A 57671-nucleotide genomic window follows, 5' to 3' on the forward strand; every position below is an offset into this window, starting at 1 on the left:
GGCGGGCCCCCTCGGGGGCCCGCCTCTCACGCACCTCCGTCACACAACAAGCTCAGTGTACTTCGCCTTCACCCCGCGGCACCACGGCGACGGGACAACGAGCGCGCATGACCAGCGAGTTGGCGACCGAGCTCGATGGCCAGCCGTCGGTGCGAAGCCGTCGCCGAGGCCGCCCGAGCACGACCAGGCCGGCGGTACCCGACCCCGTCGCCAGCCGCGCCCGCGGGGCGCCCGCGACCACTACGGGTTCGACCTCCACGTCCGAGTAGTCGCTGCTGCTGAAGGCGTCGAGCCGATGCCCCTGGGCCGCCTCGGCAGCGGCGGCCCGCCGTGACGTGGACGCCGAGACCACCTCCAGCGCGGTACCGCGTCCGCGGGCCTCCAGGAAGGCGAAGTCGATCGCCGCGTGAGGCGTGAGCTCGGGATGGAGTCCCAGGACCACCCGTTCCCGCCCGTCGGGGGCCGGACCGGCTGCGGTGCGCGGGCCCGGCGGCACCACGACCACCGGGCACTGCGCCCGGGCCACACACGCGAGGCTGGTGGAGCCGAGCAGCAGGCTCGCGAGTCCTCCGCGCCGACGTGAACCGAGCACCAGCACCTGGGCGTGTCTCCCGAGCGCGACCAGCGTGTGCCCCACCGCGCCGGCCGGGGAGGCGTACCGTACGGACGGCAGTCCCTCGCGCTCCTTCAGGATGCCGTGTACCTCGGCCAGGACGGTGTCCTGGTGGCCCGCGGCGCCGACAGGTAGCTTGTGGAGCCCGCCCAGGGGCGCGTAATCGGGCCGGACATGGACCACGAGCAGCTCGGCGCCCCGTCGCCGGGCCGTTGTCGCCGCCCAGTCCAATGCGGGGAGGCTGTGGGGGGCGCCGTCCACGGCGACCACGACGGGCCGCTGCCGCAGCGGCTTCGCGCTGTCCACGGACTTCACGGCCGCGTCGGCTTCGTGCGCTGTATCAACGTCATGCTGTTCATCGTGGTCGATCCGCGAACGGTGCGGGCAGGGACGAAAGCCCCGTCCCTCCAGGAGGAAAGACTCTTTCCTGGGCTGTCACGTGGATGGATACCTGCTGGTCAGATGCCGTGGGTGGCGGCGATGGCTCCGTCGGAGACGGCGGCAGTGAGCAGGGCATGGTCCTGGGCGGTCTGGTCCGCGTAGTGGAGGGCGAAGTCGGCGATGGCACGGTCGAAGGTGTCGGCGTTGCCGAGGTACCCGGCGATGGCGAGGCGGTCGCCGGAGCGGGCGTGGGCCCGGGCGAGGGCCGTGCCGCACAGTTCGGCGTACTGGCGGAGCATGTCCGGGGTCATGGTCTCCACGACGGCCGACCCTTTCATGTCGCGCAGTTGTCGGGCGTAGAAATCGCGCCCGGCAGGGCCAGTCGTCCAGCCGAGGAAGATGTCTCCGGCGGCCTGGAGGAGCTTTTGTCCCGCTACCACCCGGTGGCCGTGGTGCCCGTGGCGGTCGGCAGGAAGGTGGTCTTCCAGCACCGAGCGTCCGGCCTCCTTGATCTGGAGGAAGAGCGGGTCCTGCTCGTCCCGGCCCGTCAGCAGGACGATGAAGCAGCGGGTGCCGACGCTCCCGACGCCGACGGCCTTGCGTGCCGCTTCGACGAAGTGGTAGCGGTCGAGCAGGAGACGTCGCTCTTCCGGGAGTGTGCTGCGGTATTCGCTGAAGATCTCGTCGACGGCCTCACTTTCGGGTGCGGTGAGGCGCTCGAGCAGGGGCGGGTCGTGGATGATGTGGCGGCGGCCCTTCCGGGTCTCGGTGAGCTTGCCGAGGGCCTGGAGGCTGGTACGCCGTCGGGCCCGCGCCAGACTCGCCTCGACCCGGCTTCGCAGCTTGCTCTCCCGGATCAGGGGGAGCACCTCGGCCGTGTCGAACCGCTGGTACCAGACGGCGAGTTCGCCCTGCTCGGCCAGGCGTCGCATGGACAACCGGTAGGCCCGAGCGGCGGCGAGGGCGGATTGCCACGCTCGGTCGTCGCCGTGCCCGTCTTCCCGGGCGGCGACTGCCGCGCTGGCGGCGAGCCGCTCGACGTCCCATTCGAAGGGCCCGGGCAGGGTTTCGTCGAAGTCGTTGAGGTCGAACAGCAGCGCCCGCTCCGGTGAGGCGAAGAGGCCGAAGTTCAGCAGGTGGGCGTCGCCGCAGAGCTGAACGGACAGGCCGGTGTCGGGCTGGGCCGCCAAGTCCGCGGCCATCACCGCGGCGGCGCCCCGCAGGAAGGCGAACGGGGAGGCGGCCATCCGCCCGTAGCGGATCGGCAGGAGCTCGACGACCCGGTCGGCAGCCTGCCGCTCCAGCACATCGAGCGGGTCGGGACGGTCCGCCGCCGCGGTCCACCGCCCGTGCGAGGACCGGCTGACCCGCTTGCGGACGGCCCGGCCACGCAGGGCCCTCTCGGCTGGACTGGCCATGATCATCTCCTTGTCACCCCTCCTCCCCAGCATGGGCGCGCCGGGGCCCCCGCGCACGCCGGCCCGGGAAGGGCGCCGGCCGGTCGCCACAAGGCGCGAAGCCGCCCATCGGTGCCATGCTGGAAGGGAAGGCCGGGGCCGTCAGCTGGACTGTCCGGCTTGCGCCCGGTCGGTGAGGAGGAGCGACGTGTCCGGTCTGCTTCGAGGAATAGCACGTACCGCGGCGGTCGCAGGTACGGCGACGGCGGTCTCCAACCGGGTCTCGCGGCGCCAGGCGGGCCGGTGGGCCGAGCAGGACACCCGGGCCTACGGGCAGCAGGCTGAAGCCACGCCCGCCCCGCCCCCGGCGCCCACGCAGCCGCCGCCGTCCGACGACATGAGCAGTCGTATCGCTCAGCTCAAGGAACTCGCGGTGTTGAAGGAGCAGGGAATCCTGACCGAGGCGGAGTTCGCGGAGCAGAAGAGCAGGATCCTCAACTCCTGACGTCCCGGCGCCTCTCGGGGGTCTCGGCTCCCTATCCGGCGAGCTGGTAAAGACTCCTGCCCACGAGCCACAGGCCGAGGAGGAGACAGGTAATCACGGTCGCCGGGTCCTTGTGTCGTTCGAGCCATTCGCGCAAGTGGGTCAAGGCGAGTTGGGCCTTTTCCGGTGCGAACACCATGTACAGCTCCATGGCCAGAAGGCTGGAGGTGGCCAGGAGGCAGAACGCCACCAGAGTCAGGTAGGACACGCTGTGGGAGAGATCGGCTTGCACGACGGTGGCGGCAGCGGCTCCGACCATGCCCCAGGGTTGCAGGAGCACGGCAAGCGCAGCCGCGGACCATCCGGTGGCGTCGTCCATGCGTGAGGACAGCGAAGTGCCGGCGGGAGCCGTCGCGGTACGGCGGGGCCGACGGCGTCTGCGCTCGCTGTAGACGATCAGGCCCACACCGATGACCAGCGTGGCGACGAGCGCCGCGATGGAGGGCGGAGAGCGGGGCGGCGGTGGCTCCCCGCCGGTCAGGAACACAACGATCGCCATGACGACCACCAGGCAGGCCAGCCAGGCCAGGATGAAAGCCAGCCCCTTCCGTACGCCTCGGGGTGCGGCCACGACCAGCACGAAGGCCATGATCGGCAAGGGGAAGAGTGTGACGGCCAAGCCGATGAGGAGCAGGTCAAGCGCCATGGCTGCGCACCCCGCACCCGTGCTTCGTCCCCGCCCGCAGGAAGGGCCGAGGTGTCGATCGTGCCGCTCTCACTGCGCGCGCCTCGAGGCCAGGTCGAGTTCGGTGTCGAGCGCGAGGGCGGCGGTGATGAGGGCGAGGTGGGTGAAGGCCTGGGGGAAGTTGCCGAGTTGCTCCCCTGTGGGGCCGATCTCCTCGGCGAACAGGCCGACGTGGTTGGCGTACGTCAGCATCTTGTCGAAGGCGTAGCGGGCCTGTTCGAGCCGTCCCGCCCTCGCGAGCGCGTACACGTAGAGGAAGCTGCACAAGGAAAACGTGCCTTCGCAACCCGCCAGACCGTCGGGAGAAGCCTCCGGGTCGTAGCGGTAGACGAGGCTGTCGGAGACGAGTTCGGCGTCCATGGCGTCGAGGGTGGAGAGCCAGCGCAGGTCCTTGGGGGCGATGAAGCCGACGAGCGGCATCAGCAGCAGGGAGGCGTCCAGGACGGTGCTTCCGTACTGCTGGACGAACGCCTTGCGCTCCGTGCTCCACCCGCGGGTCATGACCTGTTCCATGATGGCGTCGCGCGTGGCGGTCCAGCGGTCCAGGTCCGCCGGGCGTGCGTTGGCCATGGCTTGGCGGATGCCACGGTCGAAGGCCACCCAGCACATGACGCGGCTGAAGGTGAAGTCCTTCCGGCCGCCGCGGGTCTCCCAAATGCCTTCGTCCGGACGGTCCCAGTGGTCACACAGCCAGTCGAGCACGCCGGCGGAGCGTTTCCAGCCGTCGTAGCCGACGACGTCGTTGGTCTGGCCGGCTTGGGCGAGGGCGTAGACGGCCTCCCCGTAGATGTCCAACTGCAGTTGGTCGGCGGCCCCGTTGCCCGCGCGCACGGGAGACGAGCGGCGCCACCCTTCCAGGTGGTCGAGGACCTCTTCGGTCAGGTACGGATCGCCGTCGATGCGGTACATGATCTGCAGGGGTTCGCCGTTGGGGGCGCCGCCGCCCTGGAGCCGTTGCTGCAACCAGTGGCGGAAGCCGTCGGCCTCGTCGGTGAAGCCGAGGTCGCGCATGGCGCGTACCGAGAGGGAGGCGTCGCGGACCCAGGTGTAGCGGTAGTCCCAGTTGCGCTCCCCGCCTTCCTGCTCGGGCAGGCCCATGGTGGCCGCGGCGATCGGCCCGCCGGTGGGCGCGTAGGTGAGGAGCTTGAGGGTGATGGCGGAACGGTTGACCATCTGCTGCCAGCGACCGCGGTAGGTGCAACGGCCGATCCAGCCGTGCCAGAAACGGCGCACGTCCATGAACTGTCGCACCGGCTCGGCCGTGCTGAGGGGAGGCGGAGCCTCACGCCCCGCGTCGCAGACCGTCAGCAGGACGGCCGCGCTCTCGCCCGCGTCCAGGGTGATGGTCGCGCGCACGTCCTGCCCGTCTGCTTCCAGGGAAACGGTGTCGACCGCCTGCAGATATGCGGTCACGCCCGGCCCGTCGAAGCGCGCGGTGGAGCCGTCCAGGACCAGTTCGGGCGGTGCCCGGCCGTAGTCGAAGCGGGGCCGGCACTCCAGCGTGAAGCGCACGGCCCCCCGTACCACTCGTACGTACCGCACCACTTGGTGGCGATCGGTGGCCGTGTGCCCCTCGGGGACGGGCATGAAGTCGACGACCTCACCCACGCCCCCGGAGGTCAGGAAGCGGGTGATGAGAATGGCGGTGTCGGCCAGGTAGAGCTGGCGGGTGACCACGTCGGTCTCGCGTGCCAGTCCCTCCTCGTCAAGGACGGAGGGCACGTCCGCGGTCATGGCGAAGTATCCGCCACGGTCGTGGTCGAGCAGGCCCGCGAAGATGCTGGGCGAGTCGAAGCGTGGTGAGCAGAACCAATCGAGCACGCCCTCGGAAGAGATCAGCGCACAGGTCTGCAAGTCGCCGATCAGGCCGTGCTCGGCGATGGGCGGGTAGGGGCGCATCAACCCTCCACGGCTGGCTGGAACCGGGCCGCCGTGCGACGGCAGGCGTCGGCAGTCGACGAGACGGCGAACTCGTCAGGTTTCGCATCCATGATCTGTGCCTTCGCGGCGGGTTCAGGAGGCGAGGACCTTGGCCTTGGCCTGTTCGTACTCGGATGCCGTGATGTCTCCGCTGTTCTTGAGCTCCGCGAGCCGGGACAACTCCTCGGTCGCGCTCGTGGTTCCGGCACTCTCGCGTACGTAGGAGCGGAACGCCTGCTCGTTCTGGCGAGCCCTCTTGAGCTCGCGTTCACCCATCCCCCGCCCCCTGGCGATCAGGTACACGAACACGCCCAGGTAGGGCACCAGGATGACGAAGATGGTCCATCCCGCCTTTCCCCAGCCGGTCATCTCGTCGTCTCGGAAGATGTCGCCGATGACGCGAAAGAGCAGCATGAACCACAGCACCCACACGAAGCACAACATCATGGTCCAGAACATGTTCAGCAGCGGGTAGTCCACTGCCAGATCAAACGTCGCACCGTTCATCGCCGATCTCCTGTCGGTTGGGGCGGGGCTTGCTTACCTCTTTCGACCTGCGTGGTGGGGCAGTGCGCCCACGGCACGCCATGGCACGGCGTACCGTGGCATCAGTCGTCAGTCGTCAGTCGCCGCGTCATGCCGGTTGCGGCGTGAAGGGATACATCTCGTCCGCGCCGGGCTGTACGACGCCGTAGGTGCTTTCCGGTACCTCGTTCCACGCGCCGGGCAGGTCGCCGAGGGGTTCGGAGACGATGAGGCGGGTCTCTTCCGAGATGTCCCGCAGGAACGCGACATCGGGGTGCAGCTTGCGCAGTGCGTCCACCCGGCTGCTGTAGAACAGCGACCGGGACGTGTGCTGGCTGGAGTAGCGGAAAGCCCAAAGGCGTGCGCCGTCGGTGATGGCGAGCGTCATCTGGAGCGGGAACTCCACACCGTGGTCGCGGCCGACGCGCTCCACCACTCCCGCCATCCTGGCGATGGCGGTCGGCGGGTCTTCTTCCAGGCCGAAGGTGAGGGCCAGGAAGAACATCACCTCGGAGTCCGTGGTCCCCTCGATGTCGGCGTACAGCGCGGGATCGACGAGCAGGGTGAGGTCGCGGCGCATCAGGTGGAAACCGGAGATGGCTCCGTTGTGCATGAACATCCAACGGCCGTGACGGAACGGGTGACAGTTCGACTGCTGCACCGCCGTCCCGGTCGACGCCCGGATGTGGGCGAAGAACAACGACGAGTGGACGTGGTCCGCCATCTCCCGCAGGTTGCGGTTGTTCCAGGCGGGACCGACGTCCCTGAGGAGCGCCGGAGACTCGTTGTCCTCCGCGTACCAGCCGACGCCGAAACCGTCGCCGTTCGTCGTCTCCACACCCAGCTTGGAATGCAGGCTCTGATCGATCAGGGAGTGGGCGGGTTTGTACAGGATGGTGTCGAGCAACATGGGTGTCCCCGAGTAGGCAAGCCATCGACACATGTGCGATCACCTGTGTTCCCAACTGCTACCTGCCGCCACGGGCGGAAATCCCGCGTTGTTCCGCGCGGCCTGCCGCTCGGTCTCGCGGCGCTGCGGCGGGGCACCCGGTCCAGGCACGCCCGCCGGGGCGCTGCTTCTCCGGCCCTCCCATTCTCGCGGTCCCCGCAGATGATCGCCACACAGGCGGCGTTCGAAGATCACCGCCGCGGCGGCGGTGGTTCGTTAGGCTTGTAGGTGGACGACGTCCGTCTCCGTCGCAAGCCCGGCTACAGGGGGCGCCGGGCAGCTTCGGCTCCACACCCTCATAGGACCGGAGCGTCGCGTGTCACACCGTCTACTGCCCAGCCTGACGCGAACGACCGTTGTGTCCGTCTTCGTGATCGCCCTGGCCACTGTGCCGTCCGACCCCGCGCTCGCGTTCACCGGTGGCAACCACGAGACCATCACCCGGGCGGCCCTGCCCTGGGAGCCGGCCACCCTGTCCGAGATGGCCGATGCCCGCGACGGGGCGATCAATGCCGATGACCACGGCGGATACTTCCTCCTCGGCCCCCTGCACTGCGACAACGCCGACTACCTCGCCCCCCGCTACGCCGACAACTATCCCCGCAGCCGGGACGAGGCCACCACCGAGCTCCTCGCCTGCATCCGTACCTCCGTCGCCCGCTTCCGCAACGCGGTCCGGGCGGCGGACGGTCTCGTCGACGTACACGGCAAGGTCCGGGCCGACCAGAGTGACCTGTCCGCCCACTGCACGTGGAAGGAGACTCCCGACCGGGCCAAGTGCGACGTCCTCGAAGAGCTCGGCCGGGGTTGGCACCCACTCCAGGACTTCTACTCGCACTCCAACTGGTCCGACCGGACCGCCCCCGGCCCGGTCGGCCTCGCCGACCCTCCCGGACTGGCACGTACCGATGTCGCCCCCTTCTTCGACATCCGCCACTACAGCGCCATGAAGGACGCCGACTGGACCCGGGACGCGCGCGCCCGGATACCCGTGGACCTCACGACCGGCTGCTATTCCGACTTCGATTCCACCGGCGTCAAGGCCGAGGACTGCGCCGGCCGTGTCACGCACAACCGCGGCCTGAACAAGGACACGGCCGCGTCCCGCCGCTCGAAAACCGGCGACAACTTCAGCCACGCCACTTCCGGGGCCACCGCCGAGATCACCCGCCAGTGGAACGACTTCAAGGCCGAGCTGCTCACGACCTATGCGGACCACCGGCGAGGCGAGCAGATGATCTGCGCCCTCGTCCATGACGACCCGCGCTCAAGCTGCCCCTGAGGCCTGACCTCAGCTCCGGGCCGGCTCGGTCTCCGGCTCCGGCTCCGTCTCCGGAACCGGGCTGGAGGCCGGCTCACTGCGGCGGCTGACCCCCGGCGGCGGCTTCCTCCGCGTCGATGGAGGCCAGGATGGCCTGCACGGGGATCCGGCCGCTCGCCACCATCTGCGCACCACCGGCGCGCAGGGCCCGGGCGAAGGGGGCGGCCCACCGGTTCTCGTAGACCAGGATCGCGGCCGCGTTGCCGGGCTGGAGGGCGTGGCCGGCTTCGTCGAGGTCGCCCTGGTCGAGCAGTTCGGAGGACACGCCCTCGAAGACGGCCAGTCCCATCGAGTCCGCGTCGTCGCCGAGTCCCGTGAGTTCCAGGGCCGTCACGCTGCCGTCGGCGTCCTTCTTTACGAAACGAAGGTCGAGGAGGCGGATGAGGCCCCTGTCCACCAGGTCGATCAGCAGGGGGAACGCCTCACCCGTCATCCTGTTTCCGGGAAACTCGACAACCAGGTAGTCGACGGGGCCCATGTCTTCGATGTCGTCAATGCCGTCGCTCATGAGCACTCCTTATGTGGGAGCGGGGGCCCGGCGGTGTGTGCGGGAATGGGCTCCGCACACGAAGAAAACGCATCCGCAGCCGGACGCAGCTCTGTTCTCATTGCAGCATCCGCCGCGCCGCCCCGCACTTTCGCACCAGGCGTGCGCCGGATCGGCCGGTGCCCCCGTGCGCCGGCGTGGAGGCCCGGTCAGGCGGGCTGCCACAGCTCGACGCGATGGCCCTCGGGATCGGTGACCCAGCCGAAGCGACCGACACCCTCCATGTCCTGCGTCTCCTCAGCCACGTCCGCTCCTTTGGCACGCAACTGCGCGAGCATCGCATCCAGGTCGCGGACCCGGAAGTTGAGCATGCTCTGCTGGGCGCGGGACCCGAAGTAGTCGGTCTCGGACTCGAACGTCGCGAGCACCGTCAGCCCGGCTCCCTGATGCCACAGGCCGTGCTCATCAGCGTCCAGACCCAGACAGTCGCGATACCACGCGCCCAGCGCCACGGGGTCAGCGGCCCGCATGAAGTATCCACCGATTCCAAGCACACGTTCCATGCCGCCATCTTGCCAGCACGTCGATCGGCCGGGCCGGCAACACAGCCACCCCGGTTGCCGACAGCGCCCGTCACCGGAGCGTCGCGCCGGAGAGCCACCTCCGCGCCCACCTCCGCACCCACCTCGGCTTCCACGTCGTGTCTGCGGACTCGGGGGCGGTACGGTCCGCCGCGAACTCCTCGATGTCGCGGGCGAACGCCGCGACCTGCGGCTCCAGCCGCTCGAGGTGGGTCAGCCGCTCGCGCAGCGCCGTACGCAGGCGCTCGCCCTCTGCCCGGTCGGCGGTCAGCACCTGGGCACGCCGCTCCAAGCGGGCCAGGGCCTGCCCCTCGGCCAACCGGGCACGCGCCGCCCAGTCCCTGGCACTCAGGGAGAGGATGTCCGTCACCGATCCCAGGTGGCCCCTGAGCTCCTCCCGAGCGGCCTCGCGCTCCGCCGCCGTCAAGTCACGGACGGCACTGAACAGGGTGTCGGAAGAAGCTCTGAGCCGGTACCCGGCGCCGGTGAAGAGCGCTGTGATCCGCTTCCGCGTCGCCTCGTCGAGCCCCAGCAGCCGTGCGTCGACCACGACGGGCCCCAATGCGGCGGCCTCGGGGCAGAGTTCGAAGATCGCCAGGCCCTGTCCCGCTGCGGTCTCGGCCAGCGCGGTCAGCGCTCCGGCCGTCGCGCGGGCATACCCTTCCTCGACGTACTCCAGCACCCGCTTCTTGGTCCGTAGAGCCGCGATGTCCACCAGCATCGCACGCTCCAAGGAGTGGACGATCCGGGCCACGGACCGGCAGGAGCGTTCGACGGCAGCTTGCAGTTGCTGCCGCTCCCGTACGATCCGTCGTGCCTCGTACTCACGGTTGGTGTCCGCGGCGGAGAGCTCCAGGCGCAGACCTGCCTCCTCCCGTGCCCGCCTGTGCGCCTCGTGGAGACGGGGCCCGAATTCGACGGCGGACTGCCGGCGGTCCCTCCACATCCGGGCGCCCAACTCCCCCGCGAAGTCCTCCTCCAGACGACGGCAGAGATCTTCGGGCCCGCCCCGCATCTCCTGCGGCACGGAAGCGCCCAGTGCGAGGAACGCGGTCGCGGGTTCGCCGGGCGGCGGTACTCCCACCACGTCCGCGAGCAGGTCGCGGAGCTGATCACGGAGCTCGGTCATCCGCTCGGCGGCCGTGGCTTCCCGCTGGGGTCGGGAGGCGAAGTCCCGTTCGGCACCGGTCGAGTGGTCCTCGGCGCTCATGAGCCGTTTGACCTCGCGGTCCCACCAGGTGAAGGCGAAGGTAACCCTGCGGTAGTCGTCGGGCTCCCGGACGAAACGGCGGAGCGCCTCCAGTGCCGCGTTGTTGGGGTAGGAGTCGGGACGGCGGGCGTCCAGCAGCACGACGATCGCATCGGGCGTGCGGCGGACGAGCTCCGCGTACACCTCTGCGTGCAACGGCACGGGCGAGCACAGACCCGCGGTGTCCAGGAAGCTGAGGTGCTTCAGTTCGGGACGCGGAATCTCGCAGGTGGCCTTGTGCAGGAGCGGCGCCAGCCCGGGGTCGGTGAGGTGACGGGCGAACGCCTCCGGCTCTGCGAGGTCGAAAACGGCCGGCTCCCGGTGCCGGAGCGTGAGTTCGAACGTCCGCGCCGGCGCGGGCAGCTCCGAACGGCCTGCGAGTTCCTGGTCCAGTTCGGCCAGGAGGGCCGGCACGCGCACGGGAGTGCGCTCGCCTCCGGTGAGCTCATGGATCTGCCGTATGCCGAAGTCCTCCGGCGACCGGAGCCAGCCGGCCAGGACCTTGGCATTGCTCCGGGTCCGGCGTTCGGTCTCCAACGGCAGTGCCACGCGGAGGCTGGTACGGAACCGCAGCAGGCCCCTCGGTCGGCTTCCGAAGCGGAATTCGGTGGGGACGGCGGTGGTCGGTGTCTTGGCGACGGGGAGCCAGCCCAGGCCGAGCAGCCGCACCATCAGACTGGTCTTGCCCGAGGAATAGGCTCCGAGGAGCAGCACCTGCGGCGTCCGCGCGGACCACAGGTTGATGACTTCGGAGAGGTCGAACTGCAGCGGAGTCGCGTCCGAGCCGCCGCCTTCCGCGCCGCCCTCCGCCCTGTCCTCCACGTCGCACGCCAGTGCGTGTCCTCGCTCCAGCAGCGTGAGCGAGTCCTGACGGAGCCGGTCGGACACGGACGGTGCCCGTCGCCTCGGCCTACCCGCCCGGGGGTTCCTTTCCATCATGGCTATCGTCCCGCCCGCTCCGTGAAGTTGTGGGACAGGGCCGCCAGTTGGTCCCTGACGGCTTGCGCCCGAGCCGCCTTCCCCTCCCACGACGCGACCTCCTGCGCACGCTCTGCGAGGGCGGCCCGTGGACGGGCGAGCATCTCGTCGAGCCGGCGTCCGGCCCGGGCCCACAGGTGGTCGAAGATCTGGCGCGTGAAGGCCGCCTCCTCGGTTTCGTACCGTGTCCGGAGCTTGTCGGCGAGGGCGGCACGGTCCTGGCCGAAGTCCTTGACCAGCTTGCGGAAGTCGGCGGCCGTGAGGGCGGCGAGGGCGACCGTCATCACATTGGCCAACACGGCCTTGCCGGCCTGTTTGCCGGCTTCCTTGGAGGCTTGTTTGACCGCCTCCTTGGCCGCCTCCTTCACTGCTTCCTTGGCGGCTTGCTGGGCGGTGAACTTGCCCCAGGCCGCGGCCGCGGCCTTGCCGGCCGCCATCCCCGCCGTGGCCGCGGCCGCGTTCGTGGCCTCCAGGGCGTCGGCCCCCGGGCGGCCGAGCGGCATGGCTGGCGCCTCTCCCCCGCCCTCGTCGGCGGGGGCCCCGAAGTGCCCGACGTCTCGCAGATCCTGTTGCAGCCTTCGAAGGCCCTCGTCGGTGACGGAGGTGCCGCTGGCGTTGACCCGCTCCCAGAAGGAACTCTCCTCCTGGGCACGCTCGATGGCGGAACGGATCAGCCGGTCGAGGCGGTCCCCAGGAGACTCTCCCACGCCCGCCCACCTCTGCGCCCCGCCCGCCAGCGTCCGCACCAGGGTGAAATGTGCCAACACCGTGTCGGCGCCGGCCCGTCCGTAGAGGGAGGCGAGCTCTCGGGCCCGCTCCGCCGCCACTGTCCGGATCTCGTCCTGCATCCGCGTCCGGCCGGGCTCGATCACCTCACGTTCGAGCCGGGCCCACTCCTGCAGGTAGGCGCGACTGAACTCGGCGCGGCGTCGGAACTCACCTTTCGCGGTGTCCAGTACGTCGGCCAGAACCTTGGCGTGGCCGGCGCACCGCAGGAGCAGCAGCCGGACGCGGGAGCGTTCGATCCGCTCTCCGAAGGGGCCGACGAGGTCGTCCAGGGCCTGGCGCAGGTGCACGTAACCGCAGCGTTCCAGCTCCCGCTGGAACGCACGGTCGGCGGCCAGGGCCGGCTCCCGCTCCCGACGCGCGACCAGTTGGCGCGCTTCGTGAGAGTCATACAGCACGATGTCCGCCAGAAAGGTCCCGAAGTTCTCGCGCAGTACGTCGACCACGCCGCCCGGTCCGGTCAGGCGCGGATCGCGGTGCGGGTCGTACTCCGGATCGTCGTCGCGGTCTTCCATGGACCTGGTGACGACTCCCAGCACCGCCTCCCTCCGGCTCGCGAGCGCGCGGGCGAAGACGCCGGCCTCCCCGGCGTTCCCTGCGCTCTCCGGATAGAAGGTCCACAGGACCAGATCCGACTCGTCCTCCCGCAGGTACCGCAGCGTCACGTCTTCGAACGCCTGCAGGCGATCGGCGAGGCCGGGCGTGCTGATGAGCCGAAGCCTGCGGAGCAACGGCTCGCGCAGGTACAGCCGCACCTCACGGCAGGCCACCTGCTGCTCGCTCAGCGGCTTCTGCTGTCGCAGGAACTCGACGCCGTGCCCGACCGATTCGAATCGGGTGACGGTGCCGTCGGGCCAGACGCGCTCGGCGTACTCCTCCGGCGCCCCGTCGTCGAGCGGGTTGAGAACCGCGACGACACCGTCGGTCGGCTTGCTGTCGGTGATCAGCAGCTTCCGTCCGAGCAGGGAATTGATCAACGACGACTTCCCGGAGGAGACCTGTCCGATCACCATGACGGACAGCGTTGCCGACACGCGGTCGACGACCCGGGTGATCCAGTCCCGATCGAGGACCTCTGACCGGGGATCCAGTTCGATCTCCGCCTCCGCCACGAGGCACCGGGCCTCGTCCGCCATCACCCCCAGGCTCCCGAGGTCCTTGTCCCGTCGAAGGTCTGCCCAATGGAACGTCACCCGCTGCCCCCTCGTCCGCGCCCCCACTGCGAGTCCACCATCAATGTGGCCACCGGCGCTCCCGGCCAAACAGCGCCATACGGTGAGGCCGGGCCCGAACACGCGCAGGCGCCCGTAGACAAGCAGACCAGGTCGGCTACGCCCTACGGAGCCAGGCGAGACCACAGACCACGGCAGCGCGCATACTGCGCCCCACCGTCCTCACCCACCGGCGACCCGAACCGCAGCGCCTGGTCATCGCACCGCTGCCGTTGCCCCGCACGTGCCTGCCACGGGTGGGTGGGACGTGCGTTCGCGTCACAGCGTGTCCAGCGGGCGTGTCTTGGCGATCATCCAGCTGACCAGGCGTAGATGGCGGCGAGATGGAGTGCGGCGAGGTAGATGGTGGCGGTCTTGTCGTATCGGGTGGCCAGGCTCTGCCACTGCTTCAACCGGTTGACGGCCCGTTCGACCGTGTTGCGCTGCCTGTAGGCGGCGCGGTCGAACGCTGGCGGCCTGCCACCGCGGCTGCCGAGTCGTTTCCGGTTGGCCGCTTGGTCGGCGGGCTGCGGGATCACCGCCCGGATCCCGCGACGCCGCGGGTGAAGGCGGATCGCCCGCGATGAATACGCCTTGTCGCCAAGGAGGCTGTCCGGTGTCGTCCGTGGACGCCCGATGCGCCGAGGCACCCGGAGTCGGGCCATGACCTGCTCGAACGCTGGCGCGTCACCGGCTTGACCGGGCGTGATGACGAAGGCGAGAGGCCGACAGCGGCCGTCCACCACGAGGTGGATCTTTGTGGTCTGTCCGCCTTGCGACCGACCGAGGGCGTGATCCGCCGTCGCCTTCGGATGCGTGGCCACTGGGCATCAGTCGACGGCACCCTCAACCAACGATCCGGTGCTGGGTGTGCAACGCCCGGGAAGCTGTCCGGCTGGCCAAGCGGAGAAGACCACGTGGCCGACCGGACGGGCAGGCAATGGTTTGAGGAGATCAGGCCTCTCGGCCCGTCACGTAGCTGATCTCGATGGTCTCGTCAGTCGCCGAGGAATCGCCCGCCGAAAGCTCCGAACCGCTCCAGCTCGTAGGGAACGCGCCCTCGAACAGGAACTTTTTGACCGGCTCGTTCTTCGCGTTCACGTACACCAGGACGAGGTCCTGGCCGCTGCCGTCGGCAGCGTCCGAGACCAAGGAATCCCTGATCCACTTGGTGAACGTGTCACTCTTGTCCATGGCACGCGTAAGGGTCAGCGTGCCCCCATCCGAAGGCGGCCCGCTGACCCGAGAGGAGACCAGTTTCCCCTCCGGCGTGTTCTCCGCCATCTCGATGAACTCCCGCGTGAGGGAGACACTGGAGACACTCTTGAGTGTCTCCACCCGCTGCCCGCCGAGCTCGAGCTGCCACCTGTACCCGACCACAGTCTCTTCCAGGACGCACCCCATCCTTCGATGCCCGCACGGAGCGAGCCAACCTGCCGCGATCATGAATGACACGGCCGCCCTGACACCGCAACCGAACGCGAATATGCACAAAAGGATGAATCGTGCGTCGTCTTCCTGGCAGACGAGATGACCTCCGTAGGGATGGTCAGGGCGCGCGGCCGCCTACTTGCCTCGATGTCGAGGCTGTCGTCGCTTCCAGGTCGGGACCGGCATGTCGGCCAAGTGGTCGCCAAGAAACGCCCTAGCAGCGCACTTGAGTTGCCGTCCCCAGTCCCTGCTTCTCCAGGTAGCCGTCGTAGAACAGGTTGCTGGCCACATCGATGCAGGTGTTGCCGGGTGCGTAGACATAAACCGGCCCCGCGTACTTGGTGTAGTTCTGGAACGCCCCGTCCTCCTGAGCCCACCCGACCTGACTGGTAAGCCCTATCATCACGTCGATGTGCGTGAACCCGCTCGCCCGCGAGTCGTCTCCGCGAGCGATGGCGCAGTTCTTGCCGGTGGCACTGCTGTAGTAGGTGTCGATCCAGCCCACCCGGTAGCCGTTTTCCGGATCGACGATCGGGTACTGCTTCAGCGATCCGTACGAGCTGCCGCAGACGTTGACCTGCGGATAGGCGGCGGCCTCGGTCGCGGTGCCGATCAGGCTGCCGACGAGCATCGATGCGACGGCCAGAATCGATGCAATTCGCTTGGCGTGCATGGTGGTTGCTTCCCTTCCGAAAAGCTTGGCTGCCGTATGAACAAGCCCGGACAAGCTTGAACGCCGATTTAGCAACGCACTCCGAGCGCTCCATCGGTGGCGAAGCCATCGTCCCCGTACTTGAAAACGCCCCACACATCGATACACGTGTTGCCCGGCGCGTAGACGTAGACCGGCCCCGCGTACTTGGTGTAGTTGACGCCCGCCCCATCGGTCTGAGTCCATCCGGCCGCGCCCGAGAGTCCGATGGCAACCTCGATGTGGTTGAACCCGCTCGCCCGCGAGTCGTCTCCGCGAACGATGGCGCAGTTCTTGCCGGTGGCACTGCTGTAGTAGGTGTCGATCCAGCCCACCCTCGTGTTGTCGGTACCCCTGACGGGGTACTGCTTCAGCGATCCGTACGAGCTGCCGCAGACATTGACCTGTGGGTAAGCGGAGGCTTCCCCAGCAGTCCCGATCACGCTGCCGGCGAGCGCCACCGAGACGCCCAGGAACGACGCAACTCTCCTGTACCTCATGGCAGTTGGATCCCTTCGTCGCGGGGCCTACTGCGGGCATGTATACGCCTGACGGCTTCGAAGGCACATAGAGGTCGCCTCGGTTCGCCACGACATGTCCGAAAGGCCCCGTGTCCCGGTCCGGTTCCCGCCCTGCCGATCCGCGCGGCCGCCCCGTCGACTGCGAAAATCGCTTGGAGTTCCCCGATCTACTGCGGCTGATCGACGAACGATCGACCGCCTTTCGCGCCGCGGTCGCCGCCCCAGCCAGCCTCGATGTGCGGGTGCCGACCCGCCCCGAGTGGACGCTGTTCGATCTGGTGCGGCATCTGGGCGACGGGCGCCGCTCCTGGGCCGCTGGGCCGCCACCATCGCCGCAGGGCCTGCCGCCGCGGCCAAGTCCGTACCGGAGGGCGCCCCGGCCGCGCCCCGGGAGCGCGAGGCCCTGCTGGCCCGGCTGACCGCATCGACGCAGGAGCTACTGGACGTGGTGGGGTACGTCGCGGTCCCCGCAGACCTGCGGTGCCGTCGCCCGGCACCAGCTCCAAGAGATCGCGGCCTTGCAGTCGCTGCCGGACGAGGCGGCACTCGACGGTGTCGAGGACTTCTGCCTTCGACTTCCACGCCACCCAGGGCCGCTCCTGGCGCCTCACGGTCGTTGGCGACGGCGCACGCTCCACCCGTCTCCCCGCGCGCGGCACGACCGCCCCCACCACTGCCGACGAGGGCCCGGAGGCGGCCGGCGTCTCGTCCGCGGCACGGCCAGTGAGCTGGTCCTCTTCATGTACGACCGCACCCCGGCGGACTCCCTGCAGTACGCCGGAGTCGGCACCGCCTCCGGCGGGATGGAGCCCAGGGCACGCCGGGTACGGCCGCGCAGCAGGGTCGGGGGGCCTGGCACCGCTCCGGTACCCCCGTACCCGTCGGGCCGGTTTGCTGCCGGTTGGCCGGCGCCCGAGAGCGTCAGGCCCGTCCACACCGGAGGAGACGGATGGACGTCCCGGTCTAGTTGAACGGTTCCAGTGTCATGAAGGCCTCTTGCGGGTTGCCGTCGTGCACCAGCGACTCGTGGGCGCCGACGTCGTCGAAGGCGAAGCCGTACGCCTTACCGTCGGCCATCTGCTCGTGGATGATGCGGGAGTAGTGATTGGTGACGGCGTCACGGTAGAAGTCGGCGCCGTTCGCGTCGGGTTGGTCGGGGTTGGTCAGGAGCGTCGACCGGTTGAAGCCCGCGCACAGGGTGCGGGAGATCGGGCCGCGGACGAGGTCGTTGGGGGCGTCCAGCAGCTTGTAGCAGCCGAAGATGCTGTCGGCATCCGGCTTCTGGAAACTGGCGACCACCGCTCCCGAGCCGTCGGTGAAGTTCATGACGTTGCCCGAGACCCGGCCGTAGTACTCGGTGTTCGGCTGGTTCACGAACGGCGTCACGGTGAGCGTCGAGGAACCGTACTTGTTCCAGACCCGGTTGACGTAGTCGCTCATGACGCCGGCCGGGATTCCGCCCGCCTCGATGCCGTGACCTGGCGAGAGCGCTCGTAGCGGCGTGCCGTCGGGACGGTTCTGGATCAATCCGCCCCAGCCGGCCGAACGCAGCCGGTCGAAGGCCGCGTTGTAGCCGCCCGGCTTGAGCCGACCGGTATGCGTGACCGAGCCGTTGGCCGCCTTCACGCCCACCGCGTACGGAGCCGAGAACATGTCGACCTGCGTGCTGTTGATCCACAGGCCGGCGTCGTTGAGCGTGTACTCGGACCAGTTGAACAGGATGTTGCGGTTGGGGTCGGAGGGGTTCTGCACGGCAGGCTGCACCAGGCCGCCGGTGCTGAGCTTGAAGACGATCTTCTGGCCGATGGAAAAGTAGACGCGGCCGGAGAACTTGGGCATCCGGATCGTCTTGGTCTGCCCGTTGGCCGGACCCGCGATCGATGCGTCGGGCGCCGGAGTGGGGGGATTGCCTCCCACGGGCCAAGGGTGGAACGTGCCGTTGGCGTCGGCCCAGCCCTGCTGGCCCGTCGCGAGCAGGGTGCCCAGGTTGTAGACGTAGACCGGCTCGCTGCGTCCCGAGCTGTTCTTGATCGTGAGCGGGATGGTCACCGGTACGGCCTCCGCGGACGCCGACGGACCGAGAACCGTCAGGCCTGCGGCGGCGACAGTCAACATCGAGACTACGGATGCCAGTACTTTCGATAAGCGGAACACACTCTTCCTCCGGGTGGGGACCTGACGGCGGGCGTTGCGGTGCCCCGTGCCCGGTGCATGCGGAAAGGGGGGCGGGCGCGGAGCATGAAGGGAAGTATTGACGTCTGAGAGCGCTCTCAGACTCAGCCCGCGTTCACCTTCTGTCAATACATCTCACAAGACCGAAGGGGTACGGCTGCGCGGCCGGCGCCGCCGGGAGTGGTCAGGCGAACGCCGATTTCCGTCAGTAATCGAGCTTGTAGCTCACGTCCTTGGGGGCCGGGTCCGGTGCGGTGCCGGTGTAGAGGAGCCGGATCGTCGTGAAGCGCTGGACATCGGGGTGCTCGGGCCAGGCCCGCGGATCGCTCAAGGTCACCGTTACCGGGTAGGCGCGGAAACGGCCGGCCGCGCAGTAGGGGACACAGTCGTTCACCATGTCGGTACCGGTGGCCGTCGCGGTCCTCGATCCCCAGGTGTCCCAGCGGAGCCCGACGAGGCGGTTGTTCCCGTCCCCGCAGGCCAGGAGGTACGCCTCGGGGCGCATCCGGGCCTGGGAGGAGCAGTCGACGACCACGACCGGATCCACACCCCGGCTGGCGCTCGCGGAGGCCGGGATCACCGCGGCCGTCATGGCCGCCACCGCGCACAGCAGGGTGGTCATCCGCACCCTGCGCCGGGATGCGCGTCCGGTGCGGCCAGCTGCTGAAACATCCACGAGATCCTCCTCGCCGCTTTGCCCGCCGCCGACACCGCCGGCGGCGCTGCCGCCTCACCCAGCTTCCCCCATACGTGTGGACCTCGCACCCGGTGGGAACGTCCGGCCTCCGCGCGCCTCCGCGGTCTCCCGCACCGCCGAGGTCACCTGCGCAGCAGGGCGCAGACGAAGTCCTCCTGGACCTCCCGGACCCGTGCGAGGAGGTCGGGGTTGTTGTTGAGGGCCGTCTGCGTGGTGATCGAGAAGGTCAACGAGCGCCGGCCGTCCGCCGTGGCCGCCACCAGCTGCGTATAACCGGGCGTGTTGCCCGTGTGGCCGTACACCGCTCCGCAGCGCGTGGTGTAGCGGTAGATCGCCAGGCCCGCCTCGGTGCGGCCGGGCCCGGGGGGCTGGGACAGCGCCCCGGGGATGAAGGTGAACTGCTGCCGTCGGGTGCGGTCCGAGACGAGCGCGCCTCCCGCGTAGCCGCGGATGAACGCGGTCAGGTCCTTCGGCGTCGAGACGATGCCCCCGGCCGCCCAGGCGCCCGAGGCGCTCACGGCTTCACTGACGTCGACGGGGCCGACCTGCGGATCGAGCTGGTAGCCGTGGAGGAAGGGCGCGGGCAGCCGGTATCCCTGGGGCAGGCTCGTGGCATCCATGCCCAACGGCTCGTAGACGAGCTCGCGCAGCAGCTCCTCGTACCGGCGTCCGGTGGCGGCCTCGGCCATGAGGGCGATGGCGATGTTGTCGGAGTTGGAGTACTGGTAGCGGCTGCCCGGCCGGAACTCGAGGTCGTCGTCGGCGACGAACTCCAGCAGGCGCCGGGAATCGAAGCGGTGGCGGGGGTCCTCGGAGATGATGTCGATGAACCCCTGGGAAGCCGAATAGTCAGGCAACCCGCTGGTGTGATTGAGCAGTTGACGTAGGGTCACGCGCTGCCACGCGGTCGGCTGACCGGGCAGCACCTCACCGATCGTGTCGTCCAGGTGGAGCCGGCCGCGGTCGACGAGCCTCAGGGCCACCGCTCCACTGAAGGCCTTGGCGACACTGGCGATCCGCATGTGGTCGGTCGCCCTCGGCGGACGGCCGCTCTCCACGTCCGCCACGCCCGCCCGGTAGACCTCCGTGCGTTCGCCGTCGCGCAGGACGGCGATGACTCCGGGGGGCCCGTCGGGCCTGTCCACCAGCTCCCGCAGCTCCTGGTGGAGGGAGGTCCCGGGCGGCGGGTTGCGGTCCGCTCCGGCCTGCGCGGGCTGCACCGGGGCGCCGAGCACGGCGCCGCACACGGCGGTGGCGGCAGCGAGGCGCAGCGACGAGCGGAACCGGCCGACGTGGCCGTACGGGCGTCGGGACACGGAGGTACCTCCCGGGGAAGACGGAACGCGGTGGCCCACGATGACAGGAGCCGCACCGCCGCCGACGGCGACACGGCCGCGCCCCGGCCAGCCGTGGCCCATCCGGCCCCGGCGGCCGCCCGTGCCCCTCGGGCCGCTCGGGCCGCTCGGGCCGCCGTGCCCCTCGACACCCGCATGACCTCTCGTCCGCCACGCCCGGACGCCGGCGTCATTGCCCGTCGGCCGGTCCTCGTCGAGTGCGGGTGTCGAGGATCCCGGCGGTGAACTCCGCCAGCTGCTCCCGCAGTTCCTCGCGGGACACGCCCTTGTCGCCGGCCAGGTAGGCGACGAGGTCCGCCCGGGTGGCGGCGAGCAGGGCGTGGGCGGTGAAGCCGGTGTGGGCCGGGCCCGGGATCTGTTCCAGCAGGTCCCGGAGCAGGGTGTGCCACCGCTCGTAGTGCGCGGTCCGGTAGGGGCTGTCCGCGCCGGTTCCCTCCAGGGCCAGTGCGAGGTGGCGGTTGTCGAGCTTGAAGCACAGCACGGCGTCCAGCAGGGCGGGCACGCGCCGGAGCGGCGGGGTGGCGGGCCCCAGCGGTGGCGGACCGCCCTCGACGGCGCTCCTGATCGGTTCGAGCCGTGCCTCGTACAGCGCGCCGATCAGCCCGGTGCGGTCGCCGAAGGCGCGGAAGAGCGTTCCCTTGCCGACGCCGGCCGCTGCCGCGATGTCGGCCATCGTCACGTCCTCGGGGCTCCGGCAGTGGGCGAAGAGGGCGTCGGCGGCAGCGAAGACGGCTGCCCGGTTACGGGCCGCGTCCTTGCGTGGGCTGCGTTCGGGCATCGAGATCCTCCGGGGTTGCGATACGGACCGGCGGTCCGTATCGTCCACCGAAGAAGCGGACCGCTGGTCCGCATCGTACGGGACGGAGTACCTCATGCCCGCAACCACCACCTCACCGGCGGATCTGTACCGCCACAGCCTGCGCCTGCTCCTGGCCAAGGACATTCCCGGCTGGGTCGACCTGTGGGCCGACGACGGCGCGCTGGAGTTCCCCTTCGCTCCCCCGGGCCGGCCCGGACGGCTGAAGGGCAGGGAAGCCATCGCCGCCTACATGCGCGATTACCCCGACCACATCGACCTGCACGACTTCCCCGAGGTGCGGATCCACGAGACCACCGACCCCGCGGCCATCGTGGTCGAGATGCGCGGTGTGGGCCGCCTGGTCGCGACCGGAAGCCCCTTCGACATGACCTACATCGCCGTCGTGACCGTCCAGGACGGACGTTTCACCTCCTACCGCGATTACTGGAACCCCCTCGCCGTGCAGACACCCGGAACGGACTTCACGGGGAGCGACGCCCGATGACCCTCACCGGAACCATCCTGGTCATCGGCGCCACCGGCACCACCGGCAGCCGGACCACCGCGGGGCTGATCGCCGCCGGCCACCGCGTCAAGGCCGCCGGCCGTCACGCCACCCCGCTCCCGGGAGCGGAACCGGTCCGCTTCGACTGGTACGACCCCACCACCTTCGGCGACGCCCTCGACGGAGTCGACCGCGCCTACCTCGTCCCGCCCGTCGGCGACCCGGACCCGGCCGCGGTCATGATGCCCTTCCTCCGGCAGGCCCGCGCCGCCGGCGTTCGTCGCGCCGTTCTCCTCAGTTCCTCGGCCATCTCCGAGGGCGGCCCGGCGGTGGGCGCGGTGCACCAGGCCCTGCCCGGCCTGTTCGACCAGTGGGCGGTCCTGCGGCCTTCCTGGTTCATGCAGAACTTCACCGGCACGCACGCCCACGCCGACAGCATCCGCAAGGACGGGGTCATCCGGACGGCTGCCGGAACCGGCCGGGTCGGGTTCGTCGACGCCGACGACATCGCCGCCGTCGCCGTACATGCCCTGACGAACGACCGGGCGCCCAACGCCGACATGGTCCTGACCGGGCCGGAGGCACTGAGTCACGACGACATCGCCACGATCGCCACCCGGGTCACCGGCCGCCCCGTGGTCCACCACCAGCTGGCCTACGAGGACATGCGTGAGCGTCTGGCCGCAGTGATACCGCCGGAGTTCGCCGCCATCCTGGCCGCCATGGACCGCGCCATAGCCGAGGGAGCCGAGGCCCGCACCACCGACACCGTCCAGCGCCTCACCGGCCGCCCGCCGAACCCGTTCCGGGTGGTCGCGGAACGGGAACTTCGCACAGTGCACCGCGCGCCGTGAGTGCCGCGAGCGTGCCGGCAGCCCTGCGACGGTCGCAGTCACAACTGACGGACCGTCATAGAGTCGGCGTTCGATCGGCATTCGGCCGGCATGAGGTCGTCATCGGGTCGGCATCGGCCCTGGCAAACAGGACCGCGGCGGCGGCGAAGGCGTCCCGGGACGCAGCGGGACTCACCCTGTACGTCAGTCGGTCGCGCGGCGCCAGGGGATCTCGGCCCACACCTGCTTGCCACCACTGAGCGGCACCGAGCCCCAGGCCATCGTCGTCGCCTCGACGATGAGCAGCCCGCGACCGCCTGTCGACTCCCAGCTCACCGACACCGGTTTGACGGGGCTGCGCGGCGACGCGTCGTTCACGGCGATCCGCAGCCGGTCCGTCGACAGGGTCAGATCCATCCCTACCTCACCCTGGGTGTGCGCGACGGCGTTGGTGACCAGCTCGGACACGACCAGCAGAGCCGCGTCGAGTTCCTCCACCACTCCCCAGGACCGCAGGGTGCGCGTGGTGAAGCGGCGCGCGTGCATGACCGCCTTGGGCAGCCGCCACACCGTCCAGTGCCTGCGCATCGGCCGGTCCCCTGTGCCGTCGTAGCGCAGCAACAGCAACGCCACATCGTCGTCGCGACGGCCCACACCGACGACCAACTCGTCGGCCGCCCTTCCGGCATCGACCGGGTCGGCCGCGGCGAGCACATCGCACACCCGCCGCATGCCCTCTTCCAGAGGCAGCCTGGCGGACTCGACCAGGCCGTCCGTCAGCAGGACGAGCAGGGTTCCGGGGAGCAGCCCCACCTCGGTCATGGGGAATTCGGCTTCCGCGAGCACGCCCAGTGGAGGCCCGCCCTCGACGGCCACCTCCTCGGTGACGCCGTCGGGATGGCGCAGGATCGGCGGCAGATGGCCGGCCCGTACGACCCTGGCGATGCCCTCCTCCATGTCCAGGTCCACATACGCACAGGTGGCGAACAGATCGGTCTCCATGCCGACGAGCAGACGGTTGGCCCGCGCGACCACCACATCGGGCGGGTGGCCCTCCACTGCGTACGCCCTGACCGCCGTACGCATCTGGCCCATGATGGTGGCGGCTCCCGCGCTGTGCCCCTGTACATCCCCGATGACGAACGCCACGTGCCCGTCACTGAGCGGAATGACGTCGTACCAGTCGCCGCCGACCTCGAGTCCCGCGGTCGCGGGCAGGTAGCGGGCGACAGCGACCCCGCCCGGCAGCTCCGGGAGCTTACGGGGCAGCAGGCTGCGCTGGAGCATGGTGGCGAGTTCGTGGCCCGCGTCCAGTGCGTGGGCGCGCACCAGAGCCTGACCCACCAGCCCCGCGGTCGCGGTCAGCAGCGACCGCTCCTCCGGTCCGAACCGGTGCTCCGCGTCCCACCCCACCAGACACACCCCGACCATCCTGCCTTCGGCGGGCAGCGGCAGCACCGCGAGACCGCCGGGGCCGACGCCCAGGAGACCGGGCTCAAGACCCGCTCCCGGCGGCCACAGACTCATGTGCCCCCCACGCAGCGCGCTCTGCAGGGTGGGCAGTTCGCTGAGCGGCACGTCGGGCCACTCGGACCGCCATTCCGAGCGCCAGACCTCGGGCCAGGCATCGGGCTCCGGAGGGTCGAGGGCGGTGGCTATGAGCCGCTCGGGCTCCAGTTCGCCGACAGCCACCCGGGAGGCGCCGAGCGGCTCGCGCAGGGCGGCGACCACCAGCCGGCTGACCTCTCGGATGGTCGCCGCTCCCGCCAGCGTGGCCGACAGCCGCTGCACGAGGGAGACCTCGTCGGCGCTGGGGCGCAGATAGGTGGCATCGGCCACCACACCCAGGACGCGCTGCGGTGTGCCATCGGAGTCCACCTCCACGCGGCAACGCAGCCCCAGCCAGCGCAGCTCGCCGTTCGGGCGGCGGATACGGAACGCCAGCTGCTGTCCGGCAGGAGCCAGCCGGTCCGGCTCCACGACCGCCATCAGTGCGGGCATGTCGTCGGGGACGGCGCAGGCAAGCAGGGTCTCCACCTGCCCGTCGAACTGCTCGGGGGGCAGACCGAGCAGTTCCAGCACACGCGCGTGTGCCTCCATGCGGCCGGTGCTCAGCTCCAGGATGAACGCGCCGCCTTGGTGGGGCACCAGGGACTGACCCAGATGCGCTTGCGGGGCTTTGCGTCCGGCGAAGCGAACAGCGACCGATTGAAGTCCGGCGGCCACCTGATCGGCGTACAGCTCCAGCAGGCTGCGGTCGTCGGCGCTGAAGCCGTCTCCGACCTCCCCGGCGACGATCAGGCACCCGAGCTCCTGGTCGCCGTGTCCCAGTGGCAACGCGCCCAGCGAGATGCTGGCCGGCGAGTTGGGGTCACCGTCCCGGACCCGGGTGGGGAAGTGGTGGGGATCATCCTCGATGAATGTGGCGAGCTCCTTGGGAGTCAGCCACAGAGGACGGCCGGAGCGGAAGGCATTGGCGGCGGGCGAATGGCTGGCCACGGCGAGGATGGCCGGCAGTCCGTAGAGGACGCCGCGGTTTCCGGTCAGCTCGGCCAGATGGAGTTCCCTGCCCTGGTCGGCGACCACATAGACAGCGGCAAGCTCGGCGCCGCAGAACGCAAAGCGATGACTGGTCACCGTGTGTATCGCCTCCTCCCGAGGAAACCCGAGGGCATCCCGTCGACCGCCCTCCCTCCATGCTGTCGTGCCCGGGACCGTCCGGGCGAGTCGGAAGACGGGCCGAATGGCCCGGTGCCGCCCAACGCCGCGTGGACCATCCAGTGACGGGGCGGGTGCGGCCACGATTGGCGTACGGCGATCAAGGTGCGGGTGTCCGGGGCCGAGCGGGGCGGCGCCCGCGCGAACCGGGCGCCGTCAGCCGCACGCGCCGTCCCCGCGAGGACGAGCGCGCCCGCGTGGCGCGCAGGCCCCGAGAGCCCGCACCAGGCTCGGGAGGGCTTTGCGATGGGCGCAAAGGTGACCCCAGGGGCCTTGACGACACAGTTGTGAGCGTTAACACTCATGTCACGCCAGGCCGGAACAGCGCGGTCGGGCAGTGCACCCCCAGCGGCCGGCGCCAGCCCCGCCGCCCGAAAATCCGCCTGAGCCGCGTCAGGCCGGGCCCGCCCCTCACCGCGCCGAGTCCCGGCGCTCCACTGGAGGAAAAGTGCGAAGAATGTCGACAGGCGTGGTTGTGGCAGTGCTCGGCCTGGCCTTGGCGGCTTGCGGCCAGAGCGCGAACGGCGCCGCGGGCGGGGGCGGGTCGGACGGGGGCGACGCGAAGGGGGGCCTGGTCGGGATCGCCATGCCGACCAAGTCCTCCGAGCGCTGGATCAACGACGGCGCCAACATGGTCAAGCAGTTCCAGGCCAAGGGCTACAAGACGGATCTGCAGTTCGGCGACAACGTCGTCGAGAACCAGGTCGCCCAGGTCGAGAACATGATCACCAAGGGTGCCAAGCTTCTGGTGATCGCTCCGATCGACGGCTCCTCGCTCAGCGACGTGCTCCAGAAGGCCGCCGCCGCCAAGATCCGGGTCATCTCCTACGACCGCCTGATACGCGGCACCGGGGACATCGACTACTACGCCACCTTCGACAACTACAAGGTCGGCGTCCTGCAGGCCACGTACATCGTCGACCGGCTCGGTCTCCAGAACGGCAAGGGCCCCTTCAACATCGAGCTCTTCGCCGGATCACCGGACGACAACAACGCCGCGTTCTTCTACCAGGGCGCCATGAGCGTCCTGCGGCCCCAGATCGAAGCCAAGAAGCTCGTGGTCAAGAGCGGCCAGACCGAGTTCACCCAGGCAGCCACCCTGCGCTGGGACGGCGGCGTGGCCCAGTCCCGGATGGACAACCTGCTCAGCAAGGCCTACTCGTCCGCCACCGTCGACGCGGTGCTCTCGCCCTACGACGGCATCTCGATCGGTGTCGTGTCGTCCCTCAAGGGGGTCGGCTACGGCGGCGCGGGCAAGCCGCTGCCCATCGTCACCGGCCAGGACGCCGAGCTCGCCTCCGTGAAGTCCATCATCGCCGGCGAACAGACCCAGACCGTGTACAAGGACACCCGCGAACTTGCCAAGGTGGCCGTGCAGATGGGTGACGCCCTACTCACCGGCCACCAGCCCGAGGTCAACGACACCAAGCAGTACGACAACGGGGTGAAGGTCGTGCCCTCCTATCTGTTGCAGCCGGTCAGCGTCGACAAGGACAACTACCAGAAGGTGCTCGTCGACTCCGGGCAGTACACCGCTGACCAGCTGAAGTAGCCGCCACCGGGCCCACCCACCGGGGCCGAAGAGCCGGTGATGCGGCGCCGCCCCGACCGGGCCGCCGCATCACCCCAGTCGAACGGATTCACCACCATGGCCGGACCCGTCCTCGAGATGCGTTCGATCAGCAAGTCGTTCCCCGGCGTGAAAGCACTGTCAGACGTCAATCTGACCGTCGCCGCCGGCGAGGTCCACGCCATCTGCGGCGAGAACGGGGCAGGCAAGTCCACCCTGATGAAGGTGCTCAGCGGGGTGTACCCGCACGGTTCCTACGAAGGCGAGATCCGGTTCCAGGGCGAGCCGTGCGCCTTCGGCGACATCCGGGCCAGCGAGCGCCGCGGCATTGTGATCATCCATCAGGAACTCGCGCTGATCCCCTACTTGTCCATCGCCGAGAACATCTTCCTCGGCAACGAGCACGCCTCGCGTGGCTTCATCAGCTGGCATCGGACGCTCACCCACGCCCAGACCCTGCTCGAACGCGTAGGTCTGCCGGACAACCCACAGACCCGCGTCGCCGACATCGGTGTGGGCAAGCAGCAGCTCGTCGAGATCGCCAAGGCCCTCGCGAAGGAGGTCAAGCTGCTGATCCTGGACGAGCCCACCGCCGCGCTCAACGACGAGGACAGCCGCAAACTGCTCGACCTCATCCTCGAGCTCAAGGCCCAGGGCATCGCCTGCATCGTCATCTCGCACAAGCTGAACGAGATCGCGCGCGTCGCCGACGCCGTGACCATCCTGCGCGACGGCCGGACCATCGAGACCATCTCGGTCGAAGCCGAGGGGATCTCCGAGGACCGCATCATCCGCGGGATGGTCGGCCGCGACCTGGAGCACCGCTATCCCGAGCGCACCCCGGACATCGGCGAGGTCGCGCTGACGGTCGAGGACTGGACCGTCCTGCACCCGATCGACGTGCACCGCAAGGTGGTCGACGGAGCGTCGATCACGGTCCGGCGCGGCGAGATCGTCGGCATGGCGGGCCTGATGGGCGCGGGCCGGACCGAGCTCGCGATGAGCGTCTTCGGCCGCTCCTACGGACGCCACACCAGCGGCCGGGTCCTGCTCGACGGCAAGGAGATCCGTACGCGCACGGTCCCCGAGGCGATCGCCCACGGCCTCGCCTACGTGACCGAGGACCGCAAGCACCTCGGGCTCAACCTCTCGGAAGACATCCGCCGCAACATCTCGCTGAGCGCACTCGGCAAGGTCTCCCGCCGGGGCTGGGTGAACCAGCACGAGGAGACCCGCGTCGCGGAGAGGTACCGCAGCACCATGAACATCAAGGCGCCCTCGGTGTTCGCGGAGACCGGCAAGCTCAGCGGCGGAAACCAACAGAAGGTCGTCCTCAGCAAGTGGATCTTCTCCGAGCCCGAAGTGCTCATCCTCGACGAGCCCACCCGGGGCATCGACATCGGTGCGAAGGCCGAGATCTACGCGGTGATCGCCGAGCTCGCGGCCCAGGGCAAGGCCGTCCTGGTGATCTCCTCCGAACTGCCCGAGCTGCTCGGCCTGTGCGACCGCATCTACACCATGGCCGAGGGGCGCGTCACCGGTGAGACCAACCGGGCGGACGCGACCCAGGAATCCCTCATGCGCCTCATGACCGTGGGCGCGGCAACCCAGAACGAACAGGTGTGAGCATGACCCAGATCCAGAGCCCCGCCATCCCCTCCGAGGGCGCCGCCCCCGGCGGGGAGAAGGGCAACCGCGTGCCCGAAGGCCCACGCACGCTCGTCGTACACCTCCTGCGCGGCAACATCCGGCAGTACGGCATGCTGGTCGCACTGGCGCTGATCATCGTGCTGTTTCAGATCTGGACCGACGGAACACTGCTCAAACCGCTCAACGTCACCAACCTGATCCAGCAGAACGGCTACATCCTCATCCTGGCCATCGGGATGATGATCGTCATCATCGCCGGCCACATCGATCTGTCGGTGGGGTCCCTGGCGGCCTTCGTCGGAGCCGCCGCCGCGGTGATGATGGTGCACCACGACATCCCCTGGCCAGTGGCCTGCGCCGCCGCGCTCCTCATCGGGGCCGCGGCCGGAGCGTGGCAGGGCTTCTGGATCGCCTACGTGGGCATCCCGTCGTTCATCGTGACCCTCGCGGGGATGCTGCTCTTCCGGGGCGGGACGCAGATCCTGCTCCAGGGCCAGTCGGTGGCCCCCTTCCCCCAGGGCTTCCGTCAGATCAGCAGCGGCTTCCTGCCGGAGGCCGGCCCGCACACGAACTACCACAACCTCACCCTGCTGCTCGGCTTCGGCGTGCTCGCGCTGGCCGTCGTACAGGAGGTGCGAGGCCGCCGCCAGGCCGCCTCCTACGGACTGCGGCTGCTGCCGATGGGCTTCTTCCTCGTCAAGCTGGCGGCGATCGCCACCGCGGTGACGGTCTTCACCCTGCTGCTCGCCAGCTACCACGGCTTCCCGATCGTGCTGCTCATCCTCGGCGTGCTCCTGGTCGCCTTTGGCTACGTGATGCGCAACTCCATCCTGTGCCGCCACACGTACGCCATCGGCGGCAACGAGCCCGCCGCCCGGCTGTCCGGCGTCAAGAGCAAGCGGATCGTCTTCCTCGCCTTCGTCAACATGGGCGTCCTGGCAGCGCTGGCCGGGCTGGTCTTCGCGGCCCGGCTCAACGCGGGGACGCCGCAGGCGGGCATCAACTTCGAGCTGGAGGCGATCGCGGCGGCCTTCATCGGCGGCGCTTCGGCGTCCGGCGGCGTCGGCACGGTACTCGGCGCGATCATCGGTGGTCTCGTGCTGGGCGTGCTGAACAACGGGATGTCGCTCGTCGGCATAGGCACCGACTACCAGCAGGTCATCAAGGGCCTCGTACTGCTGGCGGCGGTCGGCTTCGACGTGTGGAACAAGCGCAAGGCCGGCTCCTGAGAGACGCGCGCGACGACGGAGGAAAGCACAACGCCCCGGCCGCCGCGCACACGCTGCGTGCGAGGTGTTCAATGAGATCAGGGGCGCCGTCGACCCTGCCGGAGTGAGAAACCAGTGAGCGACCACGGCCCGGGAGATCCCGTCGCAGCAGCGGACTTCCCCACGGCTGTTCTGGTACTCGACGCCGGCGGCAGGGTCCTGACCGGCACACGTTCGGCGGCGGCTCTCTTGGGCGCTCCCGAGGCCGGCGGTCCCGTAGCCGATCAGCTCGGCGCGGGGGAAGTGCTCTTCGAGGATGGCGACCTGTGGGCCCGGCTCATCGTCGGAGCTGTCGGAGGCGCCCGGCGCAACGCCCGCGCGCGACTGCGGCGGCCGGACGGCGGCCAACTGGAGGCCGACGTCGACATCATCACCCTCATGGAGGGCTCGTCGGCGCGGTTCCTCCTGCGCCTACAGCCCGCGGACCCGGCCGACTCCGTACCGGTCGCCGTCGCCGCAGACGTACACCGGGCGCCACCCGCGCCCCCCGCGGACCAGCGCTCCGCCGAACGGCAGGTGCTGGTCAACGCGGCCGCCGCGGGCATCGGCAGCTCCCTGGACATGGTGCGCGACGCCGAGCAGCTGACGGACGTGCTCATCCCCGCGTTCGCCGACCTCGCGGCCGTGGACCTCACCCAACCCGTGCTGCTCGGCGAGGAGCCGGGAGAGCTGGTCGCCGGAGCGCCGATGCGGCGCGTCGCCGTGCGGGCCTCCGACGGGCGGTGGCCGCCCGAGAGCCACCGCGTAGGCGACACCGTCCGTCTCGGAAACGTCGAGAGCGCCCACCTGCGCGGGGGCTCGGCGGTCTTCCTCCCCGACCTGACCGACCTGCGCGCGGTGCTCGCCGGAGAAGAGGAGCGCGTACGGCTGATCCTTCCGCCTCGGGCCGCCTCCTTCATGCTGGTCCCGTTGCGAGCGCGCGGCGCGGTGCTCGGCGGCCTGGTCCTGTGGCGTACCGCAGAGCGCCGCCCTTTCGACCAGGAGGACGCGGTCCTCGCCGAGGAGATCGGCTCCCGGGCCTCGCTCAGCATGGACAACGCCCGCCGGTACACCCGTGAGCGCCGTACCGCGGACACCCTGCAGCGCAGTCTCCTGCCCAGGCCGGTCATGGACGTCACCGGCGCCGAGACCTCCGGTGTCCACGTGCCCGCCGCCACGACCGCAGCCGTCGGCGGCAGCTGGTTCGACGTCATCCAACTCCCCTCGACACGGCTTGCGTTCGTCATGGGCTCGGTCGAAGGACGCGGCCTCGACGCCACGGCCGCGATGGGACGACTGCGATCGGCGGTGCAGACCCTGGCCGACCTCGACCTCAGCCCGGACGAACTACTGGCCCACCTCGACGACCTCGTCGTGCGCTTCATCGAGGACGACGACCGCCAGGAACCGGCTACGGGCGCGCCCAGTGCCCTGACGGGCGCCACGTGCCTCTACGCCACTTACGATCCGGTGTCCCGTGCCTGCGTGCTTGCGGGCGCCGGCCACGCTCCGCCCGTGCTGGCCGCCAGGGGAAGCACCGGGAGCGGCACGGTGGCCTACCGCCCGGGTCCTGTCCTGGGCACCGGCGGGCAGCCGTTCGAACCGGTGGGACTGCAGCTGGGGCCCGGCGATGTGCTCGTCTTCTGCGGCGGCGCACTCGCCAAGGGCACCGACCGCTCCGAGCGGCAGCGGGCAGCGATCGGGGCGGGGGCCCGGGAGGGCGCCGACAGTGGGCTGCCGGTCACCGAGATCGGGCGCGGCATCCTGGGCGTCCTGGGCGCCCAGGACGGCGAGCTGCCGCACGACGACCTCGCACTGCTCGTGGTGCGGGTCAGGCAGGTGCCCTCGGATGCCACCGCCGCGTGGGAGCTGGCTGGCGACCCCTCCCTCGTCGGACGGGCCCGCACGCTCGTTGCGGACCAGCTGACCGCGTGGGGACTGGAGGATCTCGTCTTCACCACGGAGCTGATCGTCAGCGAGCTCGTCACGAACTCCATCCGGTACGCGGGCGGCCCGGTCGGCCTACGACTGATCAAGGACCGGGTACTGATCTGTGAGGTCTCCGACCCGAGCCAGACGCAGCCGCACCTGCGCCGGGCACAACTCACCGACGAGGGCGGGCGCGGCCTGTTCCTCGTTGCGCAGCTCACCCACCGTTGGGGCAGCCGGTACACGGTGGCCGGCAAGACCATCTGGACGGAACAGCCCCTGGACGGCGGCGGTTGACGGCCCGCGCCCACGGCGGTCCGGACGTCGGGGCGGGCGCGGTGGTGGCAGGCGTCAGAAACCCTGCGCCAGCCGGTGGTAGGCCTGGTTCCAGCGGATCTCCTGCGTGAACCGGCGGATGCCGGTGTCCTCGTCGATGACCAGCAGCTCCGTGCCCAGCATGTCGGCGAGATCGCCCACCTCCTCGGTGCCCGCGGCGCTCGACAGCACGGTGTGGTGCGGGGCTCCGGCGATCAGCCAGGCTTCGGTCGAGGTCCGCAGGTCCGGCCGGGGCTGCCACACGGCCCGGGCCACCGGCAGGTTCGGCAGGGGCTCGACGGGCTCGACCACGTCGATCTCGTTGGCGACCAGGCGGAACCGGTCGCCCATGTCGGCGAGCCCGACGACCACCGCCGGACCGGTGTGCGCGTCGAAGACCAGGCGGACGGGATCCTCCCGGCCGCCGATCCCCAGCGGGTGGATCTCGCAGGAGGGAACCGCGGCCGCGATCGTCGGGCAGACCTCCAGCATGTGCGCGCCGAGGATCAGTTCCCTGCCGGGTTCCAGGTGGTAGGTGTAGTCCTCCATGAAGGACACGCCGCCCGGCAGCCCCTCCGACATGACCTTGAGCGTGCGCAGCAGGACCGATGTCTTCCAGTCGCCCTCGCCGCCGAAGCCGTACCCGTCGGCCATCAACCGCTGGACGGCAAGGCCCGGCAGTTGGCGCAGGCCTCCGAGGTCCTCGAAGTTGGTGGTGAAGGCACGGAAACCGCCCGCGGTGAGGAACGCGCGCAGGCCGAGTTCGATGCGCGCGGCGTAGCGAAGCGAGGCGTGGCGGTCCCCGCCGGCCCGCAGCTCGGGCGCCACCCGGTAGGTGTCCTCGTACTCCTCGACGAGCTCGGTGACATCGGCCTCCGCGGTACCGTCGACGGCCTCGACGAGGTCGTTGACCCCGTAGGTGTTGACGGAGGCGCCGAAGCGCAGTTGCGCCTCCACTTTGTCGCCTTCGGTGACGGCGACGTCCCGCATGTTGTCTCCGAAGCGGGCCAGCCTGAGGCCGCGCAGTTCGGCCCGCCCCGCGGCCGCCCGGGCCCACGAGGCGATGCGGGCGGCCACGGACGGGTCGCTGACGTGGCCCGCGACCGTCTTGCGGGTGACGCCGATGCGGGACTGGATGTAGCCGAACTCGCGGTCTCCGTGCGCCGCTTGGTTGAGGTTCATGAAGTCCATGTCCATGGACGACCAGGGCAGGGCCACGTTGGCCTGGGTGTGGAGGTGGAGCAGGGGCTTGCGCAGCGCGTCGAGGCCGGCAATCCACATCTTGGCCGGGGAGAACGTGTGCATCCAGGCGATCAACCCGATGCAGGTGTCGTCGGAGTTCGCCTCCAGACAGATGCGGCGGATCGCGTCGGCGTCGGTGAGGACGGGCTTCCAGACGATCCGGACGGGGGCGCCGGGGGCGCCGGGGACCCCGGGGTCGCCCTGGAGGGTTTCGGCGATCTGCCGGGACTGCCGGGCCACCTGGCGCAGGGTCTCGTCCCCGTAGAGGGACTGGCTGCCGGTCAGGAACCACACTTCGCGTTCTTCGAGTGATGCCACGGAAAAGCTCCTCATCGGCCGGCCTGCTGGCCGTACACGTTCTGGTAGCGGTGGTTCAGTGCGTCGATGTCGCTCTGCGCGAGGGGCAGCGGCGCCCCGAGCTGGCGTGAGATGTGGACCGTGCGGGCGACGTCCTCGCACATCACGGCCGCCTTGACCGCTGCCTTGGCGTCCTTGCCCACGGTGAAGACGCCGTGGCTCTTCATCAGCACGGCGGGCGACCGGTGACCGCTCAGCGTCTCGACGATGCCCCGGCCGATGGAGTCGTCCCCGATCAGCGCGAAGGGGCCGACCGGGATCTCGGCCCCGAACTCGTCGGCCATGGCGGTCAGAACGCAGGGGACGGCCTCGCCGCGCGCCGCCCAGGCGCAGGCATAGGTGGAATGGGTGTGCACCACCCCCGCGACCTGCGGCATGTGCCGGTAGACGTAGGCGTGTGCGGCGGTGTCGGAGGAAGGGGCGTAGTCGCCCTCGACGACTTTCCCGTCCAGGTCGCAGACGATCATGCTCTCGGGAGCCAGGTCCTCGTAGGGGACGCCGCTGGGTTTGATCACCATCAGGTCCTCCCCCGGCACGCGAGCGGACACGTTCCCGGCCGTCCAGACGACGAGGCCGTAGCGCACCAGTTCCTGGTGGAGGTCGCTGACCTCGCGGCGCAGCTGCTCGATCGGTGACGTCATGAGCGGTTCAGGGCCTCTCGGTCGGGGAGGTCGAGGTGGTCAGGGCGGCGTTGCGCAGGGCACGCAGCCGGTGCAGCTGCTTGTCGGGGCCGGTGCCGAAGTGGTCGTGCAGGACGCGGTACTCCGCGTAGAGCGCGTCGTAGGCGTCGGCCCGGGCGGCGTCCGGCAGGTAGGCGGCCCGCTGGACACGGCCCATGGCCGCCGCGGCGGCGCGTACGTCCGGATGGGCACCGGCGGCGACGGCCGCGTGGATGGCGGCGCCGAGGGCCGGCCCCTGGGCGGAGGCCGCGAGGGACACCGGCCGGCGGAGCACGTCGGCGTAGATCTGCATCAGCAGGGCGTTCTTCTTCAGGCCGCCCGTGACGATGAACTCGTGCACCGGTACCCCGCCCTGTTCCAGGGCGTCGACGATGGTGCGGGTGCCGAAGGCCGTGGCCTCCAGCAGGGCGCGGTAGATCTCCTCGGGCCGCGTCGCCAGGGTGAGCCCGACGATGACACCGGAGAGGTGGTGGTCGACCAGGGTGGACCGGTTGCCGTTCATCCAGTCGAGGGCGACCAGGCCGTGGCCGCCGACCGGCTGGTCGGCGCACTTGCGGGTCAGCAGCTGGTGCAGGTCCTCGCCGCGGGCCTCGGCCTCCGCCTGGTAGCCGGCCGGGACGCCTTGGGCGAGCCACCAGGCGAAGATGTCACCGACTGCGCTCTGTCCCGCCTCGTAGCCGTACGCGCCGTCAACGATCCCTCCGTCCACGACGCCGCAGATCCCGGGGACGTCGGCGAGCGCGGCGCCGTTCACCACGTGGCAGGTGGAGGTGCCCATGACCGCGAGCAGCCGGCCGTTCTCGACGGCCTGGGCCGCGGCCGCCGCGACGTGGGCGTCGACGTTGCCGGCCGCGACCGCGATGCCCTCGGGCAGGCCCGTCCACTCGGCGGCCTCGGCGGTGAGCGAGCCGGCTCGGGATCCCAGCGGGGAGAGCGGATGCTCCAGGCGGGTGCGGGCGAAGTCCCCGAAGTCCGGGTGCAGGGCGGCGAGGTAGTCCTCGCTCGGGTACCTGCCGTCCTGGTGGATGCCCTTGTAGCCGGCGGTGCAGGTGTTGCGGGTCTCGGTGCCCGTGAGCTGCCAGACGATCCAGTCGGCCGCCTCGATCCAGCGCTCGGTCGCCGCGTACGTCTCCGGGTCCTCCTCCAGTACCTGAAGCGCCTTCGCGAACTGCCATTCGGCGGAGACCCTGCCGCCGTAACGGCTGATCCACTTCTCTGCGCGCAGGTGGGCGAGGTGGTTGATCCGGTCGGCCTGGTCCTGCGCGGCGTGGTGCTTCCAGAGCTTGGGCCAGGCATGGGCACGGTGGCCCAGCCCGGTCTCGGAGAGCGGCCGGCCGTCGCGTCGCACGGGCAGGACCGTGCAGGCCGTGAAGTCGGTCGCGATCCCGATGACGCGTCCAGGGTCCACGCCCGCGGAGGCGACGGCGTCCGGAACGGCGGTGCGCAGCACCTCGCGCCAGTCGTCCGGATGCTGGAGTGCCCAGTCGGGCGGCAAAGCGGCCCCGGTGGTGGGCAGTTCGCGGTCGATGACGCCGTGGCGGTACGTGTGGACGGCGGAGCCGAGCTCCTCACCGTCGTGTACGCGGACCACCACGGCGCGCCCGGACAGCGAACCGAAGTCGACACCGACGACGTAGCGCACGGCGTCCCGGTCGGCCGGGGAGCGAGACGAGGTCACGTTCACATCCTTTGTACGGAGCCCAGCGCCCCGGACTGACAACCGGGCGACAGGGGGGACGGCGGCAGGCGTGGCCATCTCGACTCTGATTGTTAGCGCTCACAATCGGCCGGGACAAGGGCTCAGGTCTACAGCGTTACCTAATCTTGACTTGGTGACCCCAGCACGTCCGGATCACCCGGGGTGCCCTTGACCAGCGCCGATACCCGGGAGCCCCGCCCGGATCACGGGCCCGCCCGGATCACGGGCCTGCCCGGCCCGACCCGGGCCCGCGCTCCGGTCACAGCACTAGCGCGGTGCCCGGCCTGAGCTGCCGCGCAGCACCAGCTCCGTGGGCACCAGGACGTGCCTGCCCGCGGACTCCGGCGACCCGGCGTGCTCCCTGCCCGCCACACCGGTCGTGCGGCTGCTCCGAGTCACCTCGTCGACCAGCAGCTCCAGCGCACGTCTGCCCAGTTCACCGAAGTCCTGTCGGACCGTCGTCAGCGGGGGCGCGAAGTACGCGGCTTCGGACATGTCGTCGAAACCGACCACGCTGATGTCCCCCGGGATGGCCCGGCCCGCTTCGTGCAGCGCGCGCAGCAGCCCCAGCGCCAGGTGGTCGTTCGCACAGAACACCGCGGTGACGGTGGCATCCGCGGCCAACCGGAGGCCGGCCTCGTAGCCGGCGCGGGCACTCCAGTCCCCGGGGTGGGCCTCGGGCACCGGGGCACCGGCCGCCTCAAGGGCTTTGCGCCACCCGGCCTGCCGGGTCGCGGTCTCCAGCCAGCCCGGCGGGCCGGCGATGTGGTGGACCGTGGCGTGCCCGAGGTCCAGCAGGTGCCGCGTGACGGCGCGGGCACCCGCCTCGTTGTCGACCGAGACCGTGGGTACCGGCGAATCGCTGCCGGCCCCTACCGCGACGACGGGCACCGCCGTGGACAGCTGGGCGACCGCGCTCACCGCCGGAGTCTGCGGCGCGATCACCACGATGCCTTCGACACCCTGGTCCCGAAGCCGGTCCACAGCCTCCTGCACCGAGCGCGTCTCCAGTGACCGCAGGCTCGCCACGCTGACGAAATAGCCCGCACTGCGCGCAGCCTGCTCAATGCTGTCCAGCATGGAGGCCGGTCCGTACAGGGCGCTGCCGAAACTGACCACGCCGAGCGTCTGGGACCGACGGGTGACCAGGGCTCGCGCCGCCACGTTGGGGCGGTAGTCCAGCTCGCGAATGGCCGCGAGCACCCGCTCTCGCGTGCCGGGGCGGACGTGGGGCGCGCCGTTGAGTACCCGCGACACCGTCTGATGCGACACCCCGGCGACGCGCGCGACATCGGCCATCACAGGCTGGCGTGGCTCGGATTGCTCCGCACTTCCCGTTCCCACTGAGAGCCCTCTCGTCCACGAAGCCCGCGGCGGCCGACCCGGGCGCTGTTGCCCGCACCGGTATCACGGTGGTGCCTGCACGAGGCGCCACGAGGGTGAGTGTAATTGTTCACGATCACAGAGCGCGGCCCCTGGAGGCGCAGTGGGACGGGACCGTCCGATACGAAACCTCGGCGGATCAGTAGACGTCGCGAACGTACCGCTTGTCGGCGGCGAGCTGCTTGACGTACAGGGCCGCCCCGTCCTCGTCGAGGCCGCCGTGGGCGACGGCGATGTCGCGCAGGGCCCGGTCGACGTCCTTGGCCATCCGCGCGGCATCGCCGCAGACGTAGAAGTGTGCGCCGTCCTGAAGCCAGGACCAGAGCTGGGGGCCGCGTTCGCGCATCCGGTCCTGGACGTAGACCTTGGCGCGCTGATCGCGTGAGAAGGCGGTGTCGAGCCTGGTGAGGGTGCCGTCGGCGAGGAAGGCGGTGACTTCGTCCTCGTAGTAGAAGTCCGTGGCGCGGTGCTGCTCGCCGAAGAAGAGCCAGTTGACGCCGCGGTGGCCGCGGGCCCGGCGTTCCTCGAGGAAGCCGATGAAGGGAGCCACCCCCGTCCCAGGGCCGATCATCACCATCGGCGTCCCGGGAGCCGCCGGAGGCCGGAAGTGGGGGGAACGCTGGACGAAGACCGGGACCGCGGCGTCGGGCGCGGCGTCGGCGAGGAACGGCGAGCACACGCCCTTGCGGGGGCGGCCGTGGACGTTCTCGTACCGGACGACGGAAACCGTCAGCGACACCTGATGCGGGTCGGTGAGCGGGCTGGAGGATATGGAGTAGAGGCGGGGCCGGAGGCGCTTGAGGACGGTCGCCCACTCCTGGGCCGTGGCGCGGACCGGGTGTTCGGCGATGACGTCGACGGCCTGGCGGCCCCAGGACCACCGGGCGAGGTCGCCCTTGTTGTCGGGGCGCAGCAGCTTCTTCAGTTCGCGGTCGCCGGCGCGTTCGTTGATGAAGCCCAGCAGTGCGGGGGTGAGTTTGGTGATGTCCAGGTGACGGTGCAGGGCGTCGGCCAGAGCGAGCCGGCCGATGCCGGCGACCTCGACGGTTTCGGCCGGGTCGACTCCGGTGACGGCCAGCCATTGCGTCACGAGGTCGGGGCAGTTGACGGGGTTCACACCGAGAGCGTCGCCGGCCTCGTAGAGGAGCGGTGTCTCGCTGTCCCGGGTGTCGAAGGTGAAGCGGCGGACCTCCTTGACCGCCCCCGGAAGGCTGAGCAGCCGGTTGCCTGTCAGCCGTGCGGTGGCCAGGGCCTGCTGTGCGGTGCGCAGGGGTGCGGGAGCAGGTGCCGCGTCCGTCGCCGGCTGCCCGGTGAGATCGGCGAGGACCTGCTCCAGCCAGGCCTGAGCCGATGGCTCGTAGTCCGGTTCGCAGTCCGTGCGCGGTGCCAGACGTACGGCTCCCAGCTCGTCCAAGCGCTGGTCCAGGCGGCGTCCGTGGCCGCAGAAGTCGTCGTACGAGGAGTCGCCGAAGGCGAGCACGGCATAGCGCCGGCCGTCCAGGCGCGGAGTGTCGGCGGCCGTGAGGGCGTCCCAGAACCCGGCGCCGTTGTCAGGGGCGTCGCCGTCGCCGAACGTGCTGGTGATCAGCAGCAGATCGGCGGCAGGGGGCAGGGACTTCAGGTCCGTGTCGTCCATGCCGACGAGCGCGGCGCGGTGTCCCGCTGCGGCGAGCCGGTCGGCGGCGGCCGCGGCGAATTCCTCGGCGTTGCCGGTCTGCGAGGCCCACAGCACGACGACCTCACGGCCCAGGGCAGTGGCCCCCGCCGTGGCTTGCGCTGCGGTCTGCGGGGCTCGGGAGTACAGGCCGGCGAGCACTCCGTTCACCCAGCGCGCGTGCTCTTCCCTGAACGGCGCACCGGCCGGCAGAACGGGAACGCCGGGCGCGCCTGATTCCAGTCCGGCGAGGAATCCGACCAGGTACTGGCGTTCGTGCTCGGCGAGCACTGGCGGGGGTGTGCTCTGCAGCCCGAAGACGACGGCCGCGGGGGGCTGGACGGCGGTCGGCACGATCGCGGCGGGCTCCTGGGTGAGGGCGGCCACGGGTGCCGGAGCGACGGTCACCGGTGTGACGACCTTCGCCAGCGTCACCGCGCACATCTTGAACTCGGGCTGGAACGAGATCGGGTCGACGGCGTCGCTCGTCACCGCGTTGATGCTCAGGTACTCGCCGAACAGGTCGTTCCAGTGGAACGGAGCGAAGCAGCAGCCCGGGCGCACCCGGTCGGTGATGACGGCGGGCAGTACGGCGCGGCCTCGCCGGGAGGCGACTTCCACCGAGTCGCCTCCCTCTATCCCCAGGTGTTCCGCGTCCTGCGGGTGGACCTCGACGAAGGGTGCCGGGTTGAGCTTGTTGAGTTTGGGGACCTTTCCGGTCTTGGTGAGGGTGTGCCACTGGTGCTGGAGTCGCCCGGTGTTGAGGGCGAACGGGTAGTCGTCGTCGGGCATTTCGGCGGCGGGGAGGTGCGGGCGGGCGAAGAAGACGGCTCGTCCGCTCGCGGTGGGGAACACCGGGCCCCCGTCCTTGGACAGGTAGCGGATGGGGTTGCGGCCCGGCCCGTCGACGGTCGCGGCGGGCCATTGGACCGGCGTCTCGCGGAGCCGCTCGTACGTCACTCCGCGCAGGTCGTAACCGGTCTTGGGGTTCGCCGCGCGCTTGATCTCCTCGAAGATCTCCTCGGCGCTGTCGTACGAGAAGGCGTGGGCGTAGCCCATCGCGCAGGCGATGCGCGCGATGATCCGCCAGTCCGCGAGCGCCTCTCCCGGCGGGTCCACGGCGGGCTGGGAGAGGGTGAGGGTGCGTTCACTGTTGATCAGTACGCCCTCGGTCTCGGTCCACAGGGCGCCGGGGAGCACGACATCGGCGTACGCGTTGGTCTCGGTGTCGGCGAACACGTCCTGAGTGATGACGAGTTCGGCCGTCTCCAACGCCTCGATGACGGTCTTGCGGTTGGCGACCGAGGCGACCGGGTTGGTGCAGATGATCCAGCACGCCTTGATCTCGCCGTCCGCCATGCGCCGGAACATCTCGACGGTGCCCTTGCCGGACCCGTCCGCGCGTACGGCGCCGGACTCCAGCCCCCACAGCTCCTCGACGAAGGCACGGTCCTCGTCCACGAGCACCGACCGCTGTCCGGGCAGGCCGGGCCCCATGTAGCCCATCTCGCGGCCGCCCATGGCATTGGGCTGGCCGGTGAGGGAGAACGGGCCGCTGCCCGGGCGGCAGATCGCGCCGCCGGCCAGGTGCAGATTGATCAGGGCGTTGGTGTTCCAAGTGCCGTGGGTGGACTGGTTGAGCCCCATGGTCCAGCAGCTCATCCACTCCCCCGCCGCGCCGATCCACTGCGCCGCCCGCCGGATGTCCGCTTCCGGGATGCCGGTGATCTCGGCAACCGTCGCGGGCGGGTAGTCCGCGAGGAACTCCGGCATCGCCTCCCAGCCCTCGGTGCGCTCCGCGATGAAGCCGGCGTCCGTGTCGCCGTTCTCCACCAGCAGGTGCAGCAGGCCGTTGAGCAGAGCCAGGTCGGTCCCCGGCTTGATCTGCAGGAAGAGGTCGGCCTTGTCGGCGGTGGCGCTGCGCCGCGGGTCGACGACGATCAGCTTGGCGCCCGCCTTCACACGCTCCATCAGCCGCAGGAACAGGACGGGGTGGCAGTCGGCCATGTTGGAGCCGATGACGAAGAAGACGTCCGCCTTCTCGAAGTCCTGGTACGAACCGGGCGGGCCGTCGGCGCCGAGGGAGAGCTTGTAGCCGCTGCCCGCGCTGGCCATGCACAGACGGGAGTTGGACTCGATCTGGTTGGTGCGGACAAAACCCTTGGCTAGCTTGTTGGCCAGGTACTGGGCTTCCAGGCTCATCTGCCCGGAGACGTAGAACGCGACGGCGTCGGGCCCGTACTCGTCGATGACCGCCCGCAGCCGCAGGGCCGTACCGGCGATCGCCTCGTCCAGGCCGGCGGGTACCGGCTCGGCCCCGCGCTCGGCACGCACCAGCGCGGTGGCCAGACGTCCCGGGGCGGCGAGCATGTCGGCCGTCGTCGCGCCCTTGGTGCACAGCCGGCCGAAGTTGGCGGGGTGGGCCTTGTCGCCCGATGCCTTGAGGACCTTGCGGCGCCCGTCGGGACCCGAGCCGATGTCGAGGAGCATGCCGCAGCCCACACCGCAGTACGAGCAGACCGTCCGCACCTGGGAGACGGCCGTCGGCGAGTCCTGTGGGGGCACCGGATGGCCTCTCTGTTGTTCGACGCGTGCCCCGACGGTACGAAACGCCCATTACGTCGATGTGACTCCGGCCGATCACGGGCGGTAACGCTCGTCACACAGCCGTACGGTCGACGCTGTGAGGACGAGCGAAATCACGCACATGCCAGGTGAACCGGAGCGCGCCTGCGCATGTGCAGCGTGTTGTGCCCTGAAGTGTCGGCGTGGGTCCTGGCAAACCGGTAGCACGCTGTCACACATGGCAACCATCGCCAGCCGCCGAGGGGCCTGTCGGACGTCCGCCAGGCCCCTTCGAAGGGTCAGCGGCCCCAGCGCAGCGCTGCCGTCTGCACCGGCGCGTCCCACAGCCGCAGCATTTCCTCGTCGGCCCGGCACAGCGTCACCGAGCACCCCGCCATGTCCAGCGAGGTGACGTAGTTCCCCACGAGGGTCCGGGCCACCGGGACGTTGCGAGCCGCCAGCACCCGGGCCACCTCCGCGTGGAAGCCGTACAGCTCCAGCAGCGGCGTCGCGCCCATCCCGTTCACCAGGGCCAGTACCGGCCCGTCGACCGGGGCCGCCTTCGCCATGTCCTCCAGCACGGCACCCACCGCGACCTCCGCGATCTCCCCCGCCGGCATCATCGGGCGCCGCTCCCGGCCCGGCTCGCCGTGGATTCCGATGCCCAGCTCCAGCTCGCCGTCCGGCAGGTCGAAGGTGGGACTGCCCTTGGCGGGGGTGGTGCAGGCGCTCAGCGCCACGCCGAAGCTGCCCGAGGCCTCGTTGACCCGCCGGGCGACTGCGGCGACCTCCTCCAGCGGCGCGCCCTCCTCCGCCGCCGCCCCGGCGATCTTCTCCACGAAGAGCGTGGCCCCCGTGCCGCGCCGCCCGGCGGTGTACAGGCTGTCGGTCACCGCCACGTCGTCGTTGACCAGCACCCGCTCGACCCGGATGCCGTCCTCCTCGACGAGCTCGGCGGCCATGTCGAAGTTCAGTACGTCCCCGGTGTAATTCTTGACGACGAACAGCACCCCCTGCCCGGCCTCCACGGCCTTGGCCGCCCGCACCATCTGGTCGGGCACGGGGGAAGTGAACACCTCGCCCGGACAGGCGGCGGACAGCATGCCGTGTCCGACGAAGCCTGCGTGCAAGGGCTCGTGTCCCGAGCCGCCGCCGGAGACGAGACCGACGCGCCCGCCCTGCCGCGCGTCCCGCCGTACGACGACCCGGGCCTCGGCGTCCACGTCCAGGTCGGGGTGGGCTGCGGCCAGCCCCCGCAGGGCGTCCACGACCACGGTCTGGGGACTGTTGATCAGCATCTTCATCGTGTGCCTCCCGGTCGGAGCCGGCGGGTGAGCGGCCCGGCGCCCTCACGGAGCACCGGGCGCCGCGCGCCGGACAGGCGCGTCAGCGCGGGCACGCCGTACGAGCCGCGGGCACGCCCTACCAACAGTGTGCTGCCACGCCGCGGACATCCGCGAGCACTCGGGCGACCGCCTCGGAGAATGATCGAGGAACCCGAAGGGGGCACCGGATTCCGCAGGACCGGACCGCTCTCGCCTTTCCGGTACGGGCAGCCCGTCTTACGCTGAACCAGGGGGCTCGGGGCAGTCGAATGCCGGTCTTCGGACCGGCGGGAAGCGGGCACCCATGAAGGAGCGCCTCAAGGCATCAGGGCTGGTCGGCGAACTCTCGGCCGAGTTTGCCGGCACCATGATCCTCATACTCTTCGGCTGTGGTGTCGTGGCCCAGGTGGTCGCCGGCGGAGCCCTGACGACCCCCCCGGGCGGCCTCGGAAACCACGACAGCATCGCCTGGGCCTGGGGTCTCGGCGTGACCCTGGGCGTCTACGTCGCGGCAAGGCTGAGCGGGGCCCACCTCAATCCCGCGGTGACCGTCGCCTTGGCCGCCTTCAAGGGCTTCCCGTGGAGCAAAGTGGCCCCCTACGCGCTGGCTCAGCTGGCCGGAGCCTTCGTGGCCGCCCTGATCGTGCGCTGGAACTACTCCGAAGCGCTGGCCAAGGCCGACCCCGGCCACACCATCAAGACGCAGGGTGTCTTCTCCACGCTGCCGGCCAACGGAAACCCGAACCTGCCGGTGACCGAGTGGGGCGCACTGCGCGACCAGATCATCGGCACCGCGATCCTGCTCCTGCTGATCCTCGCGGTCACGGACCTGCTCAACACGCCTCCCGGTGCCAACCTCGCCCCGTTCATCGTCGGCCTGATCGTCGTGGCGATCGGCATGGCCTGGGGCACCAACGCCGGGTACGCGATCAACCCCGCCCGTGACCTCGGCCCCCGGCTGGCCAGCTTCCTCACGGGGTACGGCACGGCCTGGAGGGATCAGTACGGGAACTTCTACTTCTGGGTGCCGATCATCGGCCCGCTGATCGGCGGTCTTCTGGGAGCCGGTCTCTACAAGTTCTTCATCGGCAGGTTCCTGCCGACCGCCGAACCGGAGCCCCCCGGACGCGTACCGGCACCGGACGAGAGCTGACCCGAGCAGGGGCGGGCGGACACCGCCCGTCCCCTCCCGGACGACCAGCCCCCACACACGGCATCCCAAGAGGAGGCGGCACCCATGGCTGACTTCGTCGGCGCAGTGGACCAGGGGACCACGAGCACCCGTTTCATGATCTTCGACCACGCCGGCAACGAGGTGGCGCGGCACCAGCTGGAGCACTCCCAGATCCTCCCGCGCTCGGGGTGGGTCGAACACGACCCGGTGGAGATCTGGGAACGCACCAACTCGGTGATCCAGAACGCCCTCCGGCACGGAAACCTCGACGCCTCCGACCTGGCGGCCGTCGGCATCACCAACCAACGCGAGACGACCGTCGTCTGGGACCCCCGCACCGGCCGCCCGTACTACAACGCCATCGTCTGGCAGGACACCCGTACCGACTCCATCGCCGCTGCACTGGAGCGCGGCGGCCAGGGCGAGGTCATCCGGCGTAAAGCAGGGCTGCCACCGGCCACCTACTTCTCCGGCGGCAAGATCCAATGGATCCTGGAGAACGTCGACGGCGTGCGGGAGGCTGCCGAGCAGGGCCACGCCCTCTTCGGCAACACCGACTGCTGGGTGCTGTGGAACCTCACCGGCGGACCCGACGGCGGCATCCACGCCACCGACGTCACCAACGCCAGCCGCACCATGCTCATGGACCTGGAGACCCTCGACTGGGACGACGAACTGCTCGGCTTCTTCGGCGTACCCCGAGCCATGCTGCCCACCATCAACCCGTCCTCCCACCCGGAGGCGTACGGGCAGACCCGCACCTCCCGGCCGCTGCGCGAGGCCATTCCCATCACCGGTGTCCTCGGCGACCAGCAGGCGGCCACCGTCGGGCAGGTCTGCTACGCGCCCGGCGAGGCGAAGAACACGTACGGAACCGGCAACTTCCTGGTGCTCAACACCGGGACGGAACTGGTCCGCTCGCAGCACGGCCTCCTGACCACCGTGGCGTACCAGTTCGGCGACGACCCCGTGATCTACGCCCTCGAAGGATCCATCGCGGTCACCGGCTCCGCCGTGCAATGGCTGCGCGACCAGCTGAAGATCATCGGCGACGCCGCCGAGAGCGAGCGCCTGGCAAGGACCGTCGAGGACAGCGGCGGCATCTACTTCGTCCCCGCCTTCTCCGGCCTGTTCGCCCCGTACTGGCGCTCCGACGCCCGCGGGGCGATCGTCGGCCTGGCCCGCTACCACGACAGCGGCCACCTGGCACGGGCCACTCTGGAGGCCATCTGCTACCAGACCCGCGACGTGGTGGAAGCCATGGAGCAGGACTCCGGCGTCCACCTCGACGTGCTCAAGGTCGACGGCGGAGTCACGGCCAACGACCTCTGCATGCAGACCCAGGCCGATGTCCTCGGCGTACCGGTCAGCCGTCCCGTGGTCGCCGAGACGACCGCGCTCGGCGCCGCCTACGCGGCCGGGCTCGCCACCGGCTTCTGGCGGGACACGGACGAACTGCGCACCCACTGGCAGGAGTCCAAGCGCTGGGACCCCGAGTGGTCGCAGGAACGGCGCACGGAAGGGTACGAGGGCTGGAAGCGGGCGGTGGAGCGCACGCTCGACTGGGCCAAGGTCGAATAGGTTCCGGCCGCGCCCGCCCGCAGTACCGAGGAGGAGACCATGGTCGATCCGGTGGCGCTCTCACCCCAAGCCCGCACGCAGGCCCTCGCCGCCATGGGACAGGGCGAACTCGACGTCCTCGTCGTCGGAGGCGGCGTCGTCGGCTGCGGGGCCGCCCTGGACGCCGCCACCCGGGGCTTGAGCGTCGGACTCGTCGAAGCCCGCGACTGGGCGTCGGGTACGTCCAGCCGCTCCAGCAAACTCATCCACGGCGGCCTGCGCTACCTGGAGATGCTCGACTTCCGCCTCGTCGCCGAAGCGCTCAAGGAACGGGGCCTCATGCTCCGTTTCCTCGCCCCCCACCTGGTACGTCCGGTGCCGTTCCTCTACCCCCTGCAACACCGCGTCACGGAGCGCCCGTACGTCGGCACCGGCGTGCTGCTGTACGACGTGATGGCCCGGGCCTCCGGCACCTCCGGAGGCCTGCCCCACCACCGCCACCTGAGCAGGCACCGGGCCCTGCGCGAGGCACCTGCCCTGCGCTCCGACGCCCTGGTGGGCGCCATCCAGTACTGGGACGCCCAGGTCGACGACGCCCGGCACACCCTGTTCCTCGCCCGTACGGCCGCCTCGTACGGGGCACTGGCCGCCAACCGCACCCGCGTCAGCCGCTTCCTGCGACAGGGCGAGCGGGTGGTCGGCGCCGTCGTCACGGACCTGGAGAGCGGCGACGAGACGCAGGTGCGGGCCAAGCAGGTCGTCAACGCGACCGGGGTGTGGACGGACGACACCCAGGCCATGGCCGGCACCCGCGGCCAGTTCCACGTCCGCGCCTCCAAGGGCGTCCACCTGCTCGTCCCCCGTGACCGCATCAACTCCCGCACCGGTTTGATCCTGCGGACCGAGAAGAGCGTGCTGTTCGTCATCCCCTGGGGCCGGCACTGGATCATCGGGACCACCGACACCGACTGGACACTCGACAAGGCCCACCCCGCCCTCAGCTCCAAGGACGTCACCTACCTGCTGGAACACGTCAACAGCGTCCTGGTCACCCCCCTGGTCCCCGAGGACGTCGAGGGCGTCTACGCCGGCCTGCGCCCCCTGCTGTCCGGCGAGGCGGCGGAGACCAGCAAGCTGTCCCGGGAGCACCTCGTGGCCCATCCGGTGCCCGGACTCGTCGTGGTGGCGGGCGGCAAGTACACCACGTACCGGGTGATGGCCCAGCACGCGGTGGACGAGGCCGCCCGCGCCATGGACGAGAACGTCCCCGACTGCGTCACGCACCGCGTTCCGCTGCTGGGCGCCGACGGCTACCCGGCGCTGTGGAACTCGCGGCACCGGCTTGCCGAGCGCTCCGGGCTCCATGTCGCCCGCATCGAGCACCTCCTGAACCGCTACGGCTCCCTGGCGCCCGAACTGCTCGCCCTGGTGGCGGCCGACCCCCGGCTCGGCGAGGCACTGCCGAGCTCCGACGACTACCTGAGGGTCGAGGCCGTGTACGCGGTGACCCACGAGGGAGCCCGCCACCTGGAGGACGTCCTCGCCCGGCGCACCCGGATCTCCATCGAGTCCTGGGACCGCGGGGCGGACGCGGCGCTGACCGTGGCCCAGCTGATGGCGCCCCATCTGGGATGGGACCGGGCGCACCAGGACCGCGAGGTCGACCACTACCTCAAGCGCGTGGCCGCCGAGCGCGAGGCCCAGCAGCAGCCGGACGACCGGACCGCCGACGCGGTGCGGCTCGGCGCCCCCGACATCATCCCGGTGAACTGAACGGCCGCACACGAGCCCCCGTCTCTTGGCCTCACCGGGGTAGAGGCCGGCGATCCCCTGGCCGCTCGGGTGTCATGAGGGGATTGCCACGGTCAGACTCGGTCCACCGTTGGTTGGCGGCATTGTTGCATGTCCAGATCTGGAGGTAGACGCCGTTGGCCGTGGAGTTGCCGGGTACGTCCAGGCACTTGTTCGTGCCGACGGCGGTGATGCTTCCGTCGGTGTCGGAGCGCCACTTCTGGTTGTTCTGGCCGTTGCAGTCCCAAATGATCACGCTGGTACCGTCGGCGGTGCCGTTGTTGTTCACGTCGAGGCACTTGTTTCCGTAGACCCGCAGTTCGCCGGCCGCCGTGGAGGTCCACTGCTGGTTGCCCTGACCGTGGCAGTCCCAGATGTCCACCCGGGTTCCGTTCGCCTGGGAGGCTCCGGTGACATCGAGGCATCTTCCCGACCCCACGCCCTGGATCATGGACACGGGGTTGGGCGTTCCGCCGCTGACCCGGAACACTACGGTGCCATGGGACGGCACGCTCGCCGAGATGGCTCCGGGGGTCGAGGTGACGGCGTTCGTCCAGGCCTCACGCAAGGTGAAGGAGTTGCCGGACAGGCCGATCGCCGAGGTGGTGGTGCTGATCGTCGTCGTGCTGCCACCCTGGTTGAACAGCGCGACCGCGACGTCGCCGTTGCTCAGCCGTTTGGCCAGGATGCGGCGGGTGCCGTCGTTGCTGATCTGGGTGGCCTGGAGGCCGAGCGGGTCCTGGTTGATGGCGATCAGGTTCTGGTTCTTCATGATCGTGGCGGTCGCGGCGTCCATGTTCCGCATGTCGTTGCCCGCGATCACTGGAGCGGCCATGATCGCCCAGAGGGCGAAGTGGCTGCGCATCTCGGTGTCGGTCATGCCGCCCCGGCCGACCACCATCATGTCGGGGTCGTTGAACTGCCCCGGCTTGGCGTAGCCCGACAGGGGCGCGTTGACGTTGACGATGTTCTGGATGCCCATCGGGTAGCCGTTGGTCTGACCGGAGTTCCAGACGTTGGTGATGTCCTCGGTCGTGCGCCAGATGTTGGCGACGTCGCCCCAGTTCCGCTGCGGGCCGGTCTTCTCGTGGATGCTGTTGGGGTTGATGCTGTAGAGGATCGGCCGGCCGGTGGCCGCCAGGGCGTCGCGCATCTTCGCGAATGTGCGGACCTGGTCGTCGATGGTGCCGGTGGGGGAGCACCAGTCGTACTTGAGATAGTCGACACCCCAGGCGGCGAACTGCCGGGCGTCCTGGATCTCGTGGTTGAGACTGCCGGTGGCGCCCGGATAGGAGCCGAAGTACTGGGCGCAGGTACGGTCCAGGGGTGCCTGGTAGAGGCCGAACTTCAGGCCCCGGGCGTGCAGGTGGTCGCCGAGCGCCTTCATGCCGCTCGGGAATCTCGACGGATCGGCCTGCAGGTTGCCGGCGGAGTCGCGGGTCGGGTTGAACCAGCAGTCGTCGACGACGACGTACTGATATCCGAGGTCGCGCATGCCGGAGCTGACCATCGCGTCGGCAGTCTGGCGGATCAGCGTCTCGTTGATGTTGCAGCCGAAGGTGTTCCAGGTGTTCCACCCCATCGGCGGGGTGCGGCCCACGCCGTTGTCGAGCGCTTGAGCCTGGGTGGTGGGGGTGACCGTGGTGGCCAGGGCCAGGGCCAGGGCCACCATGGTCAGCAGCGTGAGATTTCGTTTCCTGCTCATGAGATCGCTCCTTGGCGAATCGAGGACCGGGTTCATGGCGGTGCGCGTGACCCGGGCGGGCTCGGCCTTGCGCCGAGCCCGCCACGCCGGCTCCACTGCGGAGCCGGACCCGTGTCACGTCGTCAGCGCTGCAGAGTCAGCAGACCCGGCCGGTAGGGCCACAGGCCGTAGTCGCCGCCGACGTTGGGGTCGCGTCCCTGGTAGAGGAACTGCAGGTTGCAGGGATCGACGGTAAAGGTCTGATCGGCACTGGTGCGGATCAGTTCGCCATGGCTGATGTCGTTGGTCCAGGTGGCGCCGCTGTTGGCCTTGCCGGCGAAGGGGCTGCTCTCGCTCCCGGCCTGGGGCGTCCAGGAACCGTCCAGACTGGTGGCCGTGAACGAGCGGAAGTAGCGGCCCTGCGAGCCGTCCGCCTCGACGATCATGAGGTAGCGGTTCTGGCCCTGGAGCTTGTAGACCTGAACGGCTTCGAACAGGTTGTTCGTCGTGTCGCTCATGATCACGGTCGAGTTCGAGCCGAAACTGCCCGGGAAGTTCCCGATCGGCATACTGGCCCGGTAGATCTTGCCGTTGTCACCGGCGAAGAACAGGTACATGTTCGTGCTGTCACCGATGAGGGTCTGGTCGATCGGTCCTGTTCCGGAGCCGGCGATGCTTCCGGAGAAGAGCACCTGCTGTGACGACCAGCCATTGGAGTTCGTGGGGTCGCTCGACGTCCGGTAGGAGAAGGCGCTCCCGCCACCCCACTGGTAGGTGAGCACCCAGATGTTCTTCGGCGCGAAGTAGAAGAGCGTGGGCGCGACGGTGGACGTCGACATCGCGTTCTGGCCGGCCGAGGCCATCTCCGACCAGTTGGTGAACGGGCTGAAGTTCATCGAGCCCCAGTTCTTCCCCGTGTCGTGGGTCGTCGCGTAAACGAGCTGCCGGCCGTTGTAGGGGGCGACGGTGAAGTCCTTGAGCGAGGCCCACCCCGGCTTGGGCTGCGCCAACGGGCCCGTGGATGTCCAGCGGTACGTCGACGGAAGATCGCACGGGCCGGGGTTGCCGCCACCGACCTTCACGAGCTGCCACTGCTGGTTGGTGCCGCCCCAGTCGTCGTACTGGACGATGTTCGCGTTGTCGGCGGTGGAGCCGCCTTGTACTTCGAGGGCCTTGTTGCTGTGGCGCGCGATGAGCCTCACGTAGCCGTCCGAGCTGTCGGCCAGCCGCCACTGCTGGTTGGTCCCGTTCGCGTCGGCCCACTGGACGATCGCGGCGCCGTTCGCGGTGGACCCGTTCTGGACGTCCAGCACCTTGCCGGAATGGCGAGACTTGATGCGGTGGTAACCGCCGCCGGAGTCGACGAACTGCCACTGCTGCTGGTTCTGATCGTTCCTGGTCCACTGGGTGATGCGGGCGCCGTCGTTGGTCGCCAGGTTGTAGACGTCCAGGGCCTTGCCGCTGTTGCGGTTGACCAGCACGTACGAGGCGTTGGGGTCGACGGCCGTCGCCGCGCCGGCGGGCTGCACACCGAGGAAGGCGGCCAGGAGCAGCAAGGGCGCGAGGACGGCGAGCAGGCGTCGTCTCAGGTGGACCGGGGATGGAGGGCGAGACCACATCAGAAGAGCTCCTTCGGGGGGTGGGGGCGGGGTGACCCCGACGGACCGCGGGGCGGACGCGTTGAGGGGTCGGGGACGGGATAGGTATGGAGGCGGCCGCACATGCCGAAGCGTTGGTGCTCCGGGCACTCCAGCCGTGACACTTCGCCGTGGTCGAGGTGGGAGAGGTCTCCGGCCTTCAGCCGTTCCAGCTGACGGCCGGTCGTGACGGCTGCGGCGAGGGCGCCGTCACGCCAGCGGATCCGCCAGGCGTCCAGGAGCTCGCTCTTCAGGCGGTGGGCCGCGATGTGGAACTCCTGCAGCCCGCCTTCGCGCAAGGCCAGGAAACCCTCCAGCGCCAGGTCGCGGCGGCGGCGCGCTGCCGCGGAACGGTCGCCGCTCAGGCCGGCCGCCCTCCGGTAGGCGTGGGGATCGGCCAGCACAGGAGCAGGGAAGGTGAAGACTGCGTCGCCCGCCTCGGAGAGTCCGCTGTTCTGCATGAGCACCACGAGGCGCAGGCCGCCGTCGTTGACGAGGCGGTGGATCGTGCCGGGGGTGAACCAGACGACGTCGCCGGGGAGCAGCGGGGTGTCGGCGAAACCGGAGGTGGTGAGAGTCTGGACGCTGCCCGCGCCGCCGATGACGACGTAGGCCTCGGAGCAGACGAGGTGCATGTGGGGCGTACCGCCGCACAGCCCGTCGGCGGCCTCCCAGTCGTACACGGTCAGCCCGGAGATCCCCACGCCGCCGGGGAGCGGGGTCACCACGGGTGTTCCGCGACATGGCGGGACAGGAGCGTGGAGGAGCGGTCGACCTCGTCGTGCGTGCCGATGAAGGCCACCCAGTCGCCCTGCTCGCCCATGGCGGGGCCGAGCACGTCGCCGCCGGTGAAGTCGCGCGGGCCGCGCCGGAACAGGCCGGAGTATCCGGCGAGCTTTCTGCCCTGCGTGCCGGGGCTGCCGAACATCAGGTCGGCGTCGCGGTTCGGCAGGTCCACGTAGCCCTGGCCGTGCAGGTAGGTGCCGCCGCCCCAGAAGTTCTGCCCCGACACCCACGACGCCGTGATCTGGATGCCCTTGTGCCAGCGGTGGTCGTGCGGCCGGTGCCCGGTGACCACGTCGTCGGCGAGCGTGCGCACCGGATGCAGGTAGGGCTTCGGCGCCTCGAAGGGGTCCATGACCGGCCGGTGCACGTACCGGAAGAGGTCGACGCCGCGAGCTCGGACGGTCAGCGAGTTCTCGTTCTCGAGGAGTTCGAACGTCATCGGAACACCCCCGGGCGCCCTCCGTCGAGCGAACCGTAGAACGGGTCGGCCGCGTCGATCTCTCCGCGCCGGACCGGCAGGCCGGTGATCGCGGCCTTGTACAGGGCGGTGACCAGTTCCGTCGCGATGGCTCCGTTGTCGAACCGGACCAGGGCCGTGGACACGTCCTCGGTCTGGACTTCGCGCGAGGCGGCCGGCCATCGCGCGTACCTCGGTCCATTCGCCGAGCACCGCGAGCATCAGGTCCATCTGGTGGATGCCGTGGCCCAGGGTCGGGCCACCGCCCTCGCCCTCCCAGGTGCCGCGCCAGGGCACGTCGTAGTAGGCGTCGTCGCGGTACCACGCCGTGACGCACTGCGCTACCAGCGGACGGCCCAGCGTCCCGGCCGTGATCCGGTCGCGCAGGTACCGGGCCCCCGAGCCGTGCCTGTGCTGGAACACCGCTCCCGCGACGGCGGGCCCTTCGGCGCCGCGGACCCGGTCGAGCTCGGCCAGTGACAGCGCCACCGGCTTCTCGCACCACACCCACGCCTGCGCCCGGAGGGTGGGAACGTGGCAGATGTCCGCGATCCCGCCCGTTCCGACGATCGCCGTCCTGATCATCCGCCCAGCACCTCCTTGATCGAGTGGTAAGCGGGCTTGGGCAGCAGGTTCTCGTCGTAGGGCAGCGCTGCGCCCTCGCCGGGGAAGACGGAGGGGATCCACGAGTACTTGTCCGTGTAGTCCCAGATCGTGACGCCGACGCACTTCTTGACCGCCAGGCAGGCCTTGACGTAGTCGGCGTACCAGGTGGCCTGGGTGGCGAGCTTCTCCGGGGTCGCGGGGAGAGCCATCCGGATGTCGAGCTCGGTGACCGCGACCTCGACCCCGAGGTCGGCGAAGCGCTGCATGTTCTGCTGGACGTCGGCGGGGAAGCCGTACTGGAGCGCCAGGTGGCCCTGGATGCCGAAGCCCTCCACCGGGACCCCGTCGGCCTTCAACTGCTTGATCAGGGTGTAGTAGGCGTCGCTCTTGGGGCCTATGCCGTCGACGTTGTAGTCGTTGAGGTACAGCTTGGCGTGCCGGTCGGCCTCGTGGGCCCAGCGCAGGGCGTCGGCTATGTAGCCGGGGCCGAGCGTCTTGTAGAAGAGCGATTCGCGGTAGGTGCCGTCTTCGTTGAAGGCCTCGTTGACGACGTCCCAGTGGATCACCTGGCCCTTGAAGTGCCGGACCTCCGTCTGTATGTGGTTCTTGAGGATGGCGCGCAGCTCGTCGGCGCTCCAGGTGCCCTCGGTGAGCCAGGCGGGGAGCTGGTTGTGCCAGATGAGGGTGTGGCCGCGGACCTTCTGGTGGTGGGCCTTGGCGAACCCGACGACCTTGGCGGCGGCGGTGAAGTCGAAGACGCCGCGCTCGGGCTCCGTGGCGTACCACTTCATGGCGTTGCCGGGGGTGGTCTGCCCGAATTCGCTGCCGAGGAGCTTCAGATAGGCGGCGTCGGTGAACTCGGGGTTGTCGGTGGCGGAGCCGAAGTACTTGTGGTGCTTCTCGGCCAGTTCGCCGAGCGTCCTGGGACGGGGCTCGGCGGCTGCGGGCGCGGCGGCGAGACCGGCCGAGAGGCAGATGGCGGCGGACAGGGCGGTGAGAATCCGGGACATGGACATGGCGGGCTACTCCTCGGGGGCTGGGCGGGTCAGTCGAGGACGATCGTGGTCAGCGCGCGCGGCGAGAGTCGCCGTGAGGGTCGTGCCCCGCGTGGAGACGATGTCGGCCGGGGTGATCGAGCGGGTCTCGTCGGTGACGTAGCCGTCGGGGTGCCGGTCGTGCCCGCCGCGAAGGGAGAATTCGGCGGAGCTTTCGGTGGTCGCGGTGTCGAGGATTTCGATCACGCGGCTGCCGTCGGTGTTGCGGAAGGCCGTGATCTGCAGTGCCGGGTCGGCGTTCGTGACCGGCACGCGGACGGCGCCGGGGCGGATGAACCGGCTGAAGGCGGCCAGCGCCCCCCTCGGGTCTAGCCGGTCCAGTAGACGTAGGCATTGGCGTGGCCGGCGGTCAGGGTGTTCTGGATGTCGGCCGCGACGGTGAGACCGTCGTAGCCGCTGCCGTCGTCCCAGCTCTCGTTCCAGGTGGTGCCGTCCGGTGACCATTCCGACATCCACACGCGCTTGTCGGTCGGCTGTGGGACCGCGGTCGGACCGCTGTAGCGGTGGCCGGTGATGCTCTGCACGGCCTTGCCGGCGGCGGGGTCCGCCTCGATGGCCTCGGTGTGGGCGACCTGCCGGTCCCAGCCCGCGGCGTCGCAGCAGACCACCCCGGTTTTCGATCCGGACGCGCGAACGGTCGGCCCGAGCACCTTGAGGAAGTCGACGACCTGCTGCGGGGCAGCCGGCAGGGTCGTCGGCATGGGGTCGTAGACCCTGTCGGTCGACGGCCGCCGCCTGCGATGTTAGCGCTAACAACATTGAGACTGTCGGTGTGGTCAGGCGTTTCACAACGTCTCCTCGGGGGTGAAGGTCACGCGCGACGAGTCAGCCCTTGGTGGCGCCCGCGGTGAGGCCGCCGATCAACTGCCGCTCGGCGACGGCGTAGAAGGCGAGGGCGGGGACCATGGCGAGCACGATGTAGGCGAGGACGAGCGCGTAGTCGGTCGAGTACTGGCCCTGGAACTGCTGGACGCCGACCGGGATCGTCTGCCATTTCGGGTTGTTGAACACCAGCAGCGGCAGGAAGAAGTTGTTCCAGCTCGCGACGATCGCCAGCACCGAAACCGTGCCGAGCGCCGGACGCGCCATCGGCAGCAGGATCTTCCAGAAGAAGCGGAACTTGCCGCAGCCGTCCACGATGGCCGCCTCCTCGACCTCCGCCGGGATGGTCCGGAAGAAGCCGCGCAGAATGATGATCGTCATGGGGAGACCGAAGGCCGCCTGCGGGAGGATCACTCCGAGCGGGTTGTCGAGCAGGTCGAAGTTGCGCAGCAGCAGGAACAACGGCAGGACGGCCACCGCGAACGGGAACATCAGCCCGATCGTGAACAGCGTGTAGAACAGCTCCCTGCCCCGGAAGGCGTAGCGGGCCAGCACGAACGCCGCCATTGCGGAGGCCGCCACCGTGCAGCATGTCGTGCCGATCGCGATGCCCGCGCTGTTGGCGATCTGCCGCCAGAACGTTCCGTCGCCGAGGATGCCGGTGTAGTTGCCGGTCTTCCAGTGCTCGGGCAGCCCGAACGGGTTGGTCGTCAGCTCGCCGGTGCTCTTGAACCCGGAGATCACCGCGTAGATCAGCGGCACGACGACGAACGCGCCGATCAGCCAGATCACGGCGTGCAGCGACAGGCCGCGTGCCGTCCGGCGGGCGTTCATCGGCCACCTCCCGAGGTGACGGCCCCGCTCAGGTCACGGCGGAGCACGTAACGCTGGTAGAAGAGGGAGAAGACCAGGCTGATCATGAACAACACCACGCTGATCGCACTGGCATAGCCGACCTGGTAGCGCTTGAACCCGAACTGGAACATCGAGATCGCCATCGTCTCGGAGGAGTGGTTGGGCCCGCCCGCGGTCATGACCCAGACGAGGTCGAAGAGCTGGATGGCCCCGATGATCGAAAGGAAGGCGCTGATCCGGATCGTCGGGCCGAGCAACGGCAGCGTCACGTGCCGAAAGCGCTGCCAGACGCCGGCGCCGTCGATGGAGGCGGCCTCCAGGATCTCGCCCGGGATGCTCTGCAGCCCGGCGAGGAAGAGCATCATGTGGAAGCCGAAGTACTTCCAGGTCATGACCACGAACAGGGTCGGCATGACCGTCGAGGGATCGGCGAGCCACTTGCCGCGCAGCCCCTCCAGGCCCAGGGCGCCGGCGAGATGGTCGGCCATGCCGGCACCGGGAAGGAAGATCATCGTGAAGAGGACCGCCGTGACCACCTCGGACAGGATGTACGGCGCGAAGAACAGCATCCGGTAGACGGCCCGGCCGCGCAGCCTCTGGTTGAGCAGGACCGCGGTGAACAGCGCGAACGGCAACTGCACCGTGATCGACAGGGCGATCAGGTACAGCCCGCGCCGCAGATCGCCGAGGAAGACCCGATCGTCGAACAGCTTGGCGTAGTTCTCGAAGCCGACGAAGTCGTCCATCGGGCCGGTCCCGCCCCACTTGAAGAAGCCGGTATAGACGGCGACGGCTATCGGGGCGAGGACGAAGACGAGGAAGAGGACCAGAGCCGGGACGAGGAACCAGGCGACCGACGCCCAGCTTCGCAACCCGCGCAGGAACGACCGTGCCGGTGCGGGCGGGCGCACCAACAGGGCGTCCTGCGTCCGCTCCTTGGTCAGGGTGGACACGGAGCTAGGCACCCTTCGCAGCCTCGGTGATCGACTTGGTGACCTGCTCGGGCGTCTTCTTGCCCGCGATGAGGTCGGCGACGCTGTCGTTGACCTCCTGGCCGACCGCCGGCGGGTAGGCCTGGTCGAGGAAGAGCTGGAAGCCCGTCGCCTTGACCAGGCTGTCGGCCACCACCTTCCTGTTGGCGTCGGCGAGCCGGCTCTCCGCGCCCTTGACCACCGGCAGGTAGCCGTTGGAGGCCAGCAGCTTGGACTCGTTTTCCAGGACGAAGAACTTCAGGAAGTCCAGCGCTTCCTTCGGGGCGCCCTTGCGCAGCGCGAAGCCGCCGCCACCGCCGAACACCTCAGTGACCTGGCCAACGCCGCCTTCGACCGTCGGGAAGGGGAAGAAGCCCAGGTCCGCTCCGAGATCGGCGCCCGCGTCCTTCTGCACCGAAGGTCCCCACTGCCCCATCAGCTCCATGGCGGCCTTGCCGTTGCCCATGGTCGCGGCCTGGCCTCCGGGGGTGGCGTAGCCGGCGCCGAGGAAGGCCGTCTGGAACGGCTGGAGGTCGACCAGCTCTTTGAGGTGGGTGCCTGCCTGGACGAAGCCGGCGCCGGTGAAGTCCTTGGTGGTCGCGGCCTGCTGCAGCGCGGGGAGGCCCGCGACGCGCATCGCGAGGTAGGCCCAGTAGTAGTGGCCCGGCCATTTCTCCTTGCCCGCGAGGGCGATCGGGGTGACGCCCGCGGACTTGAGCTTCCTGACGTCTTCGAGGAACTCGGCCCAGGTGGCCGGCGGAGCGGTGATCCCGGCCTTGGCGAAGAGCTTCTTGTTGTACCAGAAGCCGACCATGCCGACGTCGTAGGGCACCCCGTAGGTCCGGCCCTCGAACTGATAGGCCTGCAGCGAGACCGGGGTGAGGTCGGACGACCAGCCGAACGCGTCGGTGAGGTCCTCGACCAGCCCCGCGTCGACCTGTTGCTGCAGCACGCCGCCGCCCCAGGTCTGGAAGACGTCGGGGAGCTTGCCCGACGAGGTGGTGGCGGTCAGCTTGGACTTGAACGCCTCGTTCTCCAACGAGGTCGTCTTGATCGTGATGTTCGGGTGAGCGGCCGTGAACGCCGAGGAGATCTGCGGGAAGAGGGACTTGCCCGGTTCCGTCGTGGCGATGTTCCACCAGGCGAAGGTCACCTTGCCGTCGGCCGTCGGCTTGTCGCCGGAGTCGCCACTGCCGCAGGCCGTGGCGAGCGAGACGGACAGGGCGGTCAGGCCCGAGAGCGCCAGGAAGCTTCGTCGGCTCGGGGGGGTGTTGGTCATGGGACCTCCGGGGTGGGGAATGCCGGTTC

The 57671-nt window shown here is 69.9% G+C and carries 46 protein-coding genes and 2 pseudogenes; 12 read left to right on the top strand and 36 right to left on the bottom strand.

Translation table 11 applies throughout. From position 1 onward, the window contains the following. Nucleotides 1-52: 52 nt before the first annotated feature. Together ACFWBF_RS09460 and ACFWBF_RS09465 are read right to left on the bottom strand one after the other, a co-directional pair. Nucleotides 53-928: a universal stress protein gene (locus tag ACFWBF_RS09460; protein ID WP_385597712.1), complete on the bottom strand. Its 876-nt coding sequence runs from the start codon at nucleotides 926-928 to the stop codon at nucleotides 53-55. 143 nt (nucleotides 929-1071) lie between these two features. Further along, nucleotides 1072-2412 (bottom strand): DUF2252 domain-containing protein, encoded by a 1341-nt coding sequence (locus ACFWBF_RS09465; RefSeq protein ID WP_385597715.1) that lies wholly within the window; start codon nucleotides 2410-2412, stop codon nucleotides 1072-1074. A gap of 187 nt (nucleotides 2413-2599) precedes the next feature. Here ACFWBF_RS09465 and ACFWBF_RS09470 point away from each other — a divergent pair, with 187 nt between their 5' ends. After that, nucleotides 2600-2896: an SHOCT domain-containing protein gene (locus ACFWBF_RS09470; RefSeq protein ID WP_385597718.1), complete on the top strand. Its 297-nt coding sequence runs from the start codon at nucleotides 2600-2602 to the stop codon at nucleotides 2894-2896. 31 nt (nucleotides 2897-2927) lie between these two features. Here ACFWBF_RS09470 and ACFWBF_RS09475 read toward each other — a convergent pair whose 3' ends face one another. The 4 genes from ACFWBF_RS09475 to ACFWBF_RS09490 all read right to left on the bottom strand — a co-directional run bounded on the left by ACFWBF_RS09475 (nucleotide 2928) and on the right by ACFWBF_RS09490 (nucleotide 7008). Next, on the bottom strand, nucleotides 2928-3581 hold the full coding sequence (locus ACFWBF_RS09475; protein ID WP_385597721.1) for a GAP family protein: 654 nt from the start codon (nucleotides 3579-3581) through the stop codon (nucleotides 2928-2930). Nucleotides 3582-3650: 69 nt separating this feature from the next. After that, complete coding sequence (locus ACFWBF_RS09480; RefSeq protein ID WP_385597723.1) at nucleotides 3651-5519, bottom strand: glycoside hydrolase family 15 protein; 1869 nt, start codon at nucleotides 5517-5519, stop codon at nucleotides 3651-3653. A gap of 114 nt (nucleotides 5520-5633) precedes the next feature. Further along, nucleotides 5634-6047 carry an SHOCT domain-containing protein gene (locus tag ACFWBF_RS09485; RefSeq protein WP_385597726.1) on the bottom strand — a complete coding sequence of 138 codons (414 nt, stop codon included), beginning with the start codon at nucleotides 6045-6047 and terminating at the stop codon, nucleotides 5634-5636. A gap of 127 nt (nucleotides 6048-6174) precedes the next feature. Continuing rightward, nucleotides 6175-7008 (bottom strand): class II glutamine amidotransferase, encoded by an 834-nt coding sequence (locus ACFWBF_RS09490; protein ID WP_385597728.1) that lies wholly within the window; start codon nucleotides 7006-7008, stop codon nucleotides 6175-6177. A 322-nt stretch (nucleotides 7009-7330) separates the two neighbouring features. On the opposite strand from ACFWBF_RS09490, the gene ACFWBF_RS09495 reads away from it, so the two are divergent. After that, nucleotides 7331-8296: a hypothetical protein gene (locus ACFWBF_RS09495; protein WP_385597731.1), complete on the top strand. Its 966-nt coding sequence runs from the start codon at nucleotides 7331-7333 to the stop codon at nucleotides 8294-8296. A 73-nt stretch (nucleotides 8297-8369) separates the two neighbouring features. Here the strand turns inward: ACFWBF_RS09495 and ACFWBF_RS09500 are convergent, their stop codons facing one another. The 8 genes and pseudogenes from ACFWBF_RS09500 to ACFWBF_RS09535 form a co-directional block, all read right to left on the bottom strand. Continuing rightward, on the bottom strand, nucleotides 8370-8843 hold the full coding sequence (locus ACFWBF_RS09500; protein ID WP_385597734.1) for a DUF6325 family protein: 474 nt from the start codon (nucleotides 8841-8843) through the stop codon (nucleotides 8370-8372). A gap of 188 nt (nucleotides 8844-9031) precedes the next feature. After that, the gene (locus ACFWBF_RS09505) at nucleotides 9032-9385 is read right to left on the bottom strand and encodes a VOC family protein (protein WP_385597736.1); all 354 of its coding nucleotides are present in this window, start codon (nucleotides 9383-9385) and stop codon (nucleotides 9032-9034) included. 70 nt (nucleotides 9386-9455) lie between these two features. Next, the gene (locus tag ACFWBF_RS09510; protein WP_385597739.1) at nucleotides 9456-11540 is read right to left on the bottom strand and encodes a hypothetical protein; all 2085 of its coding nucleotides are present in this window, start codon (nucleotides 11538-11540) and stop codon (nucleotides 9456-9458) included. 53 nt (nucleotides 11541-11593) lie between these two features. Next, nucleotides 11594-13609: a dynamin family protein gene (locus tag ACFWBF_RS09515; RefSeq protein ID WP_385597741.1), complete on the bottom strand. Its 2016-nt coding sequence runs from the start codon at nucleotides 13607-13609 to the stop codon at nucleotides 11594-11596. 329 nt (nucleotides 13610-13938) lie between these two features. After that, nucleotides 13939-14427: pseudogene (locus ACFWBF_RS09520) on the bottom strand (IS5 family transposase); the annotation flags it as partial. Between the two features lie 154 nt (nucleotides 14428-14581). Continuing rightward, nucleotides 14582-15073, bottom strand: a complete 492-nt coding sequence (locus tag ACFWBF_RS09525) for a phage tail protein (RefSeq protein WP_385597940.1) — start codon at nucleotides 15071-15073, stop codon at nucleotides 14582-14584. Between the two features lie 199 nt (nucleotides 15074-15272). Beyond that, nucleotides 15273-15731 (bottom strand): hypothetical protein, encoded by a 459-nt coding sequence (locus tag ACFWBF_RS09530; protein ID WP_385597744.1) that lies wholly within the window; start codon nucleotides 15729-15731, stop codon nucleotides 15273-15275. A gap of 68 nt (nucleotides 15732-15799) precedes the next feature. Next, on the bottom strand, nucleotides 15800-16249 hold the full coding sequence (locus ACFWBF_RS09535) for a hypothetical protein (RefSeq protein WP_266975646.1): 450 nt from the start codon (nucleotides 16247-16249) through the stop codon (nucleotides 15800-15802). Between the two features lie 110 nt (nucleotides 16250-16359). On the opposite strand from ACFWBF_RS09535, the gene ACFWBF_RS09540 reads away from it, so the two are divergent. Then, nucleotides 16360-16689, top strand: coding sequence for a maleylpyruvate isomerase N-terminal domain-containing protein (locus tag ACFWBF_RS09540; protein ID WP_385597747.1), 330 nt, complete (start codon nucleotides 16360-16362; stop codon nucleotides 16687-16689). A 544-nt stretch (nucleotides 16690-17233) separates the two neighbouring features. Here ACFWBF_RS09540 and ACFWBF_RS09545 read toward each other — a convergent pair. The 4 genes from ACFWBF_RS09545 to ACFWBF_RS09560 all read right to left on the bottom strand — a co-directional run bounded on the left by ACFWBF_RS09545 (nucleotide 17234) and on the right by ACFWBF_RS09560 (nucleotide 21272). Further along, nucleotides 17234-18385 carry a glycoside hydrolase family 64 protein gene (locus ACFWBF_RS09545; RefSeq protein WP_385597749.1) on the bottom strand — a complete coding sequence of 384 codons (1152 nt, stop codon included), beginning with the start codon at nucleotides 18383-18385 and terminating at the stop codon, nucleotides 17234-17236. A gap of 262 nt (nucleotides 18386-18647) precedes the next feature. Further along, entirely contained in the window at nucleotides 18648-19118 is a 471-nt protein-coding gene (locus ACFWBF_RS09550; protein ID WP_385597752.1) for a hypothetical protein, read from the bottom strand. A gap of 143 nt (nucleotides 19119-19261) precedes the next feature. Beyond that, the gene (locus ACFWBF_RS09555; protein WP_385597754.1) at nucleotides 19262-20455 is read right to left on the bottom strand and encodes a serine hydrolase domain-containing protein; all 1194 of its coding nucleotides are present in this window, start codon (nucleotides 20453-20455) and stop codon (nucleotides 19262-19264) included. 208 nt (nucleotides 20456-20663) lie between these two features. Next, nucleotides 20664-21272, bottom strand: coding sequence for a TetR/AcrR family transcriptional regulator (locus tag ACFWBF_RS09560; protein WP_385597757.1), 609 nt, complete (start codon nucleotides 21270-21272; stop codon nucleotides 20664-20666). A gap of 94 nt (nucleotides 21273-21366) precedes the next feature. Between ACFWBF_RS09560 and ACFWBF_RS09565 the strand changes: the two genes are divergently transcribed. Next, nucleotides 21367-21798, top strand: a complete 432-nt coding sequence (locus tag ACFWBF_RS09565; RefSeq protein WP_385597760.1) for a nuclear transport factor 2 family protein — start codon at nucleotides 21367-21369, stop codon at nucleotides 21796-21798. After that, on the top strand, nucleotides 21795-22652 hold the full coding sequence (locus tag ACFWBF_RS09570; RefSeq protein ID WP_385597762.1) for an NAD(P)H-binding protein: 858 nt from the start codon (nucleotides 21795-21797) through the stop codon (nucleotides 22650-22652). Before ACFWBF_RS09565 ends, ACFWBF_RS09570 begins: the two co-directional genes overlap by 4 nt. Nucleotides 22653-22835: 183 nt before the next feature. Here the strand turns inward: ACFWBF_RS09570 and ACFWBF_RS09575 are convergent, their stop codons facing one another. Continuing rightward, a complete protein-coding gene (locus ACFWBF_RS09575) occupies nucleotides 22836-25268 on the bottom strand; it encodes a SpoIIE family protein phosphatase (RefSeq protein WP_385597765.1) in 2433 nt (810 codons plus the stop codon). A gap of 538 nt (nucleotides 25269-25806) precedes the next feature. Here ACFWBF_RS09575 and chvE point away from each other — a divergent pair. The 4 genes from chvE to ACFWBF_RS09595 all read left to right on the top strand — a co-directional run bounded on the left by chvE (nucleotide 25807) and on the right by ACFWBF_RS09595 (nucleotide 32042). Beyond that, nucleotides 25807-26901, top strand: a complete 1095-nt coding sequence (chvE, locus tag ACFWBF_RS09580) for a multiple monosaccharide ABC transporter substrate-binding protein (protein WP_385597768.1) — start codon at nucleotides 25807-25809, stop codon at nucleotides 26899-26901. 96 nt (nucleotides 26902-26997) lie between these two features. Continuing rightward, the gene (gene mmsA / locus ACFWBF_RS09585) at nucleotides 26998-28545 is read left to right on the top strand and encodes a multiple monosaccharide ABC transporter ATP-binding protein (protein WP_385597943.1); all 1548 of its coding nucleotides are present in this window, start codon (nucleotides 26998-27000) and stop codon (nucleotides 28543-28545) included. Nucleotides 28546-28547: 2 nt separating this feature from the next. Next, complete coding sequence (gene mmsB / locus ACFWBF_RS09590) at nucleotides 28548-29798, top strand: multiple monosaccharide ABC transporter permease (RefSeq protein WP_385597771.1); 1251 nt, start codon at nucleotides 28548-28550, stop codon at nucleotides 29796-29798. A 114-nt stretch (nucleotides 29799-29912) separates the two neighbouring features. Next, nucleotides 29913-32042: a SpoIIE family protein phosphatase gene (locus ACFWBF_RS09595; RefSeq protein ID WP_385597774.1), complete on the top strand. Its 2130-nt coding sequence runs from the start codon at nucleotides 29913-29915 to the stop codon at nucleotides 32040-32042. Nucleotides 32043-32096: 54 nt separating this feature from the next. Here the strand turns inward: ACFWBF_RS09595 and araA are convergent, their stop codons facing one another. From araA to dhaK, 6 genes are all read right to left on the bottom strand, one after another. Further along, on the bottom strand, nucleotides 32097-33620 hold the full coding sequence (araA, locus tag ACFWBF_RS09600) for an L-arabinose isomerase (RefSeq protein ID WP_385597778.1): 1524 nt from the start codon (nucleotides 33618-33620) through the stop codon (nucleotides 32097-32099). Between the two features lie 11 nt (nucleotides 33621-33631). Next, a complete protein-coding gene (locus tag ACFWBF_RS09605; protein WP_385597781.1) occupies nucleotides 33632-34300 on the bottom strand; it encodes an L-ribulose-5-phosphate 4-epimerase in 669 nt (222 codons plus the stop codon). 7 nt (nucleotides 34301-34307) lie between these two features. Next, a complete protein-coding gene (locus ACFWBF_RS09610) occupies nucleotides 34308-36017 on the bottom strand; it encodes a ribulokinase (protein ID WP_385597783.1) in 1710 nt (569 codons plus the stop codon). Nucleotides 36018-36305: 288 nt separating this feature from the next. Continuing rightward, on the bottom strand, nucleotides 36306-37337 hold the full coding sequence (locus tag ACFWBF_RS09615; protein WP_385597786.1) for a LacI family DNA-binding transcriptional regulator: 1032 nt from the start codon (nucleotides 37335-37337) through the stop codon (nucleotides 36306-36308). Nucleotides 37338-37560: 223 nt separating this feature from the next. After that, complete coding sequence (locus ACFWBF_RS09620) at nucleotides 37561-41565, bottom strand: molybdopterin-dependent oxidoreductase (RefSeq protein WP_385597946.1); 4005 nt, start codon at nucleotides 41563-41565, stop codon at nucleotides 37561-37563. Nucleotides 41566-41939: 374 nt separating this feature from the next. Then, on the bottom strand, nucleotides 41940-42944 hold the full coding sequence (gene dhaK, locus ACFWBF_RS09625) for a dihydroxyacetone kinase subunit DhaK (RefSeq protein ID WP_385597789.1): 1005 nt from the start codon (nucleotides 42942-42944) through the stop codon (nucleotides 41940-41942). A gap of 325 nt (nucleotides 42945-43269) precedes the next feature. Between dhaK and ACFWBF_RS09630 the strand changes: the two genes are divergently transcribed. The 3 genes from ACFWBF_RS09630 (at nucleotide 43270) to ACFWBF_RS09640 (ending at nucleotide 47472) form a co-directional block, all read left to right on the top strand. Then, a complete protein-coding gene (locus ACFWBF_RS09630) occupies nucleotides 43270-44118 on the top strand; it encodes an MIP/aquaporin family protein (RefSeq protein ID WP_385597794.1) in 849 nt (282 codons plus the stop codon). A gap of 84 nt (nucleotides 44119-44202) precedes the next feature. Next, a complete protein-coding gene (gene glpK, locus ACFWBF_RS09635; RefSeq protein WP_385597797.1) occupies nucleotides 44203-45720 on the top strand; it encodes a glycerol kinase GlpK in 1518 nt (505 codons plus the stop codon). 39 nt (nucleotides 45721-45759) lie between these two features. Further along, on the top strand, nucleotides 45760-47472 hold the full coding sequence (locus ACFWBF_RS09640) for a glycerol-3-phosphate dehydrogenase/oxidase (protein ID WP_385597800.1): 1713 nt from the start codon (nucleotides 45760-45762) through the stop codon (nucleotides 47470-47472). 31 nt (nucleotides 47473-47503) lie between these two features. On the opposite strand, the gene ACFWBF_RS09645 is transcribed toward ACFWBF_RS09640, so the two are convergent. The 11 genes and pseudogenes from ACFWBF_RS09645 to ACFWBF_RS09695 form a co-directional block, all read right to left on the bottom strand. Next, nucleotides 47504-49195: a glycoside hydrolase family 27 protein gene (locus tag ACFWBF_RS09645; RefSeq protein ID WP_385597803.1), complete on the bottom strand. Its 1692-nt coding sequence runs from the start codon at nucleotides 49193-49195 to the stop codon at nucleotides 47504-47506. 122 nt (nucleotides 49196-49317) lie between these two features. Continuing rightward, nucleotides 49318-50793: a non-reducing end alpha-L-arabinofuranosidase family hydrolase gene (locus ACFWBF_RS09650; RefSeq protein ID WP_385597806.1), complete on the bottom strand. Its 1476-nt coding sequence runs from the start codon at nucleotides 50791-50793 to the stop codon at nucleotides 49318-49320. After that, the gene (locus ACFWBF_RS09655) at nucleotides 50793-51536 is read right to left on the bottom strand and encodes a cupin domain-containing protein (RefSeq protein WP_385597951.1); all 744 of its coding nucleotides are present in this window, start codon (nucleotides 51534-51536) and stop codon (nucleotides 50793-50795) included. Before ACFWBF_RS09655 ends, ACFWBF_RS09650 begins: the two co-directional genes overlap by 1 nt. After that, nucleotides 51533-52036: a DUF6807 family protein gene (locus ACFWBF_RS09660; protein ID WP_385597809.1), complete on the bottom strand. Its 504-nt coding sequence runs from the start codon at nucleotides 52034-52036 to the stop codon at nucleotides 51533-51535. The genes ACFWBF_RS09655 and ACFWBF_RS09660 overlap by 4 nt, the downstream gene beginning before the upstream one ends. Further along, a pseudogene (locus ACFWBF_RS09665) lies at nucleotides 52033-52588 on the bottom strand (Gfo/Idh/MocA family protein); the annotation flags it as partial. The gene ACFWBF_RS09660 and the pseudogene ACFWBF_RS09665, both read right to left, overlap by 4 nt. Before the next feature lie 47 nt (nucleotides 52589-52635). Beyond that, a complete protein-coding gene (locus tag ACFWBF_RS09670; RefSeq protein WP_385597811.1) occupies nucleotides 52636-53676 on the bottom strand; it encodes an endo-1,4-beta-xylanase in 1041 nt (346 codons plus the stop codon). 6 nt (nucleotides 53677-53682) lie between these two features. Further along, nucleotides 53683-53967: a glycoside hydrolase family 30 beta sandwich domain-containing protein gene (locus tag ACFWBF_RS09675; RefSeq protein ID WP_385597814.1), complete on the bottom strand. Its 285-nt coding sequence runs from the start codon at nucleotides 53965-53967 to the stop codon at nucleotides 53683-53685. Nucleotides 53968-54023: 56 nt separating this feature from the next. Further along, entirely contained in the window at nucleotides 54024-54416 is a 393-nt protein-coding gene (locus ACFWBF_RS09680; protein ID WP_385597817.1) for a hypothetical protein, read from the bottom strand. 124 nt (nucleotides 54417-54540) lie between these two features. Beyond that, nucleotides 54541-55371: a carbohydrate ABC transporter permease gene (locus ACFWBF_RS09685; RefSeq protein WP_385597820.1), complete on the bottom strand. Its 831-nt coding sequence runs from the start codon at nucleotides 55369-55371 to the stop codon at nucleotides 54541-54543. Continuing rightward, nucleotides 55368-56357 (bottom strand): carbohydrate ABC transporter permease, encoded by a 990-nt coding sequence (locus ACFWBF_RS09690; protein ID WP_385597823.1) that lies wholly within the window; start codon nucleotides 56355-56357, stop codon nucleotides 55368-55370. The genes ACFWBF_RS09685 and ACFWBF_RS09690 overlap by 4 nt, the downstream gene beginning before the upstream one ends. Continuing rightward, nucleotides 56350-57642 carry an extracellular solute-binding protein gene (locus ACFWBF_RS09695; RefSeq protein ID WP_385597826.1) on the bottom strand — a complete coding sequence of 431 codons (1293 nt, stop codon included), beginning with the start codon at nucleotides 57640-57642 and terminating at the stop codon, nucleotides 56350-56352. Before ACFWBF_RS09695 ends, ACFWBF_RS09690 begins: the two co-directional genes overlap by 8 nt. Nucleotides 57643-57671: the final 29 nt, after the last annotated feature.

Source organism: Streptomyces sp. NPDC060028 (assembly GCF_042736725.1).
In the GTDB taxonomy this organism is placed as follows: Bacteria; Actinomycetota; Actinomycetes; order Streptomycetales; family Streptomycetaceae; genus Streptomyces.

What these genes read in the sequence shown, in the direction of transcription:
- ACFWBF_RS09465 (WP_385597715.1), bottom strand. Translation starts at nt 2,412, where the DNA reads ATGGCCAGTCCAGCCGAGAGGGCCCTGCGTGGCCGGGCCGTCCGCAAG.
- ACFWBF_RS09475 (WP_385597721.1), bottom strand. Translation starts at nt 3,581, where the DNA reads ATGGCGCTTGACCTGCTCCTCATCGGCTTGGCCGTCACACTCTTCCCC.
- ACFWBF_RS09480 (WP_385597723.1), bottom strand. Translation starts at nt 5,519, where the DNA reads ATGCGCCCCTACCCGCCCATCGCCGAGCACGGCCTGATCGGCGACTTG.
- ACFWBF_RS09485 (WP_385597726.1), bottom strand. Translation starts at nt 6,047, where the DNA reads ATGAACGGTGCGACGTTTGATCTGGCAGTGGACTACCCGCTGCTGAAC.
- ACFWBF_RS09490 (WP_385597728.1), bottom strand. Translation starts at nt 7,008, where the DNA reads ATGTGTCGATGGCTTGCCTACTCGGGGACACCCATGTTGCTCGACACC.
- ACFWBF_RS09500 (WP_385597734.1), bottom strand. Translation starts at nt 8,843, where the DNA reads ATGAGCGACGGCATTGACGACATCGAAGACATGGGCCCCGTCGACTAC.
- ACFWBF_RS09505 (WP_385597736.1), bottom strand. Translation starts at nt 9,385, where the DNA reads ATGGAACGTGTGCTTGGAATCGGTGGATACTTCATGCGGGCCGCTGAC.
- ACFWBF_RS09525 (WP_385597940.1), bottom strand. Translation starts at nt 15,073, where the DNA reads ATGATCGCGGCAGGTTGGCTCGCTCCGTGCGGGCATCGAAGGATGGGG.
- ACFWBF_RS09530 (WP_385597744.1), bottom strand. Translation starts at nt 15,731, where the DNA reads ATGCACGCCAAGCGAATTGCATCGATTCTGGCCGTCGCATCGATGCTC.
- ACFWBF_RS09535 (WP_266975646.1), bottom strand. Translation starts at nt 16,249, where the DNA reads ATGAGGTACAGGAGAGTTGCGTCGTTCCTGGGCGTCTCGGTGGCGCTC.
- ACFWBF_RS09545 (WP_385597749.1), bottom strand. Translation starts at nt 18,385, where the DNA reads ATGTTGACTGTCGCCGCCGCAGGCCTGACGGTTCTCGGTCCGTCGGCG.
- ACFWBF_RS09560 (WP_385597757.1), bottom strand. Translation starts at nt 21,272, where the DNA reads ATGCCCGAACGCAGCCCACGCAAGGACGCGGCCCGTAACCGGGCAGCC.
- ACFWBF_RS09565 (WP_385597760.1), top strand. Translation starts at nt 21,367, where the DNA reads ATGCCCGCAACCACCACCTCACCGGCGGATCTGTACCGCCACAGCCTG.
- ACFWBF_RS09570 (WP_385597762.1), top strand. Translation starts at nt 21,795, where the DNA reads ATGACCCTCACCGGAACCATCCTGGTCATCGGCGCCACCGGCACCACC.
- chvE (WP_385597768.1), top strand. Translation starts at nt 25,807, where the DNA reads ATGTCGACAGGCGTGGTTGTGGCAGTGCTCGGCCTGGCCTTGGCGGCT.
- mmsA (WP_385597943.1), top strand. Translation starts at nt 26,998, where the DNA reads ATGGCCGGACCCGTCCTCGAGATGCGTTCGATCAGCAAGTCGTTCCCC.
- mmsB (WP_385597771.1), top strand. Translation starts at nt 28,548, where the DNA reads ATGACCCAGATCCAGAGCCCCGCCATCCCCTCCGAGGGCGCCGCCCCC.
- ACFWBF_RS09605 (WP_385597781.1), bottom strand. Translation starts at nt 34,300, where the DNA reads ATGACGTCACCGATCGAGCAGCTGCGCCGCGAGGTCAGCGACCTCCAC.
- ACFWBF_RS09615 (WP_385597786.1), bottom strand. Translation starts at nt 37,337, where the DNA reads ATGGCCGATGTCGCGCGCGTCGCCGGGGTGTCGCATCAGACGGTGTCG.
- ACFWBF_RS09620 (WP_385597946.1), bottom strand. Translation starts at nt 41,565, where the DNA reads ATGCTCCTCGACATCGGCTCGGGTCCCGACGGGCGCCGCAAGGTCCTC.
- dhaK (WP_385597789.1), bottom strand. Translation starts at nt 42,944, where the DNA reads ATGAAGATGCTGATCAACAGTCCCCAGACCGTGGTCGTGGACGCCCTG.
- ACFWBF_RS09630 (WP_385597794.1), top strand. Translation starts at nt 43,270, where the DNA reads ATGAAGGAGCGCCTCAAGGCATCAGGGCTGGTCGGCGAACTCTCGGCC.
- glpK (WP_385597797.1), top strand. Translation starts at nt 44,203, where the DNA reads ATGGCTGACTTCGTCGGCGCAGTGGACCAGGGGACCACGAGCACCCGT.
- ACFWBF_RS09640 (WP_385597800.1), top strand. Translation starts at nt 45,760, where the DNA reads ATGGTCGATCCGGTGGCGCTCTCACCCCAAGCCCGCACGCAGGCCCTC.
- ACFWBF_RS09645 (WP_385597803.1), bottom strand. Translation starts at nt 49,195, where the DNA reads ATGAGCAGGAAACGAAATCTCACGCTGCTGACCATGGTGGCCCTGGCC.
- ACFWBF_RS09650 (WP_385597806.1), bottom strand. Translation starts at nt 50,793, where the DNA reads ATGTGGTCTCGCCCTCCATCCCCGGTCCACCTGAGACGACGCCTGCTC.
- ACFWBF_RS09660 (WP_385597809.1), bottom strand. Translation starts at nt 52,036, where the DNA reads ATGACGTTCGAACTCCTCGAGAACGAGAACTCGCTGACCGTCCGAGCT.
- ACFWBF_RS09670 (WP_385597811.1), bottom strand. Translation starts at nt 53,676, where the DNA reads ATGTCCATGTCCCGGATTCTCACCGCCCTGTCCGCCGCCATCTGCCTC.
- ACFWBF_RS09680 (WP_385597817.1), bottom strand. Translation starts at nt 54,416, where the DNA reads ATGCCGACGACCCTGCCGGCTGCCCCGCAGCAGGTCGTCGACTTCCTC.
- ACFWBF_RS09685 (WP_385597820.1), bottom strand. Translation starts at nt 55,371, where the DNA reads ATGAACGCCCGCCGGACGGCACGCGGCCTGTCGCTGCACGCCGTGATC.
- ACFWBF_RS09695 (WP_385597826.1), bottom strand. Translation starts at nt 57,642, where the DNA reads ATGACCAACACCCCCCCGAGCCGACGAAGCTTCCTGGCGCTCTCGGGC.